The following is a 54,836-nucleotide window of genomic DNA, read 5'->3' on the forward strand; positions in this document are numbered from 1 at the left end:
CACGCTGTTGAGTTCTCAAGGATCGGACGCACCCACACACCCACCCCATCAGGGCAAGAAGCGCAGGGCAACTTCACAATCTTACCCGGCAGATCCAGGACTGTTGACCAGTCGTTCCGGAGCCGGAACCTCTACCTTACACCAGCGAAGCCGCCAGTGGAAGTTGAGGATTTGTGTTCGCTGCTTGGAGGGGAGCCAGGCCTTCAGGCCTTCCGCTCAACCGCTTGGGGCGAACAAGTAATAATTTACGTGGATCCCGGGCATCCGGCAAATCAGCCCCGTATCCCGGGCGTGTCGCGCCTCCCGCCGACGTAGTCTCGCGTCATGGGACCCACCAGTGACACCCCGCTCCGGCCGCAGGATTCCGGGCTCCTCCCCCGTGTGCTGGCGGAGCTGGGTCTGCGCGCCGACGCTCTCACGCTCCCCGCCGGCGCGGCGTCGGCCGTACAGCTGCCCTCCCATCTCGCCGCGGGCGAGCTCGCCTGGACCAGCATCGGAGCCGCGGCGACCGCGATCGCGACAGCGTCGGCCGAGGACGGGCATCCGCTCCTCCCCGATCCCGACCTCGTGGCCGCGGCCTATCGCAGCGACCGGCACCTGCGCGTGGACGGCGAGGCGATCGAGGGGTTCGCTCCTCTCTCGGGGTTCTGGCGCACCGCTGACGGGTGGGTGCGCACGCACGGCAACTACGCGCACCATGCCGCCGCCCTCCGCACAGGCCTCCGTCTTGGGGACGGCGTCACCCCCGACGAGGTCGCCTCGGCGCTGCGCACGATGACATCCGTGCAGGCGATGACTGCCGTCCAGGCGCACGGCGGTCTCTGCGTCCCTGTGCGACAGGAGGATCCGCGCGAGGATGCCGCGCTGCGGACCACTCCGCTGATCCAGGTGTCCCGACTCGGCGACTCCCGACCGCGCGCACTCCCCCGCCCCACGGCGGCCTCACCCCTGTCGGGCATCCGCGTGCTCGACCTGACCCGAGTGATCGCCGGTCCTGTCGCGACGCGCACTCTGGCTTTCGCCGGTGCCGAGGTGCTGCGACTCGACCCTCCATTGCGGGAGGAGATCAGCTGGCAGCACTTCGACACCGGTCACGGCAAGCGGACCGCTCTCCTGGACATCGCTGCGGATCGCGAGCGCTTCGATGCGCTGCTCGCCGATGCCGACGTGATCGTGCTCGGCTATCGTCCGGACGGACTGCGCCGGCTCGGCCTGGATCCTCGGTCGCTGGTCTCCCGGTATCCGCAGCTCGTCGTCGCGCAGCTGAGCGCCTGGCCCGGCGACGACTCCGCCCGAGGGTTCGACAGCATCGTGCAGGCGGCCTGCGGCATCTCGTGGGCGGACTCGGCCGACGGACGGGTCCCCGGCGCGCTGCCTGCGCAGGCGCTGGACCATTCGGCCGGATATCTGCTCGCCGCGGGGATCGCCGCAGCGCTGTGCCGGCGTGAGGAGGTGGGCGGCTCCTGGTACGTGCGCACCTCGCTGCGGCGGGTGGCCGCCGAGCTGCTCGGGATGCCCCGGGGAGAGCCGCATCGAGCGCCGGAGCACGAGGTCCGGACGCAGGAGTTCGAGGTCGGCGGGCACAGCGTCACGACGGGCGAGCCCGCCGTGCGCTGGCAGGGCGGACCGGTGCGGTTCGCCGCTCCGCGCCCGTGGGGCGCCGATGCGCCCGAGTGGTGATCAGACGGAGTGGTGATCAGACTGTACGGCGGCGACCGGAGAGCAGCACGACCACCACGCAGAGGGCGAGCGTCATCAGTCCCCACAGGCCCGACGCGAGCGGCAGCGTCCGGTAGGCCAGCTGCTGCACGCTGAGCGATTCGCCCGGCGGCCCGTAGACGGACAGCCCGATGAGCCAGCCCCCGATCAGGAACACCGGCAACGTCAGGTACCAGCTCCAGCGCACCCAGGCGGGCAGCATCCGCGGCCGATACACGATGCCCCGCCGACGCAGCCACAGCACCGCGCATACGCCGAGGAGCAGCAGGCCGACGGCGCTCGAACCGTGCTGCAGCCACTTGTATCCGGGCATCGGGCCCCAGGACTGCTGCAGCGCGGGGATCGCCTCGACGCCCCAGCGGCCTTCGTGCGTGAACAGGTCCCAGGCGATGTGCGAGAGCACCCCGATCAGCAGCGAGATGACCAGCAGGAGCGGGTAGCCCGGCTTCTCGCGGGACGCGAACAGCTCGAGCGCCGCGTCACGACCGGTCCGGCGCCAGGCATCCGGAAGACGCGCGGCCACGGCATCCGGAGCGAGATGCACCAGCGCCGGCCGCAGCACCAACCGCCACACGGCCAGCAGGCCGAGGGCGATCAGCGCCGTCCAGACGATGTTCGTCGTGGAATGCGTGAACCCGTACGACGGCCCGAGTCCGCGCAGGAAGAGCGGCAGGTCCGGTGTCATCGCCCCGACCGCGATCGCCGCCGGCACCAGCGGCGTGCGCACGAAGGGCAGCGCGACGATCGCGTGGCTGGGCGTGAAGGGCATCGATTCGCCGGGTCAGCCGAGGAACACGCCCGCGAGCGTCTTCTTGCCGCGACGCAGCACGGACACACCGCCGGGCAGCGAGCCCTGCACGGTCGCCGAGTCGTCCGCGACCCGCTCGCCGTCCAGCGAGACCCCGCCCTGCGAGATCGCGCGGCGCGCCTCGGAGACGCTGGAGACCAGTCCCGTGGCGACGAGGGCCTCGGCGACCGGCGTGCCGGCGGCGACCGTCGCGTTCGGGAGCTCCTCGAGGGCGGTGCGCAGCGTGGCCGCGTCCAGCGCGGACAGGTCCCCCTGGCCGAACAGCGCCTCGGATGCCGCGATCACGGCGGCCGTCGCCTCCGCCCCGTGCACCGTCACGCACACCTCGAGCGCGAGACGCTTCTGCGCGGCACGGCGGAACGGCTCGGACTCGACCAGGGCCGCGTACTCCTCGATCTCGGCGCGCGTCAGGAACGTGAAGACCTTCAGCCGGTCGACGACATCGGCGTCCGTCGTCCCGAGCCAGAACTGGTACATCCGGTACGGGCTGCACATCTCGGCGTCCAGCCAGATGGCGTTGCCCTCGCTCTTGCCGAACTTGGTGCCGTCGCTGTTCGTGATCAGCGGCGTCCCGATCGCGTGCGCGGACACCCCCTCGACGCGGTGGATCAGGTCGGTGCCGCTGGTGAGGTTGCCCCACTGGTCGGAGCCGCCGGTCTGCAGCACGCAGCCGTACAGGCGGTAGAGCTCCAGGAAGTCCATGCCCTGCAGGATCTGGTAGCTGAACTCCGTGTAGCTGATCCCGGCGTCCGAGTTCAGGCGCGCGGCGACCGCGTCCTTCTTCAGCATCGTGCCGACGCGGTAGTGCTTGCCGATCTCGCGCAGGAAGTCGATGGCGCTCATCGGCGCGGTCCAGTCGAGGTTGTTGACCATGCGCGCGGCGTTCTCGCCCTCGAAGCTGAGGAAGCGCTCGACCTGGGCGCGCAGCCGGCCCACCCACTCCTCGACCGTCTCGCGCGTGTTCAGCGTGCGCTCCGCGGTCGGGCGGGGGTCGCCGATCAGGCCGGTGGAACCGCCGACGAGTCCGAGGGGCTTGTGCCCGGCGAGCTGCAGACGGCGCAGCAGCAGCAGCTGCACGAGGTTGCCGAGGTGCAGGCTGGGGGCCGTCGGGTCGAAGCCGCAGTAATACGTGATCGGGTCCCCGGCGAGAAGGGCGCGCAGCGCCTCCTGATCGGTGGACACGTGGACGAGGCCGCGCCACAGCAGCTCGTCCCACACGTTCTCGAACGTGGGATCGAGCGCCACGGAGGCGGTCGTCAGAGCGGGATTCGACACGCGTTCCAGGCTATCAGCGCGGATCGCGCGCTCCGCTCCCGCGTGACGTCGGATGCCCGTGCCATGCTGGCGGCATGCCGTCCCTGGACCCCTTCGCCTCCGCAGTGCTGGCCTCAGCGATCGTGGTGGTGCTGCTGGTGACGCTCGTGCTCTCGCTCGTGGGGCTGCGCCGGCCGTCGACCGTCCTGGCCGCCGTCGGCGGTGCGCTCGTGGCGGCCGCGCTGACCATCGTCGTGGTCCTGCCTCCGGGCGCGACGCCCCTGCTGGGCGTGCCGATCACCGTGCTGGGGTTCGCCGCCGCGACGGTCGGCGGCAATCCGTTCACCCGGCGCGCGCTCGATATCGCCGCAGGCAACCGCGTGCGCGAGACCGAGGACGGCGGCATCGTGATCCTCGCCTCGCACGATGCCGACCCCGCGCACGCGCGGACCCTCATGCGCGGCGGCACCGTCATCGGCTACCTGGAGCGCATCTGCACCGTGGTGGCGATCGCGGTGGGCTTCCCCGAGGCCATCGCCGCGATCATCGCGGTGAAGGGCATCGGCCGGTTCCCGGAGCTCGCCGAGGCCGAGGCCAGGGAGCGCTTCATCATCGGTACGCTCGCCAGTCTGCTCTGGGCCGGCGCGGTCGGCACGGTGATCCGTCTCGCGCTCGTCTGAGCGCGCTCCGTTCAGGTCAGCTCGAGCAGCCGGAACCCCTCCACGACGCTGCCCGCCCCCGATGACGACAGCGCCTGGGACACCGCCGACTGCGTGATGCCCTCGGACGCGGCGAGTTCGGACTGAGTGCGGGAGAGGCAGCGGCCGTAGGCGAGACGACGGGTGCGCTCGCTCATCGCTCCGACCAGCTCGTCCCTGGAAAGAAGATAGGCGTTCGCCCAGCGGACGGCGTCCGGCGACACCTCGTCCGTGCTCTCATGGGCGACGACCCAGGTCCGCGCCTGCGGCGCGGTGCGCCGCTGGAGCGTCTCCACCTGCTCGATCGCGCTGCGCGCCGCCCACCAGCCGGGGCCGTCGGAGATCCCCCGATCGGATGCCGTGGAGGGAACGGTTCCCACCTCCCCGACGCCGATCCCGTAGCGGAACTCGACACCGTCGGGCAGTGCGAGCCGCAGCAGCAGAATGGTCCCGAGCGCCGCCTCCAGCGTCGGATAGACGGCCTGCTGCTCGTCGCCCACGGTCGGACGCATTCCCTCGACCGCCACGGGGAGGTCTCGCTCCACCTGTGCGATCGCCGCGTCGAGGGCGCTCTGCGCGTCTCCCCTGTCGAGGAGTCTGCGGGAGCCGATGATGTCGGCTGTCACGACGACTGCCATGCGATCAGCTTATCACTGATATTTCAGGAATATAAGGAGAAGCCTGATGTTCCGTGAATATCAGAGACCCAGAGCGTGTGCCGCGGCCTGCGTGCGCGCCACGAGCTCAGCCCGCTGCTCGGCCACTCGCACAGGAGCCGTGCCGCCGGCGCCGGTGCGTGACGCCACCGAGCCCTCGATCGAGAGCACGTCACGGACGGCCGGAGTCAGGTGCTCCGACACCGAGCGCAGCAGCTCGTCATCGGCATCCTCCAGCCCGATCCCGCGCTCCTCGCAGGCTCGCACCAGCGCACCGGAGATCTCGTGCGCGTCGCGGAACGGCACGCGCTGCTTGACCAGCCACTCGGCGACGTCCGTCGCCAGCGAGAAGCCCTGCGGTGCGAGCTCAGCCATGCGCGCCGTGTCGAAGCGCAGCGTGGCGATCATGCCCGCGAACGCCGGCAGCACGACCTCGAGGGTGCGGACCGAGTCGAAGACCGGCTCCTTGTCCTCCTGCAGGTCGCGGTTGTACGCGAGCGGAAGGCCCTTGAGCGTGGCGAGCAGCCCGGTCAGGTTGCCGATCAGGCGGCCGGACTTGCCGCGCGCGAGCTCGGCGATGTCGGGGTTCTTCTTCTGCGGCATGATGCTGGACCCGGTGGAGTACGCGTCGTCGAGCGTGACGAATCCGAACTCGCGGGTGTTCCAGAGGATGATCTCCTCCGACAGGCGGGACAGGTCGATGCCCGTCATCGCGGCGATGAACGCGAACTCCGCGACCACGTCGCGAGCGGCGGTGCCGTCCAGCGAGTTCTCCGCGGGACGGTCCAGCCCCAGCTCGCGAGCCACGAGCGCCGGGTCGAGACCGAGAGTGGACCCGGCCAGCGCTCCCCCGCCATAGGGCGAGAAGCCGGCGCGGCGACGCCAGTCGACCAGGCGCTCCAGTTCGCGCACCAGGGGCCAGGCGTGCGCCTGCAGGTGGTGTGCGAGCAGCACCGGCTGAGCGTGCTGCAGGTGCGTGCGCCCCGGGAGGATGGCATCCGGGTGCGCCTCGGCCTGCGCGACCAGGGCGTCGATGACGCGCAGCAGGTCGCGGGCGATCACCCGGGCGTGATCGATCAGGTACATGCGCACGAGCGTCGCGATCTGATCGTTGCGGCTGCGGCCGGCGCGCAGGCGCCCGCCCACTTCGGGACCGATCTCGGCGATCAGCGCCTTCTCGAGCGCGCCGTGCACGTCCTCGTCGCCCGGGTCGGGCAGCAGCGTGCCGTCCGCGATCCTCGCGGCGAGGGCGTCGAGGCCGGCGTGCATGATGCGCGCCTCCTCCGCCTCCAGGTACCCGGCGGCCTCGAGAGCCGTGGCGTGCGCGTGGGACCCCGCGATGTCGTACGGGGCGAGAATCCAGTCGAAGTGCGTGGACCGGCTCAGCTCGGCGAGCTCGGGCGACGGACCGCCCGCGAACCGTGCACCCCAGAGAGCGCCCTCGTTCGTGCCGTGCGCCTCGGAGCTCATGCGGCGTCCTCCTGCTTGCCCAGGAGCCAGACCAGCAGCGCCTTCTGCGCGTGCAGGCGGTTCTCGGCCTCGTCCCAGACCACGCTCTGCGGCCCGTCGATGACCTCGGAGTCCACCTCGTAGCCGCGATCGGCGGGCAGGCAGTGGATGAAGATGGCCTCGGGATCGGCGAGGTCCATGATCTCGGTGGTGACCTTGTAGCCGCCCAGGTCGCGGAGCCGCTCGATCTTCTCCTCCTCCTTGCCCATCGACACCCAGGTGTCGGTCACGACGATGTCGGCGCCGAGCGCCGCCTCGCGCGGGTCCGTGAGCAGGGTGACGGATCCGCCCGTCTCGGCGGCGCGCTTCTCGGCGGCGGCGACCACGTCCGGGCGGGGTGCGTAGGCATCCGGCGCGGCCACGCGCACGTGCATTCCGGCGGTGACGCAGGCGAGCAGGTAGGAGTGCGCCATGTTGCTGCGGCCGTCGCCGTAGAACGACAGCGTGAGTCCCTTGAGCTCGCCCTTGTGCTCGCGGATCGTGAGCAGGTCGGCCAGCAGCTGGCAGGGGTGGAAGTCGTCCGAGAGCGCGTTGACGACCGGCACGCGGGTGCCGCGCGCCATCTCCTCGAGACCGGACTGCGCGTAGGTGCGCCACACGATCGCCGCCACCTGCCGCTCCAGCACGCGGGCGGTGTCGGACGGCGTCTCCTTGCCGCCGAGCTGGCTGTTGGCGGTGGAGATGATCAGCGGCGAGCCGCCGAGGTCCGCGATCCCGACGGCGAACGACACCCGGGTGCGGGTGGAGGACTTGTCGAAGATCACGGCGACCGTCTGCGGGCCGGCGAGGGCCTTGTTGGACCAGCGGTCCTTCTTCAGCTCGATCGCGAGATTCAGCACCTCGCTCTGCTCGGCGGGGGTCAGGTCGTCATCGCGAAGCAGGTGGCGGGTCATGCGGGGGTCTCCATGGTCGAGTGTGCGGATGCTGTGGCGTCGAGCGCCGCGCTGAAGAGGGTGAGGAACTCCGCCACCTCGGCGTCGCCGATCGTGTACGCGGGGGCGATGCGGATGATGTCCTCGGTGGGTGCATTGATGATCAGGCCGCGTTCATGAGCGGCCGCTCGCACCTCGGCGGCGACGGGCGCGGACAGGCGGATGCCGATGAGCAGCCCCGCCCCGGTGGTGCCGGTCACGAACGGGAGGTCCGCGACCGCCGCACGCAGCTGAGCGCCGCGCGCGTTGACGTTGTCGAGAAGGCCGGTCTCCTCGATGAAGCCCAGCGTGGCGTTGGCCACCGCAGCGGCCAGCGGGTTGCCGCCGAACGTCGAGTTGTGAGTGCCGGGGTAGAACAGCTCGCTGGCCGCGCCGAACGTGATGAGGGCGCTCAGCGGGAAGCCTGCACCGATGCTCTTGGCCATCGTCACGGCGTCGGGGACGATGCCCTCGCGCTGGAACGCGAACCACGTGCCGGTGCGCCCGGAACCTGTCTGCACCTCGTCGAGGATGAGCAGCGCGTCGTGCTCGGCCGTCAGCTCCCTGGCACGGGCGAGGAAGCCCTCGGGGAGCTCGACGACGCCCGCCTCGCCCTGGATGGGCTCGACGATCATGGCCGCCACTCCCCCGGCAGCGAACGCCGCCTCGAGGCTCTCGATCGAGCGCGACACGGTCACCACATCGGGGACGGCGGGCAGGAAGGGATCGCGGTACATCGCCTTGGGCGTGAGCGACAGCGCACCCATGGTGCGGCCGTGGAACGCCCCCTCGACGACGATCATCTTCGTGCGGCCGGAGGGCTTGCCGTGCAGACGGGCGAGCTTGAAGGCCATCTCGTTGGCCTCGCTGCCGGAGTTCGCGAGGAACACCCGGCCCGCGTCGCCGGTGCCCGCCAGACGCTTGAGTCGTGCGGCGAGCTCGAGCTGGCCGGGGCTGGCGAAGTAGTTCGACACGTGCGCGAGCGTCGCGGCCTGCTTCGAGACCGCCTCGACGAACACCGGGTGGGCGGTGCCCAGGCAGTTCACCGCGATGCCGCCGAGGAAGTCGAGGTAGCGCTTCTCATCGGCATCCCACAGCCAGGATCCCTCGCCGCGGGTGAGCAGAGCGAACCGGCCGCCCAGGCTCATCAGATCGTGTGCTGCGTCCTCGTTCCAGTCGCTCATGCGACGACCTCCGTGCCGATGCCCTTGCTGGTGAACAGTTCGACGAGCACTGAGTGCGGCACGCGTCCGTCGATGATGGCGGCGGCGTCCACGCCGCCCTGCACGGCGTCCAGGCAGGCGCGCATCTTCGGGATCATCCCGGACTCCAGCGCCGGAAGCATCTCGGTGAGCGCCTCGGCGGTGATGTGCGAGACGAGCGAGTCGCGGTTCGGCCAGTCGGCGTACAGGCCGGCGACATCCGTCAGGATCACCAGCTTGCGGGCGCCGAGGGCCACGGCGAGCGCCGCCGCAGCGGCATCCGCGTTCACGTTCAGCGACTGCCCGGGGTGATCCAGGTCGGGCGCGATCGAAGAGACCACGGGGATCCGTCCCGCCGCGAGATGGTCCAGCACCGGCGTCGGATCGACCTGCACCACGTCGCCGACGCGACCCAGATCGACCTCCTGACCGTCGATGACCACACCGCGGCGGCGTCCGCCGAACAGGCCGGCATCCTCGCCGCTCACGCCCGTGGCGATGGGACCGTGCGAGTTGATCTTGCCGACCAGCTGCGGGTTGACCTGCCCGGTGAGCACCATGCGCACGACGCTGATCGCCTCGGTGTTGGTGACGCGGTATCCGCCCTTGAACTCGCTGGGGATGTCGAGCCGGTCCAGCATCGTCGAGATCTGGGGACCGCCGCCGTGCACGACCACGGGCTGCACGCCCACGTAGCGCAGGTAGGCGATGTCCTGCGCGAAGGCGTCCTGCAGCTCATCGCTGACCATGGCGTTGCCGCCGTACTTGACCACGACGATCTGATCGCGGAACTTCTTCAGCCACGGCAGTGACTCGATGAGGGTGGCGGCCTTGTAGGCGGCCTCCTCGGGTGCGGTGTCCTGGAGCTGGGTCATGAGGCGTAGGCGCTGTTCTCGTGCACGTAGTCGTGGGTCAGGTCGTTGGTGAGGATCGTGGCGGTGGCGTCGCCCGCCTTCAGGTCGATCAGCAGGTGCGTGGCGCGCGGGGTCAGGTCGACCTCCTCGCGCGGACGGTCCGGTCCGCCGTTCGAGCAGACGCGGATGCCGTTCATCGTGACGTCGACGGCGTAGGGGTCGAACTCCGCGCAGGTGGTGCCGATCGCGGCGAGCACGCGGCCCCAGTTCGGGTCGTTGCCGAAGATCGCCGCCTTGAACAGGTTGTTGCGCGCGACCGAGCGCCCGACCTCGACCGCGTCGGTCTCGGTGACGGCGTTCACGACCTCGATGGTGATGTCGTGGCTGGCGCCCTCGGCGTCGCCCTGCAGCTTCTGCGCGAGCTCGACGCACAGCTCGGCGAGCGCGGCGTCGAAGTCGTCCAGGTCGGGACGGATGCCGCTGGCACCGCTCACGAGCAGGGTCACCTGGTCGTTCGTGGACATGCAGCCGTCCGAGTCGAGCCGGTCGAAGCTGACGTTCGTCGCCCTGCGCAGCGCCGCGTCGGCCTCGGATGCCTCGAGATCGGCATCCGTGGTGATGACGACGAGCATCGTGGCGAGGCCGGGGGCGAGCATGCCCGCGCCCTTCGCCATCGCTCCGATCGTCCAGCCGTCGCGCGTGACGACAGCGGTCTTCGAGACCGTGTCGGTGGTCATGATGGCCTCTGCGGCGAGCTGGCCGCCGTCGGCGGACAGCGAGGCGATGCCCTGCTCGACGCCGTCGAGCACCTTGCCACGGAACACCTCGTCGCCGGTGCCGATGAGGCCTGTGGAACAGACCAGGATGTCTCCGGCGCTCACCTCGAGCAGCTCGGCGGCCTTCTCGGCGGTGAGGTGGCTGGTCTGGAACCCGAACGCGCCGGTGAAGCAGTTCGCGCCACCGGAGTTCAGCACGATCGCCTCGACCGTGCGGTCGGCGATGACCTGCTGCGACCACAGGACGGGGTTGGCCTTGGCGCGGTTGCTGGTGAAGACCGCCGCTCCCACCTTGCGGGGCCCGCGGTTGACGACCACGGCCACGTCCGGCTTGCCGGTGCTCTTCAGACCGACGGCGACGCCGGCTGCTTCGAATCCCTGGGGTGCGGTGACGCTCACGGCGCTACTCCGTTCACGGTGAGGGCGCGGTCCTCGGGAAGGCCCAGCGCGAGGTTCATGGACTGCACGGCGGCGCCGGCCGTTCCCTTGACGAGGTTGTCGACCGCGGTGACGACGGTCACGCGGTTCGCCGCGCGGTCGATGGCGATGCCCATCAGCGCGGTGTTGGCGCCCAGCACGTCGGCGGTGCGCGGGAACTGGCCTTCGGGCAGCAGCTGCACGAAGGTCTCGTCGCCGTACGCGGACTCCCAGGCGTCGCGGATCTGCGCGTCCGTCGCGCCGTCGGCGATCGGCGCCGTCGAGGTGGCGAGGATGCCGCGGGACATCGGGACGATCACCGGGGTGAAGGAGATGCGGATGTCTGCGGGCTCGACGTCGGATGCCGCGGCGAGCGCCTGGCGGATCTCGGGGATGTGCCGGTGCGTTCCGCCGACCGCGTAGGGGTTGGCGGTGCCGAGCAGCTCGCTGCCGAGCAGGTGCGTCTTCAGGCTCTTGCCTGCACCGGACGGCCCCACGGCGAGGACGGTCACGATGTCGGACGGAGCGATGACACCCGCCGCCACTCCGGGGGCGAGGCTGAGGCTCACGGTCGACGCGTTGCAGCCGGGAGCCGCGATGCGCGTCGCGCCGCGCAGGTTGTCGCGCTGCTTGCCGCCGTCCACGAGCAGCTCCGGGACCCCGTAGGTCCACGGATCGTGGAAGGCGCCGCCGTAGAAGGCGTCCCACGCATCCTGCGAGGTGAGGCGGTGGTCGGCGCCCGCGTCGATCACGAGCGGCACCTCGCCCAGAGCATCCGTGTACTGCCCCGACTGCCCGTGCGGCAGCGCGAGGAAGACGATGTCGTGTCCGGCGAGGATCTCGGGGGTGGTGTCCTGAAGCGTGAGATGCGCGAGCGAGCGCAAGTGCGGCTGATGCTGCACGAGCGGCTGACCGGCGTTGGAGTGCGCGGTGACGGTGCGGATCTCGATGTCGGGATGCGCGGCGAGAAGCCGCAGGATCTCGCCTCCTGCATAGCCTGATGCGCCGGAGACGGCGACGGAGTACGTCATGGTTCTACCTTAACGGTCGAGTCGCGCCCGATGACGGGCATGACCCAGTGACAGTGGACCGGGGCGGCGACACCGGCTCCGGCCTCGAACCATCGCGGAACGGGCTGCGCGGGGTCGCCTAGAGTCGGCGGCCGGCGCGGCGTCGGCGCACGGGAGCGACGCCCGGAAGGGGCGTCAGCGTGATGTGTGCGGCCGAAGGCATGACGCGACAGTAGCGTCGATCGCGCAGCATCCGCAAATCCGCGGCGTCACACTCTCCGCTGCCGCCCGCTCCGCCGAGTTCAGCGCAGATCGAAGAACGCCCTCTCGTGCTCTGCCGCAGCGACGAACGCCCGGTGCATGCGACGCCGGCGCTCCCCGTCGGCACCCGCGGCCGCAGCGACGACATAGCCGATCGCCCGCTCGGTGGCGATCGCGAAGGCGGGGTCGGCGTACGTCACCAGCCACGAGGCGTACGGATGCCGCGGGTCGGTCGCGTATGCGCCGAAGTCGCCGGCGTGCAGTCGGCGTCCCAGATCCGTGTACAGCCAGAAGCACGGCAGGACCGCCGCGATCAGCACGCCGTAGTCGCCGGAGAACGCGGCGGCGCGGAGGTGATCGAGGTAGGCGGTGTTCACCGGGCTCGGCTCGGCGGCGAAGGTCGCCGCCGAGATCCCCGTCTCGGGCGTCAGCCACGTGGCGTGCAGCTCGAGCTCACCCGCGATCGAGCCGTGCGAGGACTCTGCCCAGAACGCCTGCTCCTCGGGGGTGGGCGCCAGGCGGGCGGCCTCTGCCAGCACGCGCGCGTACTCGCGCAGGTACAGGGCGTCCTGCGCGAGGTAGGCCAGGAACAGCTCGCGATCGAGGGTTCCGTCGGCGAGGGCGCGGATGAACGGCAGCTCGTCGATGTCGCGCCGGATGCCCGCGATGCTCCGCCACCAGTCCGAGCGGATGTCCGGGGCCGTCGGTGACGTCTCGAGGCCGCCGCGTCGCCACAGCCCGGCGAAGTGGTTGGCGGGGCCGTGTCCGCGACCTACGTGCAGTTCGTCGCTCGCGCGCAACGCCTCGCGCAGCCAGGCCCGGGATCCGGCGACGGCTTCTGCGGGCGATTCGCCGCGCGCCAGACGGGTGGCGAGCGCCGAGGACAGCGAGCATCCGGTGCCATGCGTGTTCGCGGTCTCGATGCGGGCGCCCGGGAACTCGACGATCGGACCGCGTCCGACGAGGGCGTCCGGGGCGTCGGCGCCCTCGAGGTGACCGCCCTTGACGAGCACCTGCGTGTCGATCGCGGCGGAGAGCACGGATGCCGCGGCGAGCGCGTCCTCCCAGCGGGTGACCTCCCGGCCGGTCAGTACGCCGAGCTCGGAGAGGTTCGGGGTGACCACATCGGCGCGACGCAGCAGATCACCCAGCGCCTGCTCGGCCTCGGCGCCCAGCAGCCGGTCGCCGCTGGTGGCGATCATCACGGGGTCGATGACGACGATCGGCGGACGCACGGTGTCGAGCCAGCCGGCGACGACGCGGATGACGTCCGCGGTCGCGAGCATCCCGACCTTCACCGCGTCGATGACGACGTCGTCCGAGATCGCGTCGAGCTGGTCGCGCAGGAACCCGGCCGGCGGCACGTGCACAGCCCGCACCCCCTGTGTGTTCTGCGCGGTGAGTGCGGTGATCGCCGCCATGCCGTAGCCGCCGTTCGCGGCGATGGACTTCAGGTCCGCCTGGATGCCCGCACCGCCGGACGGATCGCTGCCGGCGATGCTGAGCACCCGGGGAACGCCTGCGGCGCGCCAGCGGCTCAGGAACTCGGCGGCTCGCTGCGCCGGGTCCTCGGCCGCGCACAGGGCCGAGACGACGGCGAGTCCTGCCGCACCGGCGTCGCGCAGCTGCTCGGTGTCGTCGATGCCCACGCCGCCGATCGCGACGCAGGGCAGCGGGCTCATGTCCGCGAACGCGCGGAAGCCGTCCACTCCGAGTGCCGGCGGGTGGTCGGGTTTGGTGCTGGTCGGGCGGATCACGCCGACTCCGAGGTAGTCGACGGTGCCCGCCGGAAGCGCGAGCACGGCCTCGAGGTGCTCGGGGCTGTTGGCCGTGAGACCGATCAGCGCATCGGGGCCGAGCTCGGCGCGGGCGCGGAGCACCGATGCGTCGTCCTGTCCCAGGTGCACGCCGTCGACGCGGGCGCCGGCCTCGCGGGCGGCGAGCACCGCGTCGAGCCGGTCGTTCACGACGAGGAGCGCGCGGCCGTCGATGACGCGCGACAGCTCGATCAGCCGAGCTGCGGTCTCGGCATCCGTCGCGTCCTTGTCGCGCAGCTGCACGATTCGGGCGCCGCCGTCGACGGCCAGGCGCACGGTCTCGGACACCCCGCGATCGCCGCACAGCGTCGGGTCGGTGACGAGGTACAGCGAGAGGTCGGCGTTCACAGCGTCCCCGCCTCGATGCGCGCCTCGGTGGCGATGTCCTCAGGGTGCAGCCCGGCGAGGTCATCGAGCAGCGCGACGGCGAAGCTGCCCGGTCCCGCGGAGCGCGCGGCCGCTCGCTCCGCGGCGATCGTGTAGACGAGGCTCGCCGCCGCGACGGCGATCAGGGCATCCGCGCCGGTGCTGCGGGCGGCACCGAGGAAGGCCGCCATCACCGCCCCGAGTGCACAGCCGCCGCCGGTCACCCGGGTGAGCAGCTCGTCACCGTTCGCGAGCCGCAGCACCCGCTCCCCGTCGGTGATGAGATCGACGGGACCGGACACCGCCACGACGCTGCCGTGGCGGTGCGCCAGCACGCGCGCGGCCTCGGCTGCGGCATCCGTCGTGTCGGTCGCGTCGACGCCGCGACCGCCGGCGCTGAGACCGGCGAGTGCGAGGATCTCGGATGCATTGCCGCGGATCGCGGTCGGGCGCTGCTCCGCGAGCTCGTGTGCGAGGGCCGTGCGGATCGGCAGCGCCCCGATCGCGACGGGATCGAGCACCCAGGGCGTGCCTGCTGCGTTCGCGCCGGTGGCGGCTTCGAGGCCGGCCGCGCGCTGCTCAGGTGTCGGTGTGCCGAGGTTGATCAGCACGCCCGAGGCGATGCCCGCGAACATGCCGGCCTCGCCGACGATGTCGACCATCGCCGGGGCCGCGCCGACGGCGAGCAGCACGTTGGCGGTGAAGCCGGTGACCACCGCGTTCGTGATGCAGTGCGTGAGGGGCGGGGCCGCGCGCAGCGCCCCCAGCAGGTCGGCTGCCTCGGTGACGAGGCCGGGGGCGGATGCAGGACGCAGAGGATCGCTCATTCGCGACATCCCTTCGCTAGTACGAACTAGATCAGGTTCGACGGGTCTGTTCTCAGCCGCGGATGCGGCACCCCGTGTCACTGTTCGTGAGTCTAGCGAACGCCGTCACCGGCGGAGCATCCGGTGACGCCGGCGTCCGTCCTCAGCGGCGGGCGTCCGATCGTCTCAGGCGTCAGCCGGATCGGCGTCGGCCCGCACGAGCTGATCGATGAGCTCCTGCTCCTCCGTGCGGGTCAGTCCCGCGCGGCGCTCGCGATCGACACCGCGGGCGCGCTCGTCCTGGAGAACGCGCCGGATCGTGTCGTCGATCGGCGTGAGACGACCACCGGATGCCTTGTACGCAGTGTTGTCCCGACGCGCGAAACCGGGCATGTCGGCGGGGAGCCACAGCGGCAGGGAGCGCTCCCCCATCCAGTAGTCCACCCCGTGCTCGCGCAGCCACTCGTCGGAGGTCTCGAGCAGCTCCCCGGTGTGCCCGGTGGCGGAGCGGACGCGGTTCAGGACGTCGACGAGCGGCCGGGCGTCGCCGATCGCGTTGACGATACCGTGCCTGCTCCCGCTCACCAGCAGCTCGGCGACGTCGTCGACGTCGATCACCTGCGTGTACCTGTCGGCGAGGGTGGGGACGAGCACGGGCCGGTTCCCCGCGCGGTCGAACGCCGCCGCCCAGTACCCGAAGCGGTCGCTGGGATCCCCTTCGCCGACGATCAGGCCGGGCCGGACGATGAACGCCCGCTCCCCCAGCGCCGCCACGGCGCGCTCCGCGGCGACCTTCTCCGCGCCGTACTCGTACTCGTCGCCCTCCTGCGCGGGCTCGTGCAGTGCCCCGGCTTCGTCGAGCCCGACGGTCGTGTCGTCGGAGTACGCCGACATCGACGAGACGTAGGTCCAGTGCGCCGTGCTCGCACCGAGCGCCGCGACCGCCTCGCGCACGTGCCGTGCCCGGGAGGAGATGTCGACGATCTCGTCCCAGTGCTGCTCGCTCAAGCGGTCGTACACCGCCGGATCATCGCGATCCCCGCGCAGCAGCACCGCGCCTTCCGGCACCGGTCGTCCGCCCCGCGCGAGGCAGGTCACCTGGGCGCCGGCATCCCGCCATCTCTCCGCGATCCGTCCCGAGAGCCATCCTGTTCCGCCGAGCACGAGCACCTGTGTCATACGACCATGACAGCAGTCTCCGCGCCGTGCAGGAAGAGGTTCCGCCCTCAGCAGAGCATCTCGGTCTTCGGGGGACGGACGCGAGAATTCACCAAGGCATCGGACGGTCCGGGTCGCGACGGCTGTCGTCGGGCATGTGCGGAAGGTGCTCACCGCCGGCCCGGATGCAGAGCCAGCGCAGCTCGCCCGGGCTGTCCGGCAGTGCCCGCCAGGTGCGCCACACGCCCTGACCCACGCGCACGACCGTGCCCTCCTCCACGTCGACGACGTCGTCGTCCAGGCCCATCTGGCCCCGCCCGGCGAGGAAGACGTAGAGCTCCTCGACCTTCTCATGCACGTGCCAGTACCCGGCTTCCTCACCCGGGACCAGGGCGTTCGCCGTCATGCCGATGTACTGCATGGTCAGCTCGTGGTCGACGACGCGGCGGCCGTCGCGCGAGCGCGCCTCGTCGAAACCGCCATGGAACGCACGCCAGTCCTGCAGCGCACCGATCTCGGTCACCTGGTAGTCGCTCATCGCTTCTCCTTCTCTTCCGATCCGCTCTCCGCCCGCTCGACCGCGCGGGTCCAGCCGTGCTCGCCCCGGCGGTACACCAGCCGCAGATGGTCACGATCCTGCGCGCCCTGCCAGAACTCGATGCGCTCCGGCACGACGCGCCAGAGCACCCAGTCGCCGGCCGCGATCCCGGCACGGGCCGCGGGCGAACGAGCGGCGAGATCAGCCGCCGACTCCCCCGCCGACGCCTCATGCACGCTGCCGCGCACGCGCACCGCGCGGACCAGCGGCTGCCACCAGAAGCTCAGCGCGGCAGCAGGCCGGGCGCCGAGCTGCATGCCCTTGGCGGAGTGTCGATGCCCGGCGAACGCCCAGCCGGCATCGCCGACATCCTTCAGGATCAGGGTCCTCGCATCCGGCAGCCCGTCCGGGTCCACAGTCGCCAGCGTCATCGCGTGCGGCTCGGCGATGCCGCGTGCGACGGCGTCCGCCAGCCAGTCGCGGAACAGCACGACGGGATCGGCCGGGGCCCGAGCGGGGTCGAATGCCGGGGCGTCTCCGGAGAGCGTGCGCAGGCTGCGCAGCCACGCGGCGTCGGTCATGACCTCGAGCCTACGCACACGCCGCCGCATCCCGGTGCGGAATGCGGCGGCGTGTGCACAGGGGTCAGTCGCGGATCGCGGCGCCGAAGCGCTCGGTCGCGACGGCGACGCCGGCGAGCTTCGCCTCGGTCGCCTCGGCGGCGGTCAGCGTGCGGTCGGATGCTCGGAAGCGCAACGCGAAGGTGAGGCTCTTGCGCCCGGCGTCCACGCCCTCGCCGCGGTAGTCGTCGACCAGGGTCGCCGACTCGAGCAGCTCGCCCGCGCCCTCGACCAGCGCGGCGCGCACCTCGGACGCCGGCACGGCGGCGTCCACGACCAATGAGACGTCCTGCGTCGCGGCGGGGAACGTCGACAGCGACTCCACGACCACACGCTCTCCCGCAAGGGTGAGCAGGCGGTCGAGATCGAGCTCGAGCACGACGGCGCGACCGGGCAGATCGGCATCCGCCGCGACCTGCGGGTGCAGCTCGCCGACATAGCCGATCTCCTCGCCGCGCACGCTCAGGGCGCCGGCGCGTCCCGGGTGCAGAGCTGCGCGCTGCGTCTGGACGACGTCGATGTCGACGCCGGCCGCGACGCCGATCACCTGCACGGCGTGCAGGGCGTCGCCCAGGCTCGCGTGCTCGGCGGCGCGCCCGGGCTGGCGCGGCGTCACATTGCCGGTCAGCAGCACCGCGATGTTCCGTGGCTGCGGCGGAATGGCCGCGTTCAGCTGCGCCAGGGTCTCATCGCTCGGGCGCTGCGCGAGCGGCGGGACGAAGTCGGTGCCGTAGGTCACGCCCGCCTCGGGGGTGAACACGAGTCCCGTCTCGAAGATCGCCAGGTCCACCAGACCGCGCGAGATGTTGCGGTGCGCGGTCTGCAGCAGGCCGGGCAGCAGTGAGCGACGAAGGTACGCGGCCTGCCCGTCCAGGGCATTGGCCAGGCGGATGCTGGGCAGGTGCTCGCCACTGGCGGAGCCGTGCAGATCGTTCTGCTCCTCAGTGGTGAACGGGAACGCCGGCGTCTCGACGAAGCCCGCCGCGGCGACGGCGTCAGCCACGCGCTTGCGACCCTGCTGCAGCGGGGTGTAGCCACGACCGGAGGGCGGGGTCGGCAGGACGGACGGGATGCGGTCGAGACCGTGGATGCGGGCGACCTCCTCCACGAGCGTCCACTTGTCGGTGAGGTCGGGACGCCAGCTCGGCGGGATGACGAACCAGCCGCCATCGGTCGCTGTCACCTCGCCACCGATCATCTCCAGCGCGCCGGTCACCTCGTCGTCGGTGTAGTCGACGCCGATCACGCCCTGTGCGAAACCTCGGGGCAGATCGATGCCCGCGATGTCGACGTCGGCGAACAGCGCGCCGCCCTCGTCGGTCAGCTCGCCGCCGGCGAGCTCGACCATCAGATCGGCCACGCGGCGGGCCGCGACGAACGGGATGAGAGGATCGACGCCGCGCTCGAAGCGCTTGGATGCCTCGCTGGGCAGCTTGTGGCGTCGTGCGGAGCGTGCGATCGTGACCGGGTCGAAGGTCGCGGCCTCGATCAGAACGTTGCGCGTGGTCGCGCTCATCTCGGTGGTGCCACCGCCCATCACGCCTGCCAGGCCGATCGGTCCCGAGCCGTCGGTGATCAGCAGGTCCTCGGTGTGCAGCGCGCGGTCCTGCCCGTCGAGCGTGGTCATCCGCTCGCCCTGTTCGGCGCGGCGCACGACGATGCCGCCCTGCAGCTTGTCGAGGTCGTAGCCGTGCACGGGGTTGCCGAGCTCGAGCATCACGTAGTTGGTGATGTCGATGAGCACGCCCAGCGAGCGCATGCCGGCCAGGACCAGCCGCGCGATCATCCACGGCGGGGTCGGCCGCGACGGGTCGACGTTCCGCACGACGCGGGCGACGAACTCGCGGGCACCGACGTTGCCGCGGATGGGGCTCTGGTCATCGACCGAGATCGAGAACCCGGAGCCGGGCTGCAGCTCGGCGAAGTCGCGCTCTGCGGGGTCGCGGAAGGCGGCCCCGGTGGCGTGCGAGTACTCACGGGCGACGCCGCGCAGCGAGAACGCGTAGCCGCGGTCGGGCGTCACGTTGATGTCGACCGCGAAATCGTTCAGGTGCAGCAGCTCGATGGCATCCGCCCCGACCTCGGGGTCGAGCCCGAGCGTCGAGAGCACGATGATGCCGTCGTGCTCATCGCCCAGGCCCAGCTCACGCGCCGAGGCGATCATGCCGTCGGAGACGTGGCCGTAGGTCTTGCGAGCCGCGATGGGGAACGGGCCGGGCAGCACGGCACCGGGCAGGGTCACCACGACCTTGTCACCGGCGACGAAGTTGTGCGCGCCGCAGACGATCCCGCGCACACCGCCGTTCGCTTCGCCGACGTCCACCTGGCACCAGTTGATGGTCTTGCCGTTGGACTGCGGCTCGGGCTCGGCCGAGAGCACGCGCCCGACCACGACGGGACCGGAGATCTCGAAGCGGTGGATGTCCTCCTCCTCGAAACCCACCGACACGAAGGACGCCAGGACGTCCTCCGGCGTGGCGTCCGCCGCCACGTCGACGTACTCGCGCAGCCAGGAGATAGGAACGCGCATCACACCACCATCCCGAACTGCTCACTGAAGCGCACATCGCCCTCGGCCATGTCGCGCATGTCCTTCACATCGCTGCGGAACATCACCGCCCGCTCGACGCCCATGCCGAACGCGAAACCGCTGTACACCTCGGGGTCGATGCCCGCCGCGCGCAGCACGTTCGGGTTGACCATGCCGCAGCCGCCCCACTCGATCCAGCGGGCGCCGCCCTTGAAGGTCGGGTGCCACAGGTCGAGCTCGGCGGAGGGCTCGGTGAACGGGAAGTAGTTGGTGCGGAACCGGGTCTTCGCCTCGGCGCCGAACATCTGCTTCGCGACGTGGTCGAGGGTGCCCTTCAGGTGCGCCATCGTGATGCCCTTGTCGACGACCAGACCCTCGAACTGGGTGAACACCGGCAGGTGCGTCGCATCGAACTCGTCGGTCCGGTAGACGCGACCAGGGCACAGCACGTAGATCGGCACCTCGCGGTCGAGCATCGACCGCACCTGCACAGGGCTGGTGTGCGTGCGCATCACCAGGTGGCGGGAGCTCGGGTCGACGTAGAACGTGTCCTGCTCCTGACGGGCGGGGTGGTCCTCGTCGAAGTTCAGCGCGTCGAAGTTGAACCACTCGTGCTCGAGCTCCGGCCCCTCCGCGATCTCCCATCCCATGCCGACGAAGATGTCGCTGATCTGCTCCTGCATGAGGGAGATCGGATGCCGTGCACCGACGCGGGCGTGCGAGGCGATGGCCGTGATGTCGACGCGCTCCGCCTCCAGGCGGGCGGCGGTCTCGGCCTCGGCCAGCTCGGCCTCCTTGGCGGCCAGCGCCTGGGTCACGCGGCCCCTCCCCTGCCCGATGAGCTTTCCGAACGCGGCCTTGTGCTCGGGGGCGACCTGGCGCATCGACGCGTTCAGCACGGCGAGGGGCGAGCCCTCGGCGACGTGCGCGGCGCGAGCCGCCTTCAGCTCGGCGGTATCGGATGCCGCGGCGATCGCCGCGAGCGCGGCGTCGACGGCGGACTCCACCGCCTCCGGGGTGATCTGGGGTGTTTCGGGAGTGTCTGACACGAGAACCGAGTCTACCGGCGCGAGGGCGAGGCCCCCGCGCCGGTGAAGACCGTGCCCGCGAGGCTCAGACCACGAGTCCGAGCAGCAGGACGCCGAGCAGGCCGACCACCGAGACCGCGCACTCCATGAGGCTCCAGGTCTTGAAGGTCTGTCCGACCGTGAGTCCGAAGTACTCCTTCACCAGCCAGAAGCCGGCGTCGTTCACGTGGGAGAGGAACACCGAGCCCGCGCCGATCGCGAGCACCATCAGTGCCAGGTGGGTTCCACTGAGATCACCGGCCAGCGGCGCCATGATCCCCGCCGCGGTGATGGTGGCCACGGTCGCCGATCCGGTCGCCAGGCGGATGACCACCGCGACCAGCCAGCCCGCGAGCAGCAGCGGCATGCCCGAGCCGGCGATGCCACCGCCGATGACCTGGCCGACGCCCGAGTCGACGAGCGTCTGCTTGAAGCCGCCGCCCGCGCCCACGATCAGCAGGATGGAGGCGATCGGGGCGAACGAGTCGCCCGTGATCTTCGCGACCTCGCCCATGGAGCGTCCGAGGGCCGTGCCGAGCACGATCATGGCGTACAGCGAGGTGATCAGCAGGGCCTGGAGCGGGGTGCCGATCCAGACCAGGATCTGACCGAACAGGCTGCTGTCCAGGCCCGCGGAGGTGACGACCGTCATCAGCAGCATCAGCACGACGGGCAGCAGCACGACGGAGAGCGCCACGCCGAACGCGGGGCGCTTCCCCTCGCGCTCGGTGACCGGGGCGAGCAGCTTGTCGGATGCCAGGACGGGCACCCAGCGGGCCATGGGCTTCGCGAGCACGGGGCCGGCGATGATGACGGTCGGGATCGCGACCAGCAGGCCCAGGCCCAGGGTGAGGCCGAGGTCGGCCTTGAGAGCGTCGATTGCGATCAGCGGACCGGGGTGCGGCGGCACGAAGCCGTGCAGCGCCGACAGACCCGCCAGCGCGGGGATGCCGATCAGGATCACGGGGAGCTTGGCGCGCTTGGCCGCGAGCATGACGATGGGGATCAGCAGCACCACGCCGACCTCGAAGAACAGCGGGATGCCGACGATGAACGCGGCGAGCGCCATGGCCCAGCCCAGGCGCTTGAGGGGCGTCTTCGACAGGATCGTGTCCACGATCTCGTCGGCGCCGCCGGACTCGGTGAGGAAGCGTCCGATGACGGCGCCGAGCACGATCAGAACGCCGACGCCGCCGACGGTGGCGCCCAGCCCTGTGGAGAAGGAGGTGAAGGCGTGCTCGAAGCCCATGTTCGCGGCGAGCGCCATGACGGCGGCGCCGAGCATCAGGGAGAAGAACGGGTGCATCTTCACCCAGACGATCAGCACGACGATGACCGCGATCGAGACCACCGCCGCGATGATCAGCTGAGCGGTGCCCGCCGCGGGCTTGACGGGATCCGCGGCAAGCACCCCGTTCAGGAGTGGTGCCGTCTGTGCGAGCAGTTGCATTCTCGGACTCCTTCGCTGCGTCGGGGCGGGGCCGTCCCGGAACGTAGCGCACACGATACTCCCAGGTAGGATCGGCGACGAGAACGACTCACACGCGCGAGAGGCGAATTCCATGGCCGAAGAACCGATCCCGACGACGCAGGCCATCGCCCTGGTATCCGCACCAGCGCCCTATGTGCTCGCGATCGACATCGGCTCGGGTTCGACACGTGGGTGCCTCTACGACGCCTATGCCCGTCCGATCAAGAAGCACCTGGTCAAGGCCGAGCACGCGTTCATCGAGGCGGCGGACGGCACGGCCGAGGTCGACGCCGACCAGATCGTCCGCGAGGTCGGCGAGGTCATCGACGGCGCGCTGAAGAGCATCGACCCCGGCCTGGTCAAGGCGGTCGTGATGGACACGTTCGCCTCGTCGCTGGTGTGCGTGGATGCCGAGGGAGACGCCCTCACACCCTGCATCACCTACGCCGACTCGCGGTCGTCGGAGCATCTCGCGAAGCTGCGATCGCAGCTCGACGAGGATGAGGTGCACCAGCGCACCGGCACCCGGCTGCACACCAGCTATCACCCGCCCCGGCTGCTGTGGCTGCAGGACGAGTTCCCGGAGGTGTTCGCCGAGACGGCGAAGTTCCTCTCGCTCGGCGAGTACGTGTACGCGAAGCTCGCCGGGATCGAGGGCGCGGCGACCTCGACGATGGCATGGGCGGGCATCCTGAACCGGCACACCTGCGAGCTCGACGAGGAGCTGCTGGCCGCCGTGGGCGTCGACCGCAACCGGTTCGCGCCCGTGGTCGACCCGTCCGAGCCGATCACCGACGTCTCCCCTGAGGCTCTGAGTCGCTGGCCCGCGCTCGAGGGCGCAGCGTGGTTCCCCGCCGTCCCCGACGGCTTTGCCTCCAACATCGGCGTCGGGGCGAGCACCCCGTCCGTCGCGGCCATGTCGGCTGCCACCTCGGGGGCGATCCGGGTGATCGTCGACGGCACGCCGGACGTGCTCCCGACGGGTCTGTGGGCGTACCGCGTGTCGAAGACGCAGTCCATCGTCGGCGGTGCGCTCAACGATGTCGGCCGTGTCACGCTGTGGCTGCAGTCGACGCTGGCCCCGCTGACCTACGAGCAGATCGATGAGGTCTTCCGCGCGGCTCCCTCGGAGGGCACGCCCCTCGTGCTGCCCTTCCTCACCGGCGAGCGTGCGACGGGCTGGGCGGGTGACGCGCGTGCCGTGCTCACCGGCATCTCCTCGGCCTCTGGTCCGCGGGAGCTGTGGCGCGGAGCCGTCGAGGGGATCGCGATCTCCTATGCGCGGGTCTTCGAGCAGCTGCTCGAGGTCGCGCCCGGCATCCGCAGCGTGATCGCGTCGGGCGGCGTCACCAGCGCCTACCCCGGCTTCATGCATCCGGTGGCCCAGGCGCTGGGATTCCCGGTGGAAGTCGTCCAGGTCAAGCGCGTGACCATGCGCGGCGCGGCCGCGCTGGCGCTGTCGATCCTCCAGGCGGAGCATCCGCTCGCCACCATCCCGCAGACGAGCCTGACCGAGCCGGATGCCGCGCAGCGCGACTACTACGACGACCTGCGCCGCCGGTTCGAGAGCGTCTACCAGGGCGTCATCGCGAAGTGATCGCGAACTGATCGCCGGGTGAGACGAAGAGGGCGGGCATCCGATCGGATGCCCGCCCTCTCGCTCCCCTCCGGAGATGTGGACGTCGGTGAGGTCAGGGCGTCGGCCCCACTCCACCCGCGTCGAACTTTCCCGCGCCGCGCTGCATGGCGATCACCTCGGTGACGGTCCCGTCGTGGACGCGAGGGTCGTCGTCTGCGCCCGGCGTGTAGCCCTTCAGCTTCGGCGAGTGCCGCGTGCGGATCTCCAGCCACTTCGCGACGCCCGACAGGATCAGGCACATCGCGATGTAGATCGCGCCGATGACGAACGCCGACTGCAGGATCGGCCGGCCCTGCTGCGAGCTGAGCAGCTTGGCGTAGTACAGCAGTTCGGGGTAGGTGATGATGAAGCCGAGCGCGGTGTCCTTCAGCGTCACGACCAGTTGCGCGACGATCACCGGCAGCATGGCGCGGATCGCCTGCGGCAGCAGGATGAAGGCCATCACGCCGCTCTTGCGCAGGCCGATCGCGTAGCCGGCCTCCTTCTGACCCTTGGGCAGCGACTCGATGCCGGCGCGGAGCGCCTCGGCGAGCACGGAGCCGTTGTAGACCATCAGCCCCAGCACGACGGCCCAGTACGGGTCCATCCGGACGCCGAGCACGGGAAGTCCGTAGTACAGCAGCATCATGAAGACCAGCACCGGGACGGCACGGAAGAGCTCGGTGAGGACCGTGACCGGCACGCGCACCCAGGCGTGCTCGGACAGGCGCCCGATCGCCAGCACGAAGCCCAGCGCCAGGCTGAGGACGGCGGCCAGGGCGAATGCGCCGAGGGTCTGCCCGAGTGCCTTGAAGATGCTCATCCACACGTTGGTGAAGGTGAACACGTACCACTTGTCGGCGGTGAACTGTCCCGTGGCCGCCATGCGGTAGACCACGAAGCCGACCACCGCTGCGACCACCACGACGGTGACGACGGCGAGGATGCGGTTGCGGGCGATCGCCCGGGGACCCGGGACGTCGTAGAGCACGGAACTCATCGCACGATCCTCCACTTGTTCTCGAGATGCCGCTGGATGGTGCTCATGACCATCACCAGGACGACGAAGACCACCGCGACCCAGAGCAGCACCTCCATCGGGTTGCCCGGGCGGTCGGGTGCATCGTTGATGGTGGCGCGCAGCGCCGCGAGCTCGGCGATGGAGAAGCCGGCCGCCACCGTGGTGTTCTTCAGCAGCGCGATGAACACGCTCATCATGGGCGGGACCACCGTGCGGAAGGCCTGCGGGAGGATGACCAGCGTCATCACCTGGCCGAAAGGCAGCCCGATCGCGCGGGCCGCCTCGGCCTGACCGACGGGGACGGTGCTGATTCCCGCCCGCAGGACCTCGGCGACGTAGGTCGCCGTGTAGATGCCGATCGCGAGGATGCCCAGCACGGTGTTCGACAGGTCGGGCAGACCCAGCTGCGGGTAGCCGAACACGAAGAAGAAGAAGACCAGCGTCAGCGGGGTGTTCCGGATGAGGTTCACGTACACCGTGCCGACGGCGCGGGCGATGGGCACCGGCGAGACGCGCATCGCGCCGACGATGATGCCCAGGACCAGCGCGATGATGCCGCCGACGAAGAACACCAGCAGAGTGTTCCCGATGGCCTCACCCCACAGGTCGAGGTTGCCGAAGATGACGTCCATGCCACCCTTCCTTCGTGACGATGCCTTCGTGGATGGGCGACCCCGTGGTGCCGGGGCCGCCCATCACTGATGGACAGCAGCCGGGTCAGTCGACCTTGGGCTGCTCGACCTTGATGCCGGACTTGCCGAGGTTCTTGTCGAAGATCTTCTGCCAGGTGTCGTGACCGTCGGTGAAGAGCGTGTTGATGTGCTGCTGCAGCGCCGTGTCGCCCTTCTTCAGACCCACGCCGTAGCGCTCCTCGGTGAACAGACCGCCGGTGACCTTCAGGTCCTTCGGGTACTGAGCCGCGAAGCCGATCAGGATGGCCTGGTCGGTGGTCACGGCGTCGACCTTCTTGTCGAGCAGGTCCTGCACGCAGGCGGAGTACAGGTCGTACTCCTGCGTCTTGATCTGCGGGAAGTTGGCCTTGATGTTCTGGATCGGCGTGGAGCCGGTCGCCGAGCACACCGTCTTGCCGTTGAAGTCCTCGAGCTTGTCGGCGTCGGGGTCCCCCTTGCGGATCAGCAGGCCCTGGCCGGTGACGAAGTACGGACCGGCGAAGTCGATCTGCGTCTTGCGCTTGTCGGTGATCGAGTAGGTGCCGACGTAGTAGTCGATGTCGCCGTTCACGATCGACTGCTCGCGGTTGACCGAGGCGATCGGCTTGAACGTGATCTGCTTCTCGTCGAAGCCGAGCGATGCGGCGATCCAACGGGCGATGTCGACGTCGAAACCGGTGCGCTCACCCGTGGTGGCGTCGAGGAAGCCGAGACCGGGCTGGTCCTCCTTGACGCCGATGACCACGCCGTCGCGCTTCTTCATGGCGTCGAACGTGGGGCTGCCGTCGAGCTTGACGTCCTTGGCGACCTCGAACAGCGGCTTGTCCCCGCCACCGTTGTCGCCACCGCCGCCACCGGGGTTGGACGGGCTTCCGCTGTTGCAGCCGGTCAGCGCGAGCAGCGCCGCGGCGACGATGCCGATTCCTGCGAGTGCCTTCGTGCGTCGCATGGTGTTCTCCTTCGTGTGCTGTGGGTGCGCGGGATCTCCGCGCGGGAAGGTCAGTGGGTGAGGAGCTTGGACAGGAAGTCCTTGGCGCGGTCGCTCTTCGGGTGCGTGAAGAACTCCTCGGGCGTCGCCTCCTCGACGATCTGCCCGTCGGCCATGAAGACCACGCGGTTGGCGGCCTTCCGGGCGAAGCCCATCTCGTGGGTGACGACGATCATCGTCATCCCCTCCTTGGCGAGGCCGACCATGACGTCGAGGACCTCGTTGATCATCTCCGGGTCCAGCGCGCTGGTGGGCTCGTCGAAGAGCATCACCTTCGGATGCATGGCCAGGGCACGGGCGATCGCGACACGCTGCTGCTGACCGCCGGACAGCTGCGCGGGGAGCTTCGAGGCCTGCTGGGCGACACCCACGCGCTCCAGGAGCGCCATGGCCTCCTTCTCGGCATCCGCCTTCTTCACCCCGCGCACCTTGATCGGGCCGAGCGTGACGTTCTCGAGGATCGTCAGATGCGCGAACAGGTTGAACGACTGGAACACCATGCCGACCTCGGCGCGGAGGTTCGCCAGCCCCTTGCCCTCGGCGGGGAGCGGCTTGCCGTCGATGCGTATGGACCCGCTGGTGATGGTCTCCAGGCGGTTGATCGTGCGGCACAGCGTCGACTTGCCGGAACCGGAGGGACCGATGATGACGACCACCTCGCCCTTGTCGACGGTGAGGTTGATGTCCTTCAGCGCGTGGAACTCGCCGTAGTGCTTCTGGACGCCCTCGACGACGACCAGCGATTCGGCTGTGCTCATTGTGCCTCCCATGGGACCGACCGGTCGAAGGGAGCACAGGTGGAATCAGGGCTCCCCATCGAATCCGCTGACCCGTTCAGACTATGCACGGATGCGCGGCCGGACCAGTCCCTTGAGTGTTTCTTGAGTGTGGTGCAGAATCAGCGCCGCGAGTCGCGGTAGTACTCCGCCGCTCCCGGGTGCAGCTCGATCGGATCGGTGAAGATCGCGAGTCGCCGGTCCAGCAGCGCGGCGGCCGGCACGCTGCGGGCGACCTCCGCACGTGCCGAGAAGAGCTCGGCGAGCACGTCGCTCACCAGCGCGGCGGGGACGTCTGCGGAGGTGACCAGGTAGTTCGGCACCGTCATCGCGACGGTCGACTCGTCGCTGCCGTAAGTGCCGACCGGGAACTCCGCCGAGCGGTAGACGCCGGCATGCGCGGCATCCGCTCTCTCCACCACGTCGGGACCGATCGACAGCAGCCGGATCGGCAGGCGCCCCGCGAGCCTCTCGATGCCGGGCGTCGGCAGCCCGCCCACCCAGAAGAACGCGTCGATGCGTCCGTCGGTGAGTGCCGCGATCGAGGCGTCCAGCCCCAGCCCGACATCCCGCACCCTCCCGGCCGGCACCTGGGAGGCCTCCAGCACCCGACGCGCGACCACGCTCACGCCCGAGCCGGTGCCGCCCAGGGAGACCGTGCGACCGGCGAGCTCCGAGACACTGCGGATGCCGGAGTCGGCCCGCACCACGACGTGGACGTACTCGTCGTACAGCCGGGCGGCCGCGCGGATCGGCAGAGGCTCGTCGAAGTCGCCGGTCCCGGCCACGGCATCCGCGATCGCGTCGCTCTGCGCGAAGCCCAGCTGCGCCTGCCCCGCGCCGACCAGATGCAGATTGTCCACCGAGCCGTTGGTCTCGATCACCTGCGCGTCGACGTCGAGATCCCCGCGCAGCACCTTCGCGAGCTGCGTGCCGTAGTCGTAGTAGACACCGGTCACGCTGCCGCCGGCGATGCGCAGCGGATGCTCGGTCCACGACGGTCGCGAAGGCGCGCACCCGGCGACGCCGAGCACGATGAGCGCTGCCGCGACGGCAGCCAGCATCCGTCTCGCCCGCACGGCTCCGGTGCGGCTCATCTCTCCCCCGGAGCGGGAAGGTCGAAGGACACGCTCAGGCCGCCGTCGTCCGGAGACTCGACGGTCAGCCGCCCTCCCACGGAGCGAAGCAGATCCATCGCGATCGCGAGCCCGAGCCCCGACCCGGGGACGTTCTGGTTGCGGGCGCTGCGCCAGAAGCGGTCGGCCGCCTGCTCGAGCTCGTCGGGGTCCAGCCCCGGTCCGTGGTCGCGCACCGAGATGCGGGCGCCCTCCTCCGTGACCACGGCCGCCAGTTCGATCAGGCCGCCGTCCGGGGAGAACTTCACGGCGTTGTCGATCACCGCATCCAGGGCGCTCTCGACGATCGCCTCGTCGACGCGGGATCGCACGTCCTGCGCCCCGCGCACGCCGAAGCGGATGCCGCGACGCGCGGCGACCTCGCGCCACGCCTCGCCCCGCCGGGCGACCAGCGCCGTGAGGTCGACGTCCTCGAAGTCGGACGCGCGCACCGCACCCCGCGCGAAGCCCAGCAGGGTGTCGAGGATCCGCGTCATCCGCTGCCCCTCCTCGCGGATCTTCTCCACGTCGGCGGCACCCGCCGTGCCGAGGTCGGCGGCGAGCACCTCCACCCGCAGCAGCAGCGCGTTCAGCGGATTGCGCAGCTCGTGCGAGGCGTTCAGGGCGAACTCCTGCTGGCGGGCGACGACCCGCTCGATCTCGTCGGCCATCCGGTTGAACATCAGGATCATGCGATGCAGCTCGGCGGGTCCCGTGTCGTCCGCGATCCGGGCCTCCATGTCGCCGCGCTCCATGGCCTCCATCGCCCGGTCCAGACGCCGCACCGGGCGCAGCACCCAGCCCGCCAGCCGGAACACCACGAGCAGACCCACCGCGATCACGAGGGCGGCGACGGCCGTGATCAGCAGCCACTGCCGCCCGATCTCGGCACGCGGCACGTCCACGCTCGCCGACATGACGACCGCCCCGATCACGTCGCCGCCGTCGAACACCGGCTCCACCAGCGACAGGTCGGAGAACTGCCACGGCAGCGCGTTCTGCGGCAGCTCGCCCCGGCGGCCCGACAGTGCGAGCTTGATCTGCGCCTCGATCTCGGGGCTGTCGAACACCGGCCGCGCGGTGGAGGGCGCCCAGGGCCGGCCGGCGCGGTCCACGATCACCACCCGGGTGCCGTACAGCTCCCGGTACCGCTGCGCCTCGCCGTCGAACACCTCGGCGCTGCCGGAGAGCAGCGCCTGGCGGGCGGTGGTCGTGAAGTAGCTGAGATCGCCCAGCTGCTCGGCATAGAACTCCTGCTGCACGCTGCGCGCCGCGCTCCACGCGTACGCTCCCCCGAGCACCATCAGCACGAGCACCAGCGGTACGAGGAAGACGACGATCAGCCTGCGGCGCACGGTCAGCCCTCCAGACGGTACCCGACGCCGCGGACGGTCTCGATCAGCGACGCCCGCCCGATCTTCCGGCGGATCGAGGCGACGTGCACCTCCAGCGAGCGGGCGAAGCTCTGCCAGTCGGTGTTCCACACCTCGCGGATGAGCCGGTCGCGAGGCACGGCGACGCCCGGGTAGCGCGCGAGCACGGCGATGATGTCGAACTCCTTGCGCGTCAGCTCCACCGGGGCACCCCCGACGAGCACCCGTCGGGCGACCAGGTCGATGCTCACATCCCCCACTTCGATCAGCGACCGGTCGCCCGACGCAGGATGGTGGGAATCCAGCGGATGCAGCCGGCGCGTGACCGCCTCGATGCGGGCGACGAGCTCCCGCACGTCGTAGGGCTTCACGACGAAATCGTCGGCACCGGCGCGCAGACCGCGGATGCGCTCCTGCACGTCGCTGCGCGCGGTCGCGATGATCACGGGCACCCCGCTCTGCGCACGGATGCGCCGGCAGACGTCGATGCCGTCCATGTCGGGCAGCCCCAGATCCAGCAGCACCACCTCCGTGTCGGAGCCGAGCAGTCCGAGCGCCTGAGCGCCGTCGACGGCGCGCACGGTCGCATAGCCCGAGCGGTTCAGGAAGGCCTGCAGCGCCTCGGCGACGCGATCGTCGTCCTCGACGATCAGGATGCGCATCGGATCATCCGGCCACGCGCTGCGCGAAGGCGCTCTCGTACAGGCACACACTGGCCGCGGTGGCGAGGTTCAACGACTCGGCCCGGCCGTAGATCGGCAGCTTCAGGGCCCGGTCGGCGAGGTCGAGCATGTCGTCCTCGAGCCCGCGCGCCTCGTTCCCGAACAGCCATGCGGTGGGACGCTCCAGCACGCCCTCGGCACGCGCGGCGAGAAGGTCGTCGCCCTTCACATCGGCGGCGAGCACCTGGAGGCCCGCATCGTGGGCGCGCGAGACGACGTCGTTCAGATCACCGCCCACCGAGAACGGCAGGTGGAACAGGGAACCGGTGGTCGAGCGGACCACCTTCGGGTTGTAGGGGTCGACGGTGCGGCCGGTCAGCACCACGGCATCCGCTCCCGCAGCATCCGCGGCACGGATGATCGTGCCCAGGTTGCCGGGATCGCGCACCTCCTCGCAGATCGCGATCAGCCGCGGTCCCGCCGCGAAGATGTCGCGCACCGAGGTGGGCGTCTGCCGTGCGACCGCGACGATGCCCTGCGGCGTGACCGTGTCCGCCATCGCCGCGAGCACCTGCTCGGTGACGTACTCGACGTCGATGCCGTGCTCCGACGCCAGCGCCCGGACATCGGAGTGCTTCTCCCACGCCGACGGCGTGGAGAACAGCTCGACGATCGCGCCGGGAAGATAGTTCAGCGCTTCGCGGACCGACTGCGGTCCCTCCAGCAGGAAGAGCCCCGTCTCGGTCCTGGCGCTGCGCTTGGTCAGCTTGGCGACGGCACGGACTCGGGGAGAGCGGGGGTTCTCGAGCACGCGCCCATTCTATCGGGGGCCGAGATGCGGAAACGGGCGCCTCCCCGCAGGGAGACGCCCGTTCTCAGGATCGTTCAGATCAGGCAGCAGCCTTCGGAGCGTTGACGTCCGAGGGAAGCGCCTTCTTGGCGACGTCCACCAGCGTGGCGAACGCGGCGGCGTCGGTGACGGCCAGCTCGGCCAGCATGCGACGGTCGACCTGCACGCCCGCGAGGCCGAGGCCCTGCATGAAGCGGTTGTACGTGATGCCGTTCTGGCGGGCAGCGGCGTTGATGCGCTGGATCCACAGACGACGGAAGTCGCCCTTGCGCTTGCGACGGTCGCGGTACGCGTAGACGAGGGAGTGGGTGACCTGCTCCTTCGCCTTGCGGTACAGACGCGAACGCTGACCGCGGTAGCCCGAGGCGCGCTCGAGGATGACGCGACGCTTCTTGTGCGCGTTGACCGCGCGCTTGACTCTAGCCATTTTCCTGTGTTCCTATTCCTGCGTTCGGGCGCTCAGCCGCGGCCGAGAAGCTTGTTGGCGACCTTGGTGTCGGCCTTGGAGAGGACCTGGTCCTGGTTCAGGCGACGGGTCTGGCGGCTCGACTTGTGCTCGAGGTTGTGGCGCATGCCGGCCTGCTGCTTCTTCAGCTTTCCGCTGCCGGTGATCTTGAAGCGCTTCTTCGCACCCGAGTGGGTCTTCTGCTTCGGCATCTTCTCTTCCTTCGTGTGGCGCCCTGACGGGCGACGGTGGGTTACCCGCCAGGAGCGGGAGCTGTGGGGCGGCTTACGCCGCGGTCTCGTCCGTGGGCTCGGCGGATGCCGCGCCCGTGCTGCTCTTCGCCTCGCGGGCCGCCTGCTTGTTGGCAGTGCGCACGGCGTTCTGCTCGGCCTTGGCCTCGGACTTGTTCTTCAGCGGAGCGACGACCATGACCATGTTGCGGCCGTCGATCGTGGGGTTCGACTCCACGGTGCCGAACTCGGCGACGTCCTCGGCGAACTTGCGCAGCAGACGCACACCCTGCTCGGGACGCGACTGCTCGCGACCACGGAACAGGATCATGGCCTTGACCTTGTCGCCGGCCTTCAGGAAGCCCTCGGCGCGCTTGAGCTTGGTCGTGTAGTCGTGAGCCTCGATCTTCAGGCGGAAGCGGACCTCCTTGAGGATGGTGTTCGCCTGGTTGCGGCGTGCTTCCTTCGCCTTCTGCGCGGCCTCGTACTTGAACTTGCCGTAGTCCATGATCTTGACCACGGGCGGCTTGGAATTCGGGGCGACCTCGACCAGGTCGAGATCTGCCTCCTGGGCCAGACGCAGCGCTGCCTCGATGCGGACAACACCGATCTGCTCACCCGCGGGGCCGACGAGGCGGACCTCGGGGACGCGGATGCGCTCATTGGTACGGGGATCGCTGATGCGGAGCTCCTTAGACGTGGTTTCGGCCATCCGGATGCTGTCTGCATCCCGAGCGAAATCGGAGTCTCCCCACCCGCCGACGCATTCAGAAGCACCGGCTTGTGACACCCTTTCCACCGGAGTCCGGCGGGGTGTGGAACCCGGTAGCCTTGAACGGCAAGCGCGGGTGGGAATGAATCCTCTTTCGTATCAGAGCATGACACTCTGAAGCCCGCAGAAGTCTACCAGAAAGCATCCCGAAGTGACGATTCCTGCTGAGCACGCCGATGACCGCCACGAGCGCTGGGCGGAGCAGGAGCAAGCCGCGGCCGCCGCGACGCGCGACATCGCCGACGTTCCGGCCGTCGAGGTGATCACCACCACCGCCGTGCACCTGATGAGCGCGGCCGCCGTGAAGCTGGGACTCGCGGACGACCCGGATGCACAGCTCGACCTCGACGAGGCCCGCAAGCTCATCAACGCACTGGCAGGCCTGATCACCGCCGGCGCCCCCGAGATCAGCAGCGCGCACGCGAGCCCGCTGCGCGACGGCCTGCGCTCCCTTCAGCTCGCCTTCCGTGAGACCTCCCCCATCCAGGACCCGATCGGCAAGGGTCCGGGCGAGAAGTGGACCGGCCCGGTCACCTGAGCCCTCTGCTCTGACGGCCTCCGGAAGGTTCCCTTCGCTCGCAGAGCGGGTTCCTTCCCGCTGCGCGGGCCCCTCCCGATGCTCGCTCGGGGAACCTTCCTGCGGCCCCGCGGTCCAAGGGCATCCGACCTTGGATGAGGAGAGGCGAGAAGGGTCAGCCGGCGGAGCGCGTCAGCTTCACGGTCAGCGAGTCGACCAGCACCGCCATGCGGTCGTCGGCGGCCCAGCGCTGCGCGAGCCGCGCGAGCACGGCGTCCAGGGTCTCGCGGTCCAGGCCGTCGATGAGCTCGAGCGTCACGATCAGCTCGGGGCCGCGCATCCGGGCATCCGGATCCCCCGGCGCGACAGACACGTCGATAACGGCCAGTTCGTGCGCGATGCTCTCGCGGAGCGCCGTGAAGACCTCGGGCGAGAGGAAGCTCGGTTCCCAGGGCTGACCCTGCGCGATCGCCCACACGGCGGGGCGCCGGAACACGAACTCGGTGTCGGAGGCCGGATCCAGCACGATCAGGTCGGTCTCCTCGCCGGCGGCCGACAGCGCCACGCGCGCCGCCTCCACCGGGATGGGACGAGCCTGGGCATCCCACCGGCGCATGGTGTCGACCGAGGAGAACGCGGGCTGAACCCGGCGCCCGTCGGGCGCGGCGACGGTGACGATCGACAGCTCCTGCGTCTTGTCGACCTTCAGGCCCGTCGGGCCGATTCCCTCGTCGCCCTTCTCGGCGACCAGCGGCACCAGCACGCGCGCAGGCCGGAACGCGTCGACGACCTCTGCCTGGGAGGCAGTGCCGGCGCGGAAGCGCAGCAGCGCGTCCAGCAGCGCGGGGTCGGCCGAGCCGTCATCCGCGGCGCGAGTATTCGGCTCGAAGCTCCGGCCGGCCCAGGGCACGCCGGCGGAGTCTGCGGTGTTGCCTTCGGCGTCCCCGTGGTCGCAGGCGCCGTCAGAGGCCGGCGACATCCAGCGCCTCTGCCAGCGTGAACTGCCCGGCGTAGAGCGCCTTGCCGACGATGGCGCCCTCGACGCCGAGCGGCACGAGCTCGCGGAGAGCCGCGATGTCGTCGAGGTTCGAGACGCCGCCGGACGCGATCACCGGCTTGGGCGTGCGCGAGGTGATCTCACGCAGCAGCTCCAGGTTCGGGCCGCGCAGCGTGCCGTCCTTGGTCACGTCGGTGACGACGTAACGGCTGCAGCCGGCCTCCTCGAGGCGCTCCAGCACCTCCCAGATGTCACCGCCGTCCTTCGTCCAGCCGCGTGCGGCCAGCGTGGTGCCGCGCACGTCGAGTCCGACAGCGACCGCCTCGCCGTACCGGCTGATGACGTCGGCCGCCCACTCGGGGTTCTCCAGCGCCGCCGTGCCGAGGTTGATGCGGTTGGCGCCGGACTCGAGCGCGGCCTCGAGGCTGGCGTCGTCGCGGATGCCGCCGGAGAGCTCGATGTTCACGCCACGGTACTGCTTGATGACCTTGCGCAGGATGGGCGCGTTGCTGCCGCGTCCGAAGGCCGCGTCGAGGTCCACGAGGTGGATCCACTGCGCACCCTGGTCGACCCATTCGCCTGCGGCGTCGATCGGGTCGCCGTAGCTGGTCTCCGTGCCCGCCTCACCCTGGGTGAGACGCACCGCCTTCCCTCCCGCGACGTCGACTGCGGGCAGCAGGATCAGCGAGGGGGACTGTGCGAAGTCGTTCATGACGTCCTTGGTTCGGGGATGTCCGCGACGTGCGGACACGAGAGAAGACACTAGTCCGCGCCTGTGCGCGGTTCAACATGAGTGGCGTCGGGTGACGCTCAGCCGAGCGATTCCACCCAGTTGCGCAGCATCCGGATGCCCGCCTCCCCGGACTTCTCCGGGTGGAACTGCGTCGCCGACAGCGGGCCGTTCTCCACGGCCGCGAGGAACCTCTCGCCGTGGGTCGCCCAGGTCAGCGCCGGCTGCGGGAACGGCGGCTCGACCTGGATCCCCCAGGTCTTCGCGGCGAAGGAGTGCACGAAGTAGAAGCGCTCCTGCTCGAGGCCGCGGAACAGCACACTGCCCTCGCCCGCCTCGACCGTGTTCCAGCCCATGTGCGGCAGTACAGGGGCATCGAGTTCGGCGACCGTGCCCGGCCACTCCCCCAGCCCCTCGGTGTTCAGCCCACGTTCGACGCCGCGCTCGAACATCACCTGCATCCCGACGCAGACGCCGAGCACCGGCCGTCCGCCCGCGAGCCTGCGGTCGATGATCTCGTCGCCGCCGTGCGCGCGCAGCGCGTCGACCACGGCCGAGAACGCGCCGACGCCGGGGACGAACAGCCCGTCGGCCTCGAGCGCGCGATCCCGGTCGCCGGTGAGCTCGACCTCCGCTCCGGCCGCGGCCAAGGCCTTGACCGCCGAGTGGACGTTGCCGGACTCGTAGTCGAAGACGACGACGCGGGGGCCGGTGCTCACAGCGCGCCCTTGGTGGAGGGGACGCCGTCGACCAGCGGGTCGAGGGCCTTGGCCTGGCGGAACGCGCGTGCGAACGCCTTGAACTCCGCCTCGGCGATGTGGTGGGGGTCGCGGCCGCCGACCACGCGCACGTGCACCGTGAGGCCGCCGTTGAAGGTGATGGCCTCGAAGACGTGCCGCACGAGCGAGCCGGTGAAGTGCCCGCCGATGAGGTGCATCTCGAAACCTGCGGGCTCGCCCTCGTGCACGAGGAAGGGACGGCCGGAGATGTCCACGACGGCCTGCGCGAGGGCCTCATCGAGGGGCACGAGCGCGTCGCCGTACCGCGAGATGCCGGACTTGTCGCCGAGAGCCTCGCGGATCGCCTGGCCGAGCACGATGGAGACGTCCTCGACCGTGTGGTGGGCGTCGATGTGCGTGTCGCCGGTCGCGCGCACCGTGAGGTCCGTGAGCGAGTGCTTCGCGAAGGCGGTGAGCATGTGGTCGAAGAACGGCACGGAGGTGCTGATGTCGCTCCGGCCGGTGCCGTCGAGGTTCAGCTCGACCTCGACCGTCGACTCGGACGTGCTGCGGGTGCGCTGCGCGGTTCGAGGGCTCTGAGTGGTGCGGGGCGCGGTCATGCTGGTGATCCTATCGATGCGAGTGCGTCCAGGAACGCGGTGGTCTCGGCCTCCGTGCCGGCCGTGACCCGAAGGTGGCCGGGGATCCCGACGTCGCGGATCAGCACGCCCCGATCGTAGAGCGCCTGCCACACCGCCTTGGGGTCGTCGATCCCGCCGAAGAGCACGAAGTTCGACCAGGACTCGTGCGGTGCGTAGCCGAGCGCCTCGAGGGTCGCGGAGATCCTGTCGCGCTGCTCGACGATCTCGTCGACCATCCGCAGCATCGTCGCGGAGTTGCGCAGCGCGGCCGTCGCGGCCGCCTGCGTCAGGGCGCTCAGGTGGTACGGCAGGCGGACCAGTCGCAGCGCGTCGATGAAGGCGGGGTCGGCCGCCAGGTATCCGACGCGGGCACCGGCGAAGGCGAACGCCTTGCTCATGGTGCGGGAGATCGCCAGCCGAGGACGCCCGGGCAGCAGGGAGAGAGCGGATGCCGCGTCCTTCGGCGCGAACTCGTGATACGCCTCGTCGACCACCACGATGCCGCGTGCGGCCTCGTACACGGCATCGACCACGTCGAGTCCGAGCGGCGTTCCGGTGGGGTTGTTCGGCGAGCACAGCAGCACGACGTCGGGGTCGGCTGCTGCGACCTGCGCAGCCGCGTCCTCCGGAGAGATGGTGTAGTCACCCTCGCGCGTGCCGGCGATCCAGCGCGCACCGGTCCCCTGCGTGATCAGCGGGTACATCGAATAGGTGGGCGCGAAGCCGAAAGCCGTGCGGCCCGGCCCGGCGAACGCCTGCATGATGTGCTGCAGCACCTCGTTGGAGCCGTTTCCCGCCCAGATCTGGTCGGCGGTCAGGTCATGGCCCAGGTAGGCGGCGAAGGCCTCGCGCAGCTGGGTGAACTCGCGGTCGGGGTAGCGGTTGACGTCGCTGAGCGCCAGGGCGATGTCGTCGAGGATGTCGCCTACCACCGACTCCGGCACCGGATGCGTGTTCTCGTTCACGTTCAGCGCCACGGGCAGAGGGGCCTGCGGAGCGCCATAGGGCGTGAGCCCGCGCAGATCGTCGCGGAGAGGCAGCTCGTCGAGAGAGGTCACTCTTCCCATGGTAGAGCGCGGAATCCGGGCCAGTCCCCGGATGACGATCAGTGCGAGTACTGCGTCGGGATCGCGATCTCGGAGCCGGCCTGGATCGCACCGCTGCTGAGGTTGTTCAGGCTCATGATGTCGTCGATCACGTCACGCGGGTCGACACCGGGTGCGACCTCCGACGCGATCGACCACAGGGTGTCACCCGGGAGCACCGTCACGGTCTCGAAGGAGACTCCGGCGTTCTGCTCACCCGAGGCGAGCGCCGAACCGCCCGCCAGCACCGAGAATGCGATGCCCGCGACGAGAGGGGCTGCGGCGACTGCCGCCAGCACGCGACGACCACGCACCGTGAGGCGCAGCTTCGTCGAGCGCACCGCACGCGTGGAGGCACCGGAGGCGGCACCTGCGGAGGCGCGAAGGATCGCGGGGCTCTGGATGCTGATGGTGCTCATGTGAGGCTCCTCTTCGTCTTCCCGCCGATCGGCGGGACCGGTACAGCTTTCGCATCCGGCACCCGGCCGGGGATGCCGGATGCGAAGCTGTGTTCCGAATCTATCTTCGATATCGAACATCTGTCAAGAATTATTCGAAACCCGTCCGAGATTGTCGCCGACACGCTCGAACAGATCTTCCGTTTTCCGCGATATCTCGGATACGGTTTCGATATGGACAGCACACCACTGGCCACCGACATTCGAACCGGAAGCCCGCGATGACGCGGATCCAGCCCGGTCCGGCCGCTGAGAAGGAGCACCGATGAGCGAGAACGCCACCCCCGCATCCGAGGCTCCGCGCACGCGTCGCCGCAAGAGCCTCAGTGCGAAGCAGATCGCGATCCTCGAGGTCATCCAGACCTCCATCGCTCGGTACGGCTATCCGCCGAGCATGCGCGAGATCGGTGACGCCGTCGGGCTCAAGTCCCTCTCCAGCGTCACCCACCAGCTGGGTCAGCTCGAGCTGAGCGGCTACCTCCGCCGCGATCCGGGCAAGACGCGCGCCATGGAGGTGCTGATCGACCTCCCCGGCACGGGCGCGGAGAACCCCGCCGACTCCGCTCCCGCCGTCGGGGACGCGGCCCTGGTCCCCCTGGTCGGCCAGATCGCGGCCGGCATCCCGATCACCGCGGAGCAGCAGGTCGAGGAGATCTTCCCGCTCCCCCGCCAGCTCGTCGGCAAGGGCGAGCTGTTCATGCTCAAGGTCAACGGCGAATCCATGATCGACGCCGCGATCTGCGACGGCGACTGGGTGGTCGTGCGCACGCAGAACAACGCCGAGAACGGCGAGATCGTCGCGGCCATGATCGACGGCGAGGCGACGGTCAAGACCTTCCGCCGACGGGACGGCCACACCTGGCTGCTCCCCCGCAACTCGGCGTTCGAGCCGATCCTCGGCGACGAGGCCGTCGTGCTCGGCAAGGTCGTGGCGGTGCTGCGCGCCGTCTGACCGGCTACGCCCGCCGTACGCTCAGCAGGACTCCGTCCGCGATCCGGTACGGCGCGCCGCTGACCAGTGCGCCCGCAGAGCGTCGCAGGCGGGAGAACTCCGCACGCACGGTGACCTGATGATCGACGTCGCCGTGCAGTCGACGGCTGAGGTCGGCGGCCGTGACGCCGTCGGGACCGGCATCCGAGAGCAGAGCGAGCATGTCGGCGTGCCGCGGCGTGAGCGGCACGCGCCAGGCGGACTCGTCGGCCCGCACCTCGATGCACGCCTGCGTGCCCGTGAGGTCGAGCACCGCCACCACCGAAGTGTCCGCCACGGGTCTGATCAGCCAGCCCTCCGGCAGTCGCTCGGGCACGCACACGCCGAGCCCCGGCACGGCGAGGGTGCGATCCGCGTGCGGAACCTCGATCCGGTCCCGGGCGGACACCCCCTGCTGCGCGGCGACCCAGCCGTGGTCGTCCACGACCAGTACCGGTCCCTGCACGCCGGCCAGCAGAGGCTGCGCGGCCCTGCGCAGCCTCTCCAGCCGCATGCTGTGCCGGCGCCAGAGCGACGCCTCGGCGATCCTCGCGGCGGCCGACACCAGTGCGCGGATGGCGGGATGCAGCGTCAGTGCGGGACCGCTGACGTCCACGACGCCGAGCAGGGTCCCGTCGATCGGGTCGTGGATCGGCTCAGCGGTGCAGTACCAGGGCACCTGCGCGTTCTCGTAGTGCTCGGCCGAGAACAGCTGCACGGGTGCATCCTCGACCAGCGCGGTGCCGATCGCGTTGGTCCCCACGACGCTCTCCGTCCATCGCGCACCGTCCACGAAGCCGAGCCGATCGGCGTGCAGCTTCACCCTCGGCGCGCCGCTGCGCCACAGCACCACTCCGTCGGCATCCGTCACGACGACGAGGTAGGACGACGCGTCGGCGGCGGCGAGCAGAGGGGCGCGCAGCTCGTCGATCACGTCGGACAGCCGCGAACGACGCCGCAGATCCTCCAGCGCGGAGGCGGCGATGGGCTCAGCGCGGCGCACGGCGTCGGCATCCACGCCCAGGCTCATCGTGCGGCGCCACGACCGCGCGACCAGCTCCCGCGGATGCTGCGGAGGCGCGCTGCCGGAGAGCACGGCGTCGTGCACGCGCACGAGACGACGGGCGAGGTCTGCGAGATCAGGCGACGTTGCCATGGCGGGGAGCGTATCCCGGGCCACGTTGCAACACCGTGCAACGCTTCACGGCACGAGCGCTGCCGAGTGCACTGTACGCATGACCCAACTCGATGAGCGGTCGGCGACGATGCCGACCATGACCGCACCCGACGATCCGGCCCGCACCTGGCTGGCGGCCTTCGAGGATGCCCTGCTCGCCCGCGATGTCGCGCGCGCCGCCGGGCTCTTCGCGGCGACCAGCTTCTGGCGCGACCTGATCGCCTTCTCCTGGAACATCACCACGGTCGAGAACCCCGCGGGCGTCGCCGACCTCCTCACCGCCACGCTCGAGGGCACCGCCCCGCACGGCTTCCGGTTCACCGAGGAGCCCGAGACCGCGGATGGAGTGACGTCCGCCTGGTTCGAGTTCGAGACCGCCGTGGGCCGTGGCCGGGGTCTCGTCCGGATCGTCGACGAGGACGGCCCGAAGGCGTGGACGCTGCTGACCACCATGTACGAGCTCAAGGGACACGAGGAGCCCCTGCGCGAGCGGCGCCCGAAGGGGGCCGAGCACGGGGCGCGGCGCGACCGCGTGTCCTGGCTGGAGCGCCGGCAGGCCGAGGAGGCGTCACTGGGCACCGAGACCCAGCCCTACGCGCTCGTCATCGGCGGCGGGCAGGGCGGCATCGCGCTCGGCGCCCGGCTGCGCCAGCTCGGCGTCCCTGCGCTCGTGATCGACCGGCATCCGCGACCCGGCGACCAGTGGCGCGGGCGCTACAAGTCACTCTGCCTGCACGACCCGGTCTGGTACGACCACCTGCCGTACATCAAGTTCCCCGAGAACTGGCCCGTCTTCGCCCCGAAGGACAAGGTCGGCGACTGGCTCGAGTCCTACGTGAAGGTCATGGAGGTGCCGTACTGGTCGAACACGACCGCGACCTCCGCCGCCTTCGACGAGGCATCCGGCACCTGGACCGTCGAGGTCGAGCGCGACGGCGCCCCGCTGACTCTGCATCCGACCCAGCTGGTCTTCGCGACGGGTATGTCGGGCAAGCCGAACGTGCCGGTCTTCCCCGGCCAGGACGTGTTCCGCGGCGAGCAGCAGCACTCGTCCCAGCATCCCGGTCCCGACGCCTACAGCGGCAAGAAGGTCGTCGTGATCGGGAGCAACAACTCCGCCTTCGACATCTGCGGGGCGCTGTGGGAGCACGGCGCCGATGTGACCATGGTGCAGCGATCCTCGACGCACATCGTCAAGAGCGACACCCTGATGGACATCGGCCTCGGCGACCTGTACTCCGAGCGTGCTCTCGCCGCCGGCGTCACCACCGAGAAGGCCGATCTCATCTTCGCGTCGCTGCCCTACCGGATCATGCACGAGTTCCAGATCCCGCTGTACGACCGGATGCGCGAGCGCGACAAGGACTTCTACGACCGGATGACGGCGGCCGGATTCGATCTCGACTGGGGAGACGACGGCTCGGGCCTGTTCCTGAAGTACCTGCGACGCGGCTCCGGCTACTACATCGACGTGGGCTCCGCCGAACTGGTCGCCGACGGCGAGGTCGCGCTCGCGCACGGCGATGTCGACCATCTCACCGAGGATGCCGTGGTGCTGAAGAACGGCACCGTGCTCCCAGCGGATCTGGTCGTCTACGCCACCGGCTACGGCTCGATGAACGGCTGGGTCGCAGACCTCATCAGCCAGGAGGTCGCCGACACCGTCGGCAAGTGCTGGGGGCTCGGCTCGGACACGACCAAGGATCCCGGGCCCTGGGAGGGCGAGCAGCGCAACATGTGGAAGCCGACGCAGCAGCCGAACCTCTGGTTCCACGGCGGCAACCTGCACCAGTCGCGGCACTACTCGTTGTACCTGGCGCTGCAGCTGAAGGCCAGGCACGCCGGCATCGACACCCCGGTGTACGGCCTGCAGCAGGTGCATCACCTGCGCTGAGGACCCGGATGGGCCCCGCTCCTCCACGGAGCGGGGCCCATCCGTATCAGCGCAGGGCCTGCGCAGGCCCTGCGGCGACGCGTCTCAGGCCGGGACGACGACGTCCTCGCGGACGCGGCGCGTCGCCTCGACGATGTTGCGCAGCGAGGCGACGGTCTCGTCGTACCCGCGGGTCTTCAGACCGCAGTCCGGGTTGACCCAGAGCTGACGCAGCGGCAGCTCGTCGACCGCACGGCGCAGCAGCGATTCGATCTCGTCGACGCTCGGCACCCGCGGCGAGTGGATGTCGTAGACGCCGGGGCCCACGCCGTGGTCGAAGCCGTACCTGGCGATGTCGGCGACGACCTCCATGCGGCTGCGAGCGGCCTCGATCGAGGTGACGTCGGCGTCCAGCGCGCGGATCGCGTCGATCACGACGCCGAACTCCGAGTAGCAGAGGTGCGTGTGCACCTGCGTGGCCGCCGCAGCGCCCCCGGTCGCCAGTCGGAACGAGTTCACGGACCAGTCCAGGTAGGCGGGCTGGTCGGCCTTCTTCAGCGGCAGCAGCTCCCGCAGGGCCGGCTCGTCGACCTGGATGATCGCGATGCCGGCGGCCTCGAGGTCGGTGATCTCGTCGCGCAGGGCGAGGGCGACCTGGTTGGCGGTCTCCCCGAGCGGCTGGTCGTCGCGCACGAACGACCAGGCCAGGATCGTGACAGGACCGGTGAGCATGCCCTTGACATGCTTGGTGCTCAGCGACTGGGCGTACGACGCCCAGGAGACGGTGATCGGCGCCGGACGCGACACGTCGCCCCACAGGATCGACGGGCGCGTGGCGCGCGAGCCGTAGGACTGCACCCAGCCGTTCTCGGTCACCGCGAAGCCGTCCAGGTTCTCGGCGAAGTACTGCACCATGTCGTTGCGCTCGGCCTCGCCGTGCACGAGCACGTCCAGCCCCAGGTCCTCCTGCAGTGCGACCACGCGGTCGATCTCCGCCTTCAGGAACGCCTCGTAGTCGTCCTGGGGCACCTCGCCACGGCCGAACTGCGCGCGGGCGCGACGGATGTCGGCGGTCTGCGGGAACGAGCCGATGGTGGTCAGCGGCAGCGCGGGCAGGTCCAGCGCCAGTTGGGCGGCCTCACGGTCCGCGTAGGAGTCGCGGGAGAAGTCGGCCTCCGAGAGAGCGCGGGCACGCACGGCGCCGTCACGCACGCCGGGGGCGCCGTGCCGGTCGGCGAGGGCCGCGGATGCCGCGTCCAGCTCCTCCGCGATCGCGTCACGGCCCTCGGCGAGACCGCGGGCGAGGGAGACGACCTGCCCGACCTTCTGGTCGGCGAAGGCGAGCCACGACACCAGGCGCGCGTCGAGCTTCGACTCGTCCTGCACGTCGTGCGGCACGTGCAGCAGCGAGGTGGAGGTGGATGCCGAGACGGATGCCGCGCCGAGCTCGCGCAGCGCCTCGAGCTTGGCGAAGGCGCCGGCGAGGTCGCCGCGCCAGATGTTGTGGCCGTCGATCACGCCGCCCACCAGCGTCTTGCCCCCGAGGTCGGGCAGGGATGCGGGGACCGCACCGCGCACGAGGTCGATGGCGATCGCCTCGACGGGCGCCGCGGCGAGCACCGCGAGGGTCTCGTCGAGCGATGCGTAGGGAGCCGCCACGAGGATGGACGGACGCTCGGTCGAGCCGCCGAGAGCCGCGAGTGCGCGCTGCGCGGCCTCCGCCAGCTGGGCGGTCGTTGCCGGCAGCGACTCGCTGACCAGCGCCGGCTCATCCAGCTGCACCCACTCTGCGCCGGCGGCCTTCAGCTTCGCGAGCAGCTCGGCGTACACGGCGACCACGTCGTCCAGTCGCGAGAGCGGGTCGAAGCCCTCGGGCGCGGCATCCGATGCCTTGGCCAGCGCGAGCAGCGTGACCGGGCCGACGATGACAGGACGGGTGCGGAAGCCGGCCTCCGCAGCCTCTACGACCTCGCGGACCAGCCGGTCGCTGGAGAACGAGAAAACGGTCTCCGGCCCGATCTCCGGCACCAGGTAGTGGTAGTTCGAGTCGAACCACTTGGTCATCTCGGCGGGAGCGCGGTCGCCCTCGCCACGGGCGACGGTGAAGTAGGCGGGCAGGCCGATGCTGCCGTCCTCGTCGCGCAGGTCCTCGAAGCGGGCCGGGATGGCGCCGACGGTGACCGCGGCGTCGAGCACCTGGTCGTAGAAGGACGAGGACTCGGGGATCGAGGAGTCATCGCGGCCGAGCCCGAGCTCGGCGAGACGCTCGCGGTTCGCGGCGCGCAGCTCTGCGGCGGCGGTCTCGAGCTGCCTCTCGTCGATGCGCCCGACCCAGAACGCCTCGACGGCCTTCTTCAGCTCGCGGCGGCGTCCGATTCGGGGGTAGCCGAGGATCGTCCCGGCGGGGAAAGCGGTCATGGTGTTTCCTTTACTTCGTGGCGGAGGAGATACATCGGTCGGCCAGGATGCCGGCCTGAGCGAGGACGTCGAGCACGGTCTCGTGCTGGTTGAAGGCGTAGAGATGCACGCCGGGGGCGCCGCCCTCGACGACCTCCCGAGCGAGATCGGATGCCCAGTCGATGCCGATCTGGCGGCGGCCCTCGGCCGTGGGCTCGACCTCGAGTGCGATCGACAGCTCACCGGGGAGCTCCTCGCCGGTGAGTTCGAGCACGCGGGCCAGCCGCGCCGGCGAGGTGATGGGCATGATGCCAGGCAGGATCGGGATCGTCACGCCAGCACGCCGCGCGCGCTCGACGAACGCGAGGTAGTGGTCGGGGTGGAAGAACAGCTGCGTGATGGCGAGTGTGGCGCCCGCCGCCTGCTTCGCGAGCAGCGCGTCGACGTGCTGGCTGCTGTAGGCGGAACGCGGATGCCCGTTGGGGAACGCCGCCACGGCGATGTTCACCCTCCGGCGCGGAGCGACGCGCACGGCGCCCGGGTTTCCGGGCACGGGCGACTCCTCGTAGGGCGCCCGCTCGGCCTGCACCCGGTCGATCAGCTGCACCAGCTGCGCGGAGCTCTCCAGGTCGCCGAGGAAGGACTCGCCCTCGTCCAGGCCCGCGGGCGGGTCGCCGCGCAGCGCGAGGAAGCTGAGGATGCCGGCATCCAGGAACTCGCGGATCAGCCGGGCCGCCCCGGCATAGGTGTTGCCGACGCAGGTGAGGTGCGCGAGCGGCTCGACATCGGTGCGGGTGCGGATGTAGCGCAGCACGTCCAGGGACCGGCCGCCGGTCGATCCGCCGGCGCCGTAGGTGACCGACAGGAAGTCGGGCCCGGCCTCGGCGAGCCGGTCGATCGTGTCGTGCAGCGCCTGCGCGCTGGCCGTGGAGCGCGGCGGGTACAGCTCGAAGGAGAACGGCACGCGACTCATGGCTGTCTCCTCACGGTTCCGGACGGGGCTGTTCCAGCACGGTAGAACGGCGACGCGGCCCGGTGCACACTGTGTGACGCCATGTGTCAGCGGCGGACACCTGACGTCATCTGGATAGGCTCGAGCCATGACTCTGCCCTACGGTTCCTGGCCCTCACCGTTCTCCGCCGCCGACGTCTCGGCGTCCGCACCGCGGATCGACGGAGCGCGCTTCGTGGGTGGGGAGATCTGGTGGGGCGAGTCGGTGCCGTCGCAGGGCGGACGGGTCACCGTCCGCAGCTCGTCGGGCGCCGAGATCCTTCCCGAGCCGTGGAACGCGCGCTCCCGCGTGCACGAGTACGGGGGCGGGGCGTGGACCGCGGATGCCGACGGCACCCTGTACTTCGTGAACGCGGCCGACCAGTGCGTGTACCGGATGCCGCGCGGCGGCGTCCCCGAACCGCTCACGGCGCCCGGTCCGCAGTACGGCGGACTGTCGCTGCAGCAGGGACGGCTGTTCGCGGTGCGCGAGGATCTGCGCGGCGAGCAGCACTGGCGCGGCATCGCGGAGATCCCGACGGACGGGTCAGCCGCCGGAGACGACTCCCCCGGGTGGGTGTCCTGGTACGGCCCGGGGTTCTACGCCCACCCGTCCCTGTCGCCGGACGGGACGCGCCTGGCTTACGTGCAGTGGACCGAGAAGCGGATGCCGTGGGAGGCTGCCATCGTCTCGGTCGTGCACCTCGGATCCCAATCCGACACGACTGTCCCCGCCCGTGCCGCGCTGCAGCCCGAGTGGATCTCCGACGACGAACTGCTGTACGCCGACGATGCCACCGGGCGCTGGAATCTGTGGCTGGCGCGCATCGCCGCGGACACGCCGCCGCCCGCCCAGACGCCGCCTGCCACGACGGAGCCGTACGTCCTGGCGGATGCCGACACCGGCGGCGGACTGTGGGTGCTCGGCAACCGCTGGTACGGCGTCCTGGAGGGCGGTCGGATCGTCGCGGTGCGCACGGACGGCGCCGACGAGATCGTGCTGATCGACCCGGCCTCCGGTGAGGTCCGCCCGCTCGACGTCCCCGTGACCGGTGAGGCGAGCATCGACGACGTCTCGGGCTCCCGGGTGCTGATCTCGGGCGCGGGTGCCGGTGTGGACCGCGGGCTCTGGGAGGTGGACGTCGACTCGGGCGTGGCGACGGCGATCGGCGGCGGCGAGCCGGTCGATGCCGCGTGGTTCCCCGCGGCGCGGCCGGTGACGTTCGAGGGGCCGCACGGCTCCGTGCACGCCTTCGACTACCGCCCGACGAACCCGGACGCGACTGCCCCCGAGGGCGAGCTACCCCCGTACATCGTCATGGTGCACGGCGGGCCCACCGCGCACGTCTCAGGTGCGGCATCCGCGGCCTACGCCTACTGGACCAGCCGCGGCATCGGCGTGCTCGATGTGAACTACGGCGGATCCACCGGCTATGGCCGTGCCTACCGCGAGCGCCTGGACGGGCAGTGGGGCGTGGTCGACGTCGACGATGTGATCGCCGCCGCGCGCGGGCTCGCCGATGCCGGGCTCGCCGACCCCGCCCGCATCGCGATCAAGGGCGGCTCCGCCGGCGGATGGACGGTGCTCTGCGCGCTGGTGCGCGGAGGCGCGTTCGGCGCGGGCATCAGCCGCTACGGCGTCGCGGACCTGCGGATGCTGGCATCCGACACCCACGATTTCGAGAAGTTCTACCTGAACGGTCTGGTCGGCCCGCTCCCCGAGGCCGAGGACGTGTGCATCGAGCGTTCGCCGCTCAGCCATGCGGAGCGCATCGACGTCCCCGTGCTGCTGCTGCAGGGAGCGGATGACAAGGTCGTGCCGCCCTCGCAGTCCGAGGCGATCCGCGATGCGCTGGCGGCGCGCGGCATCCCGCACGAGTACCTCCTGTTCGAGGGCGAGGGCCACGGCTTCCGCCGGGCGGAGACCATCGTCACGGCGCTGGAGGCGGAGCTGCGGTTCCTCGGGGAGACGTTCGGGTTCTCCCCGGCCTGAACTCCGCCGCCTCGAGCCGGGAGCCGGTCGGAGGGGCTAGCGTGATGGGCATGACGACGATGTCCACCCCGCAGCCCTGGCGAACCAACACGGTCGACGGCGTCCTGCGACGCACCGCCTCACGCACCCCCGGCGCGATCGCCCTCCGCTTCGAAGGACGGGAGTGGACCTATCGCGACCTCGACGACGCGGTCACGCGGGCGGCGGCGGACCTGCGAGACCGCGGTCTCGCCGCCGGCGAGCGCGTGGTCACCTACGGCACCAACTCGGATGCCTATGTCATCGCGTTCCTCGCCATCGCCCGTGCGGGCCTGGTGCACGTCCCGGTCAACTACGCGCTGCACGGGGCCGAGCTCGCCTATCTCATCGCCCAGTCCGGCGCAAGAGCGGCGCTGGTGGACCCCCAGCTGCGCGCTCACTTCGACGCCGTCCACGCCGATACCGAGGTCGAGATCGTCGCCGCACTGCGCGACGAGGACGACTCCCTCCTGACGCGAGCGAGCGCCGGCGATGCCGTGGAGCTCCCCGCAGACGTGGACGGCGAGAGCCTGGTGCAGCTGCTCTACACGTCAGGCACCACGTCGCAGCCGAAGGGAGCGATGCTGACGCACTCCGCTCTCGTGGCCGAGTACTCCGCCGTGATCGTCGCCCTGGACTTCACGCCGGACGACGCGCCGCTCATCTGCATGCCGCTGTACCACTCGGCCGCCATGCATGTGTTCATGCTCCCCTATCTCGCCATCGGCGCGACCGTCCGGCTGCTCCCGGCGCCGGACATCCCCCGGATCCTCCGCACCGTCTCCGAGGAGCGGATCGGGTCGCTTTTCCTGGCTCCGACCGTGTGGGTTCCGCTCGCCAACCATCCCGACCTGGACGCCGCCGATCTCTCCTCGCTCACCAAGGCGCAGTACGGCGCCTCGATCATGCCGGTCACGGTCCTGAATCGCCTGCGTGAGCGCTACCCGGCGCTCGGCTTCTACAACTGCTTCGGGCAGTCCGAGATCGGCCCGCTGGCCACCGTGCTGCGCCCCGAGGAGCACGAGGAGCGGCCCGCGTCGGCGGGGCGGGCCATCCTGTTCGTCGAGACCCGTGTCGTCGACGAGAACGGCGGGGACGTGCCGGACGGCGTTCCCGGCGAGGTGCTGTACCGCTCACCGCAGCTGGCGCTGGGCTACTGGAACAAGCCGGAGGAGACGGCGGAGGCGTTCCGCGACGGCTGGTTCCACTCCGGCGACCTCGTGGTCCGCGACGAGGCCGGGTACCTGACGGTGGTCGACCGCATCAAGGATGCGATCAACACCGGCGGGATCATGGTGGCCTCCCGCGAGGTGGAGGATGCGATCTACACGCACCCGGCCGTGGCCGAGGTCGCGGTGATCGGGGTCCCCGACGAGCGGTGGATCGAGGCGATCGTCGCGTGCGTGGTGCTCAAGCCGGATGCCGCGGTCGCGGAGGATGAGCTCATCGCGCACATGAAGGATCGGCTCTCCTCGTTCAAGGTGCCGAAGGCGGTGCGGTTCATCGACGCGCTGCCGCGCAATCAGAGCGGGAAGATCCTCAAGCGCGAACTGCGCGACGCGTAGCCCGGGGGTCGGTGACCTCGGAGGTCACTCCCCCATCCGGTTGCGGGTGCGCATGGCGCGCTCGGCCTCGCGGGTGTCCTGGCGCTCGCGTAGGGTCTGGCGCTTGTCGTACTCGCGCTTGCCCTTCGCGAGAGCGATCTCGACCTTGGCTCGGCCGTCCGAGAAGTACAGCCGGAGCGGGATCAGCGTGTAGCCGCCGGCCGAGACGGCGTGCTCGAGCTTGTGGATCTCGTCGCGGTGCAGCAGCAGTTTGCGGATGCGCTTGGCCGAGTGGTTGGTCCAGTGCCCCTGGGAGTACTCCGGGATGTGCACGGCGTCGAGGAAGGCCTCGCCGCCCTTGATGTACGCGTAGCCGTCGCTGAGGTTCGCGCGCCCCTGACGCAGCGACTTGACCTCGGTGCCGGTGAGCACGAGGCCCGCTTCGTACGACTTCTCGAGGTTGTAGTCGTGACGTGCGCGACGGTTGGTCGCGACGACCTTCTCACCGCGTTCCCTGGGCATGTTCTTCTCCTGACGATGGGGCAGCCCACCAGCATATACCGGGTCAGGTGCGCAGCCAGCGACGGATCGCGAAGCCGGCCGACAGGGCCGACAGCAGGATGCCGATCCCGATCAGCACCGGCACCACGAACGCGGCCTGCTCCATGCCGACCAGCGGTCGCATGAAGGGCACGCGGTCGGCAAGATAGCCCTCCACGCCGAAGTGGACGCCTGCCAGCACTGTGGCGCTGGCGAAGACCGAGCCGAGGAAGGCGGCGAACACGCCCTCCAGCACGAACGGCGTCTGGATCGATCCGTTCGACGCGCCGACCAGGCGCATGATCCCGATCTCCTTGCGCCTCGCGTAGGCCGAGAGCCGGATGGTGGTGGCGATCAGGAGCACGGCGGCGATGAGCATGAGCGCGGCCACGCCCACGGCGATGTACGTCGCGACCGTGAGCGCGGAGAACAGCGGGTCGAGCAGTTTGCGCTGGTCCTTCACCGCATCCACCCCGGCCTCACCCGAGAAGGCCTCGGTGATCACCTCGGACTGCTGGGGATCCTTCATGGTGATGCGGAAGTCCACCGAGGTGTTCTGCACGCCGATGACGCTGGCCTGCTCCTCGCCGAGCTGCGCGACGATGTCCTTGTACGCGTCCTCCTTGGTCTGGAAGCGCACCGAGCTGATCAGCGGAGCGAGGGCGTCGCCCTCCAGTGCCTGCTTGACCTTGTCGATCTGCTCCTGGTTGGCCTCACCGCCGACGCACGTCGACGAGGTCGACAGAGGCGAGCACATGTAGACCGTCACCTCGGCCTTCTCGCCCCAGTAGGCGCGCATCGTGCTGATCTGCGTCTGCATGAGGATGGCGGCGCCGACGAAGGTGAGAGACACGAAGGTGACGAGCACCACCGAGATGACCATGGAGAGGTTGCGACGCAGCCCGAGCAGGGCCTCGCCGACGATGAGTCCGAAGTTCATGAGGTCGGGCCCACTTCCTCGTCGTCGCCGTCCGAGAGGCCGAGACGATCGGCGACCCCCAACTCGTCGACCTTCACGTCCGGGATGACGATCGGATTCGTGCGCGGGGTCGCCGCGGCATAGGGATTCTCCTCCGGCGGGGCGGGCGGCACGACGTCCTCCCGCTCAGCATCCGGCGTCTCGGGTGCGGACGGAGCAGCGGCATCCGGTGCGATGACGGGAGTCGCGACGGTCTGCCGCTGCACCTCCTGCACGGCGGTGAGCGCGGCCGCCGCGGCAGCGCCGGGGATCGACTCCGGCCGCAGGCGAGGGATGCTCGAGGTGTCGCCGTAGCCGCCGCCGAGCTCGTCGCGCACCATGACGCCCTCTTTGAGCTCGATCACACGACGCTGCATCTGGTCGACGAACGCGGCCTCGTGGGTGGCCATCAGCACGGTCGTGCCGCCGGCGTTGATGCGCGCCAGCAGCTGCATGATGTCGACGGAGGTTGCGGGGTCCAGGTTTCCGGTCGGCTCGTCGGCCAGCAGCACCTTGGGACGGTTCACGATCGCGCGGGCGATCGCCACGCGCTGCTGCTCACCGCCGGAGAGCTCGTGCGGCATCCTCTTGGCCTTGCCGTCCAGCCCGACCAGAGCGAGCGCCTCGGGCACCGCCTGCTGGATGAAGCCGCGCGACGTGCCGATCACCTGCAGGGAGAACGCGACGTTCTGGTAGACCGTCTTCGACGGCAGCAGCCGGAAGTCCTGGAAGACCGAGCCGATGTGGCGACGGAAGTACGGGACCTTGCGATTGGCGAGCGAGCGCAGATCGCGCCCGAGCACGGCGACGCGGCCCGTGGTGGGCACGTCCTCGCGGAGGATGAGTCGCAGGCAGCTCGACTTGCCGGAGCCGGAGGCGCCGACGAGGAACACGAACTCGCCGGCCTCGACATTGAAGTCGACATCGGAGAGGGCGGGGCGTTTGGTGCCGCGATAGCGCTTGGTGACGTTCTCGAACCGGATCATGGCCTTTCGAGCCTAAGCGCGGCCCGCCGTGGTCGGTTCAGCGACACTCGTCTGCGCTCAGTCCTCTTCCTTGCGCTTGCGCCAGCGGATGCCCGCCGAGATGAAGTCGTCGAGGTCTCCGTCGAACACGCTGGCCGGGTTGCCGGACTCGTGGCCGGTGCGCAGGTCCTTGACCAGCTGCTGGCCGTAGAGGAAGTAGGAGCGCATCTGGTCGCCCCAGCTGGCGGTGATGTTGCCCGCGAGCTCCTTCTTCTTCGCCGCCTCCTCCTCCTTCTGCAGCAGCAGCAGGCGGGTCTGCAGCACGCGCATGGCCGCGGCGCGGTTCTGGATCTGCGACTTCTCGTTCTGCATCGAGACGACGATGCCGGTGGGGAGGTGCGTGATGCGCACGGCGGAGTCGGTGGTGTTGACCGACTGGCCGCCCGGGCCCGAGGAGCGGAAGACGTCGACGCGGATGTCGCCCTCGGGGATGTCGACCTCGGTGGCCTCCTCCATCAGCGGGATGACCTCGACCGCGGCGAACGAGGTCTGGCGCTTGTCGGCGGAGCCGAACGGGCTGATGCGGGCCAGGCGGTGCGTGCCGGCCTCGACCGAGAGGGTGCCGAAGGCGTAGGGGGCGGTGACCTCGAAGGTCGTCGACTTGATGCCGGCGCCCTCGGCGTAGGAGGTGTCCATCACCTTGACGGGGTAGCCGTGCTGCTCGGCCCAGCGCAGGTACATGCGCATGAGCATCTCGGCGAAGTCGGTGGCGTCGTCGCCGCCGGCACCGGAGCGGATGGTGATGATCGCGTTGCGGTCGTCGTACTCACCGTCCAGCAGGGTCTGCACCTCGAGCTGGTTGATCGTCTCGGTCAGCGAGGCGAGCTCCTTGCGGGCCTCCTCGGCGGAGTCCTCGTCCTGCATCTCGTTGGCGAGCTCGACCAGCACGTCGAGATCGTCGAGGCGGCGCTCGACGTCGGTGACGCGCTTGAGGTCGGCCTGCTTGTGGCTGAGGGCGCTGGTGACCTTCTGCGCCTTCTCGGGGTCGTCCCAGAGGTCGGGCGCGCCGGCCTCTTCACTGAGCCGCGCGATGTCGGCGTTGAGGGATTCGACGTCGACGACCTCACGGATGTCGCCGAAGGTGTGTCGCAGGGCCTGGATGTCGGCGGAGAGATCGAGTTCGAACATGGCACCCCAGCCTATCGCGCCGCGCGCAGGATTCCGCGCCGCTCGGGCTAGCGTGAAGGGGTGAGTGACAGCGCAGGCAGCATCATCCGGCGGTTCGGACCCATGGTCTACATCCCCACGGTGCTGTTCGCGCTCGGCGAGGGGGCCGTCATCCCCCTGATTCCGGTGTTCGCCACCGAGCTGGGAGCCGATGTCCCGCTGGCGGCGCTCGTCGCCGCGATGCTCGTGGTCGGGCAGCTGTGCGGCAATCTTCCGGCCGGCTGGCTGGTGACGAAGATCGGCGAGCGGCTCACCATGGTCTACGCGGGTCTGGCCGCGATCCTCGCCGGCGTCGGGATGCTCTGGGCGCCGTCGCTCGGCTGGTTGACGGCCGCGGTGTTCCTGCTGGGCTTCTGCGCCGCGTCGTTCGGCCTGGCGCGGCATGCGTTCATGACGACGCGCGTGCCGATCCGGTTCCGCGCCCGGATGCTGTCGCTGCTGGGCGGATGCTTCCGGTTCGGGGTGTTCGTGGGGCCGTTCGTGGCGGCGGGGCTGATCCAGCTGACGCGCACCGAGCACTCCACGGTGTGGTTCCTGCTGGGCTGCGTGGCCGTGCTCGTGGTGCTGGTGCTGTTCGGTCCCGATCCGGAGCGCACGATGCCGGCCCTACTGAAGCCCACGGGCGCCGCGATCGCGGAGGACACCGGCGAGGTGGTGACCGGATCCATCCCCGTGCGCGACCAGCGCGGCGTGTTCCGCACGATGTGGTTCTACCGTGGCGTGCTGTCGCGGCTGGGCATCTCGGCGGCCTGCCTGTCGGCGGTGCGCTCAGCGCGGCAGGTGGTCCTGCCGCTGTGGGGCGTCTCGCTCGGCCTGGATGCCACGACCATCGCCCTGGTCGTCGGTGTGTCCGGCGCGATCGACTTCGCCCTGTTCTACGCGAGCGGCCAGGTGATGGACCGGTTCGGGCGGATCTGGGCGGCGATGCCCGCGCTGCTGCTGATGGGGCTCGGGTTCACGGCGCTGTCGTTCACGCACGACCTGGACTCGGCGCTGCTCTGGTACGGCCTGCTGGCCGCCGTGCTGGGCGTCGGGAACGGGCTCTCCAGCGGCATCCTGCTCACCTTCGGTGCGGATCTCGCTCCCGAGCGCGATCCCGCGACGTTCCTGGGTTCGTGGCGGACGCTGACGGATGCGGGCGGCGCCCTGGCACCGGTGCTGGTCTCGGCGATCACCGCCGCGGCGACGCTGTCGCTGGCGACCGGGCTGATGGGCGTGGTGGCGCTGGTCGGCGCGGCCGGATTCCTGCGCTGGACGCCGAGATACCTGCCGCGCCCGGAGCGCGACTAGACGTCTCAGCGCAGCGCGGTGCGGGTCGTGGCGGTGGCCTCGATCGGCACGCCGTCGGGCACGAACGGGGAGATCAGCGGCGGGTGCCACACGGTGGCGACCGTGACCCTCGCGGAGACGCCGTCGGGCGTGCCGGCCGACACGAGCCGCGTCTCCGGCGAGACCGCGGTGACCACGGCATCCGCCTGCTCGCGCACCTTCTCGTCCGTGAGCTCGGCGCGCACGCTCCCCTCGCTCGCCTCGAGCGTGAAGCCGTCGGCGCCCGCGAGCGAGGCGGCGTCAGCGAGCGAGTCGAGCCGTTTCTGCGCGATGTAGAGGTCGGTGGCGCAGACGCACACGAAGATGACGGCGACGGCGAGCAGCATGTAACCGAGGATCAGCGGCAGGATGCTGCCGTCCTCGTCGTCCGCGAGCGCGCGGAGCCGGGCGATCATCCGCTCCCCCACAGCCGGGAGACCTTCTGCGCGGACTCCGCCTGCACGGGAATCGCGGCGATCCGGTCCAGTCCGAACAGCGGCGGCATGAACGGGAGGCTCACCCGCGTGGTGACGGTGACGATCACGGTGCTGCCGGCTGCGGGGCACGTGGTCGTCGCGGGCCGGCACGTGATGCCGACCTCGACGGCATCCTCGTCCATGCCGTACTCGCGGATCACGCTCTGCAGCACGGCCTCTCCGCGAGCGCCGGCGGTGTCGGCGTCGGGTGCCTGCCCGATGACCCGGGCGGTGTGGCGGGCCGCGGCCTCCGCACCCAGCGTCTGCTCCTGGATCGCGCCGA

General features: G+C 70.3%; 53 protein-coding genes and 1 riboswitch (1 of these 54 running past the window's edge). Of the genes, 10 read left to right on the forward strand and 43 right to left on the reverse strand.

Annotated elements, in window-relative coordinates; genetic code table 11:
- The first annotated feature begins 324 nt into the window (after positions 1-324).
- The gene (locus MIAR_RS11440; protein ID WP_285635814.1) at positions 325-1,680 is read left to right on the forward strand and encodes a CoA transferase; all 1,356 of its coding nucleotides are present in this window, start codon (positions 325-327) and stop codon (positions 1,678-1,680) included.
- Between the two features lie 16 nt (positions 1,681-1,696).
- Here the strand turns inward: MIAR_RS11440 and MIAR_RS11445 are convergent, their stop codons facing one another.
- Both MIAR_RS11445 and tyrS read right to left on the reverse strand, forming a co-directional pair.
- Positions 1,697-2,488, reverse strand: a complete 792-nt coding sequence (locus MIAR_RS11445; protein WP_285635817.1) for a DUF4184 family protein — start codon at positions 2,486-2,488, stop codon at positions 1,697-1,699.
- Between the two features lie 12 nt (positions 2,489-2,500).
- Positions 2,501-3,802 carry a tyrosine--tRNA ligase gene (gene tyrS / locus MIAR_RS11450; RefSeq protein ID WP_285635819.1) on the reverse strand — a complete coding sequence of 434 codons (1,302 nt, stop codon included), beginning with the start codon at positions 3,800-3,802 and terminating at the stop codon, positions 2,501-2,503.
- 74 nt (positions 3,803-3,876) lie between these two features.
- Between tyrS and MIAR_RS11455 the strand changes: the two genes are divergently transcribed.
- Positions 3,877-4,461 carry a hypothetical protein gene (locus MIAR_RS11455; RefSeq protein WP_285635821.1) on the forward strand — a complete coding sequence of 195 codons (585 nt, stop codon included), beginning with the start codon at positions 3,877-3,879 and terminating at the stop codon, positions 4,459-4,461.
- 11 nt (positions 4,462-4,472) lie between these two features.
- Here MIAR_RS11455 and MIAR_RS11460 read toward each other — a convergent pair whose 3' ends face one another.
- From MIAR_RS11460 to MIAR_RS11530, 15 genes are all read right to left on the reverse strand, one after another.
- Positions 4,473-5,117, reverse strand: a complete 645-nt coding sequence (locus tag MIAR_RS11460) for a SatD family protein (protein WP_285635824.1) — start codon at positions 5,115-5,117, stop codon at positions 4,473-4,475.
- A 60-nt stretch (positions 5,118-5,177) separates the two neighbouring features.
- Positions 5,178-6,605: an argininosuccinate lyase gene (gene argH / locus MIAR_RS11465; RefSeq protein WP_285635827.1), complete on the reverse strand. Its 1,428-nt coding sequence runs from the start codon at positions 6,603-6,605 to the stop codon at positions 5,178-5,180.
- Positions 6,602-7,537, reverse strand: a complete 936-nt coding sequence (gene argF, locus MIAR_RS11470; protein WP_285635830.1) for an ornithine carbamoyltransferase — start codon at positions 7,535-7,537, stop codon at positions 6,602-6,604. The genes argH and argF overlap by 4 nt, the downstream gene beginning before the upstream one ends.
- Entirely contained in the window at positions 7,534-8,739 is a 1,206-nt protein-coding gene (locus MIAR_RS11475) for an acetylornithine transaminase (RefSeq protein WP_285635833.1), read from the reverse strand. The genes argF and MIAR_RS11475 overlap by 4 nt, the downstream gene beginning before the upstream one ends.
- Positions 8,736-9,632: an acetylglutamate kinase gene (argB, locus tag MIAR_RS11480; protein WP_285635836.1), complete on the reverse strand. Its 897-nt coding sequence runs from the start codon at positions 9,630-9,632 to the stop codon at positions 8,736-8,738. Before argB ends, MIAR_RS11475 begins: the two co-directional genes overlap by 4 nt.
- The gene (argJ, locus tag MIAR_RS11485) at positions 9,629-10,786 is read right to left on the reverse strand and encodes a bifunctional glutamate N-acetyltransferase/amino-acid acetyltransferase ArgJ (protein ID WP_285635839.1); all 1,158 of its coding nucleotides are present in this window, start codon (positions 10,784-10,786) and stop codon (positions 9,629-9,631) included. The genes argB and argJ overlap by 4 nt, the downstream gene beginning before the upstream one ends.
- Positions 10,783-11,835, reverse strand: coding sequence for an N-acetyl-gamma-glutamyl-phosphate reductase (gene argC, locus MIAR_RS11490; RefSeq protein ID WP_285635842.1), 1,053 nt, complete (start codon positions 11,833-11,835; stop codon positions 10,783-10,785). Before argC ends, argJ begins: the two co-directional genes overlap by 4 nt.
- A gap of 281 nt (positions 11,836-12,116) precedes the next feature.
- Positions 12,117-14,240, reverse strand: a complete 2,124-nt coding sequence (locus MIAR_RS11495) for a bifunctional hydroxymethylpyrimidine kinase/phosphomethylpyrimidine kinase (protein ID WP_285635845.1) — start codon at positions 14,238-14,240, stop codon at positions 12,117-12,119.
- On the reverse strand, positions 14,237-15,085 hold the full coding sequence (gene thiM, locus MIAR_RS11500; protein WP_285635848.1) for a hydroxyethylthiazole kinase: 849 nt from the start codon (positions 15,083-15,085) through the stop codon (positions 14,237-14,239). The genes MIAR_RS11495 and thiM overlap by 4 nt, the downstream gene beginning before the upstream one ends.
- A riboswitch (TPP riboswitch) is annotated at positions 15,077-15,170 on the reverse strand. It overlaps the preceding gene by 9 nt.
- 80 nt (positions 15,171-15,250) lie before the next feature.
- On the reverse strand, positions 15,251-16,243 hold the full coding sequence (locus MIAR_RS11505) for an NAD-dependent epimerase/dehydratase family protein (RefSeq protein WP_285635851.1): 993 nt from the start codon (positions 16,241-16,243) through the stop codon (positions 15,251-15,253).
- 88 nt (positions 16,244-16,331) lie between these two features.
- Positions 16,332-16,760 (reverse strand): cupin domain-containing protein, encoded by a 429-nt coding sequence (locus tag MIAR_RS11510; RefSeq protein WP_285635854.1) that lies wholly within the window; start codon positions 16,758-16,760, stop codon positions 16,332-16,334.
- Complete coding sequence (locus MIAR_RS11515; protein WP_285635857.1) at positions 16,757-17,341, reverse strand: pyridoxine/pyridoxamine 5'-phosphate oxidase; 585 nt, start codon at positions 17,339-17,341, stop codon at positions 16,757-16,759. Before MIAR_RS11515 ends, MIAR_RS11510 begins: the two co-directional genes overlap by 4 nt.
- A gap of 64 nt (positions 17,342-17,405) precedes the next feature.
- Positions 17,406-19,910, reverse strand: coding sequence for a phenylalanine--tRNA ligase subunit beta (gene pheT / locus MIAR_RS11520; protein ID WP_285635860.1), 2,505 nt, complete (start codon positions 19,908-19,910; stop codon positions 17,406-17,408).
- Positions 19,910-20,959, reverse strand: coding sequence for a phenylalanine--tRNA ligase subunit alpha (pheS, locus tag MIAR_RS11525; protein ID WP_285635863.1), 1,050 nt, complete (start codon positions 20,957-20,959; stop codon positions 19,910-19,912). Before pheS ends, pheT begins: the two co-directional genes overlap by 1 nt.
- Before the next feature lie 64 nt (positions 20,960-21,023).
- A complete protein-coding gene (locus tag MIAR_RS11530) occupies positions 21,024-22,427 on the reverse strand; it encodes a GntT/GntP/DsdX family permease (protein WP_285635866.1) in 1,404 nt (467 codons plus the stop codon).
- Between the two features lie 112 nt (positions 22,428-22,539).
- On the opposite strand from MIAR_RS11530, the gene MIAR_RS11535 reads away from it, so the two are divergent.
- The gene (locus MIAR_RS11535) at positions 22,540-24,045 is read left to right on the forward strand and encodes a gluconokinase (RefSeq protein ID WP_285635869.1); all 1,506 of its coding nucleotides are present in this window, start codon (positions 22,540-22,542) and stop codon (positions 24,043-24,045) included.
- Between the two features lie 94 nt (positions 24,046-24,139).
- On the opposite strand, the gene MIAR_RS11540 is transcribed toward MIAR_RS11535, so the two are convergent.
- From MIAR_RS11540 to infC, 11 genes are all read right to left on the reverse strand, one after another.
- Positions 24,140-25,066: an amino acid ABC transporter permease gene (locus MIAR_RS11540; RefSeq protein WP_285635872.1), complete on the reverse strand. Its 927-nt coding sequence runs from the start codon at positions 25,064-25,066 to the stop codon at positions 24,140-24,142.
- Positions 25,063-25,719 carry an amino acid ABC transporter permease gene (locus MIAR_RS11545; RefSeq protein WP_285635874.1) on the reverse strand — a complete coding sequence of 219 codons (657 nt, stop codon included), beginning with the start codon at positions 25,717-25,719 and terminating at the stop codon, positions 25,063-25,065. The genes MIAR_RS11540 and MIAR_RS11545 overlap by 4 nt, the downstream gene beginning before the upstream one ends.
- A gap of 85 nt (positions 25,720-25,804) precedes the next feature.
- Positions 25,805-26,707, reverse strand: a complete 903-nt coding sequence (locus MIAR_RS11550) for a glutamate ABC transporter substrate-binding protein (RefSeq protein WP_285635877.1) — start codon at positions 26,705-26,707, stop codon at positions 25,805-25,807.
- Between the two features lie 50 nt (positions 26,708-26,757).
- The gene (locus MIAR_RS11555; RefSeq protein ID WP_425561593.1) at positions 26,758-27,504 is read right to left on the reverse strand and encodes an amino acid ABC transporter ATP-binding protein; all 747 of its coding nucleotides are present in this window, start codon (positions 27,502-27,504) and stop codon (positions 26,758-26,760) included.
- A gap of 140 nt (positions 27,505-27,644) precedes the next feature.
- Positions 27,645-28,619: a TAXI family TRAP transporter solute-binding subunit gene (locus tag MIAR_RS11560; protein ID WP_285635880.1), complete on the reverse strand. Its 975-nt coding sequence runs from the start codon at positions 28,617-28,619 to the stop codon at positions 27,645-27,647.
- A complete protein-coding gene (locus MIAR_RS11565; protein ID WP_285635882.1) occupies positions 28,616-29,992 on the reverse strand; it encodes a sensor histidine kinase in 1,377 nt (458 codons plus the stop codon). The genes MIAR_RS11560 and MIAR_RS11565 overlap by 4 nt, the downstream gene beginning before the upstream one ends.
- 2 nt (positions 29,993-29,994) lie before the next feature.
- Positions 29,995-30,672, reverse strand: a complete 678-nt coding sequence (locus MIAR_RS11570; protein WP_285635884.1) for a response regulator transcription factor — start codon at positions 30,670-30,672, stop codon at positions 29,995-29,997.
- A gap of 4 nt (positions 30,673-30,676) precedes the next feature.
- Positions 30,677-31,483, reverse strand: coding sequence for a TrmH family RNA methyltransferase (locus MIAR_RS11575; RefSeq protein ID WP_285635887.1), 807 nt, complete (start codon positions 31,481-31,483; stop codon positions 30,677-30,679).
- A 79-nt stretch (positions 31,484-31,562) separates the two neighbouring features.
- Complete coding sequence (gene rplT, locus MIAR_RS11580; RefSeq protein WP_285635890.1) at positions 31,563-31,949, reverse strand: 50S ribosomal protein L20; 387 nt, start codon at positions 31,947-31,949, stop codon at positions 31,563-31,565.
- A gap of 32 nt (positions 31,950-31,981) precedes the next feature.
- Positions 31,982-32,179 carry a 50S ribosomal protein L35 gene (gene rpmI / locus MIAR_RS11585; protein WP_193596428.1) on the reverse strand — a complete coding sequence of 66 codons (198 nt, stop codon included), beginning with the start codon at positions 32,177-32,179 and terminating at the stop codon, positions 31,982-31,984.
- Positions 32,180-32,252: 73 nt separating this feature from the next.
- Entirely contained in the window at positions 32,253-32,909 is a 657-nt protein-coding gene (infC, locus tag MIAR_RS11590) for a translation initiation factor IF-3 (RefSeq protein ID WP_285635897.1), read from the reverse strand.
- Positions 32,910-33,126: 217 nt separating this feature from the next.
- Here infC and MIAR_RS11595 point away from each other — a divergent pair, with 217 nt between their 5' ends.
- Positions 33,127-33,507 (forward strand): DUF1844 domain-containing protein, encoded by a 381-nt coding sequence (locus MIAR_RS11595; protein ID WP_425561615.1) that lies wholly within the window; start codon positions 33,127-33,129, stop codon positions 33,505-33,507.
- A 154-nt stretch (positions 33,508-33,661) separates the two neighbouring features.
- Here MIAR_RS11595 and MIAR_RS11600 read toward each other — a convergent pair whose 3' ends face one another.
- The 6 genes from MIAR_RS11600 to MIAR_RS11625 all read right to left on the reverse strand — a co-directional run bounded on the left by MIAR_RS11600 (position 33,662) and on the right by MIAR_RS11625 (position 38,077).
- Entirely contained in the window at positions 33,662-34,465 is an 804-nt protein-coding gene (locus MIAR_RS11600) for an SseB family protein (protein ID WP_285635902.1), read from the reverse strand.
- Positions 34,449-35,195, reverse strand: coding sequence for a bifunctional 1-(5-phosphoribosyl)-5-((5-phosphoribosylamino)methylideneamino)imidazole-4-carboxamide isomerase/phosphoribosylanthranilate isomerase PriA (gene priA, locus MIAR_RS11605; RefSeq protein WP_285635904.1), 747 nt, complete (start codon positions 35,193-35,195; stop codon positions 34,449-34,451). The genes MIAR_RS11600 and priA overlap by 17 nt, the downstream gene beginning before the upstream one ends.
- A gap of 98 nt (positions 35,196-35,293) precedes the next feature.
- Entirely contained in the window at positions 35,294-35,932 is a 639-nt protein-coding gene (gene hisH, locus MIAR_RS11610; RefSeq protein ID WP_285635906.1) for an imidazole glycerol phosphate synthase subunit HisH, read from the reverse strand.
- On the reverse strand, positions 35,929-36,552 hold the full coding sequence (gene hisB, locus MIAR_RS11615) for an imidazoleglycerol-phosphate dehydratase HisB (protein WP_285635908.1): 624 nt from the start codon (positions 36,550-36,552) through the stop codon (positions 35,929-35,931). The genes hisH and hisB overlap by 4 nt, the downstream gene beginning before the upstream one ends.
- The gene (locus MIAR_RS11620; protein WP_425561594.1) at positions 36,549-37,631 is read right to left on the reverse strand and encodes a histidinol-phosphate transaminase; all 1,083 of its coding nucleotides are present in this window, start codon (positions 37,629-37,631) and stop codon (positions 36,549-36,551) included. Before MIAR_RS11620 ends, hisB begins: the two co-directional genes overlap by 4 nt.
- A gap of 47 nt (positions 37,632-37,678) precedes the next feature.
- Entirely contained in the window at positions 37,679-38,077 is a 399-nt protein-coding gene (locus tag MIAR_RS11625; RefSeq protein ID WP_285635913.1) for a LysM peptidoglycan-binding domain-containing protein, read from the reverse strand.
- Here MIAR_RS11625 and MIAR_RS11630 point away from each other — a divergent pair, their 5' ends adjacent.
- Positions 38,078-38,341, forward strand: a complete 264-nt coding sequence (locus MIAR_RS11630) for a hypothetical protein (protein WP_285635916.1) — start codon at positions 38,078-38,080, stop codon at positions 38,339-38,341.
- Positions 38,342-38,381: 40 nt separating this feature from the next.
- Complete coding sequence (lexA, locus tag MIAR_RS11635) at positions 38,382-39,068, forward strand: transcriptional repressor LexA (protein ID WP_285635919.1); 687 nt, start codon at positions 38,382-38,384, stop codon at positions 39,066-39,068.
- 4 nt (positions 39,069-39,072) lie between these two features.
- Here the strand turns inward: lexA and MIAR_RS11640 are convergent, their stop codons facing one another.
- Positions 39,073-40,242: a GAF domain-containing protein gene (locus MIAR_RS11640; RefSeq protein WP_285635922.1), complete on the reverse strand. Its 1,170-nt coding sequence runs from the start codon at positions 40,240-40,242 to the stop codon at positions 39,073-39,075.
- A gap of 79 nt (positions 40,243-40,321) precedes the next feature.
- Here MIAR_RS11640 and MIAR_RS11645 point away from each other — a divergent pair, with 79 nt between their 5' ends.
- Positions 40,322-42,157: an NAD(P)-binding domain-containing protein gene (locus MIAR_RS11645; RefSeq protein ID WP_425561595.1), complete on the forward strand. Its 1,836-nt coding sequence runs from the start codon at positions 40,322-40,324 to the stop codon at positions 42,155-42,157.
- 84 nt (positions 42,158-42,241) lie between these two features.
- Here MIAR_RS11645 and metE read toward each other — a convergent pair whose 3' ends face one another.
- Together metE and MIAR_RS11655 are read right to left on the reverse strand one after the other, a co-directional pair.
- Entirely contained in the window at positions 42,242-44,554 is a 2,313-nt protein-coding gene (gene metE, locus MIAR_RS11650) for a 5-methyltetrahydropteroyltriglutamate--homocysteine S-methyltransferase (protein ID WP_285635925.1), read from the reverse strand.
- A gap of 10 nt (positions 44,555-44,564) precedes the next feature.
- Positions 44,565-45,506 carry a methylenetetrahydrofolate reductase gene (locus tag MIAR_RS11655; protein WP_285635928.1) on the reverse strand — a complete coding sequence of 314 codons (942 nt, stop codon included), beginning with the start codon at positions 45,504-45,506 and terminating at the stop codon, positions 44,565-44,567.
- A gap of 127 nt (positions 45,507-45,633) precedes the next feature.
- Between MIAR_RS11655 and MIAR_RS11660 the strand changes: the two genes are divergently transcribed.
- Together MIAR_RS11660 and MIAR_RS11665 are read left to right on the forward strand one after the other, a co-directional pair.
- Positions 45,634-47,517 carry a S9 family peptidase gene (locus MIAR_RS11660; RefSeq protein ID WP_285635930.1) on the forward strand — a complete coding sequence of 628 codons (1,884 nt, stop codon included), beginning with the start codon at positions 45,634-45,636 and terminating at the stop codon, positions 47,515-47,517.
- Positions 47,518-47,567: 50 nt separating this feature from the next.
- Positions 47,568-49,100: a fatty acyl-CoA synthetase gene (locus MIAR_RS11665; RefSeq protein WP_425561596.1), complete on the forward strand. Its 1,533-nt coding sequence runs from the start codon at positions 47,568-47,570 to the stop codon at positions 49,098-49,100.
- Positions 49,101-49,124: 24 nt separating this feature from the next.
- Here MIAR_RS11665 and smpB read toward each other — a convergent pair whose 3' ends face one another.
- The 4 genes from smpB to prfB are packed head-to-tail and all read right to left on the reverse strand — an operon-like array spanning position 49,125 to position 52,730.
- Complete coding sequence (gene smpB / locus MIAR_RS11670; RefSeq protein ID WP_285635932.1) at positions 49,125-49,601, reverse strand: SsrA-binding protein SmpB; 477 nt, start codon at positions 49,599-49,601, stop codon at positions 49,125-49,127.
- A 43-nt stretch (positions 49,602-49,644) separates the two neighbouring features.
- The gene (ftsX, locus tag MIAR_RS11675; RefSeq protein ID WP_285635935.1) at positions 49,645-50,559 is read right to left on the reverse strand and encodes a permease-like cell division protein FtsX; all 915 of its coding nucleotides are present in this window, start codon (positions 50,557-50,559) and stop codon (positions 49,645-49,647) included.
- Complete coding sequence (gene ftsE, locus MIAR_RS11680; protein WP_285635938.1) at positions 50,556-51,563, reverse strand: cell division ATP-binding protein FtsE; 1,008 nt, start codon at positions 51,561-51,563, stop codon at positions 50,556-50,558. Before ftsE ends, ftsX begins: the two co-directional genes overlap by 4 nt.
- Before the next feature lie 57 nt (positions 51,564-51,620).
- Positions 51,621-52,730: a peptide chain release factor 2 gene (gene prfB, locus MIAR_RS11685; RefSeq protein ID WP_285635943.1), complete on the reverse strand. Its 1,110-nt coding sequence runs from the start codon at positions 52,728-52,730 to the stop codon at positions 51,621-51,623.
- 102 nt (positions 52,731-52,832) lie between these two features.
- Here prfB and MIAR_RS11690 point away from each other — a divergent pair, with 102 nt between their 5' ends.
- Positions 52,833-54,059: an MFS transporter gene (locus tag MIAR_RS11690; RefSeq protein WP_285638494.1), complete on the forward strand. Its 1,227-nt coding sequence runs from the start codon at positions 52,833-52,835 to the stop codon at positions 54,057-54,059.
- A 5-nt stretch (positions 54,060-54,064) separates the two neighbouring features.
- On the opposite strand, the gene MIAR_RS11695 is transcribed toward MIAR_RS11690, so the two are convergent.
- Both MIAR_RS11695 and MIAR_RS11700 read right to left on the reverse strand, forming a co-directional pair.
- Positions 54,065-54,493 carry a pilus assembly protein TadG-related protein gene (locus tag MIAR_RS11695; protein ID WP_285635945.1) on the reverse strand — a complete coding sequence of 143 codons (429 nt, stop codon included), beginning with the start codon at positions 54,491-54,493 and terminating at the stop codon, positions 54,065-54,067.
- Positions 54,490-54,836, reverse strand: partial view of a TadE family protein gene (locus MIAR_RS11700; protein ID WP_285635948.1) — the 3' portion only. Its footprint extends 166 nt past the window's final position; the window shows 347 of its 513 coding nt (coding positions 167-513); its start codon lies off the right edge, out of view — the gene reads right to left on this strand; its stop codon occupies positions 54,490-54,492. The genes MIAR_RS11695 and MIAR_RS11700 overlap by 4 nt, the downstream gene beginning before the upstream one ends.

The organism is Microbacterium arabinogalactanolyticum, from assembly GCF_030268005.1.
GTDB lineage: Bacteria > Actinomycetota > Actinomycetes > Actinomycetales > Microbacteriaceae > Microbacterium > Microbacterium arabinogalactanolyticum.

What these genes read in the sequence shown, in the direction of transcription:
- MIAR_RS11640 (WP_285635922.1), bottom strand. Translation starts at nt 40,242, where the DNA reads ATGGCAACGTCGCCTGATCTCGCAGACCTCGCCCGTCGTCTCGTGCGC.
- MIAR_RS11445 (WP_285635817.1), bottom strand. Translation starts at nt 2,488, where the DNA reads ATGCCCTTCACGCCCAGCCACGCGATCGTCGCGCTGCCCTTCGTGCGC.
- MIAR_RS11560 (WP_285635880.1), bottom strand. Translation starts at nt 28,619, where the DNA reads ATGAGCCGCACCGGAGCCGTGCGGGCGAGACGGATGCTGGCTGCCGTC.
- pheT (WP_285635860.1), bottom strand. Translation starts at nt 19,910, where the DNA reads ATGCGCGTTCCTATCTCCTGGCTGCGCGAGTACGTCGACGTGGCGGCG.
- metE (WP_285635925.1), bottom strand. Translation starts at nt 44,554, where the DNA reads ATGACCGCTTTCCCCGCCGGGACGATCCTCGGCTACCCCCGAATCGGA.
- MIAR_RS11570 (WP_285635884.1), bottom strand. Translation starts at nt 30,672, where the DNA reads ATGCGCATCCTGATCGTCGAGGACGACGATCGCGTCGCCGAGGCGCTG.
- MIAR_RS11660 (WP_285635930.1), top strand. Translation starts at nt 45,634, where the DNA reads ATGACTCTGCCCTACGGTTCCTGGCCCTCACCGTTCTCCGCCGCCGAC.
- MIAR_RS11460 (WP_285635824.1), bottom strand. Translation starts at nt 5,117, where the DNA reads ATGGCAGTCGTCGTGACAGCCGACATCATCGGCTCCCGCAGACTCCTC.
- MIAR_RS11475 (WP_285635833.1), bottom strand. Translation starts at nt 8,739, where the DNA reads ATGAGCGACTGGAACGAGGACGCAGCACACGATCTGATGAGCCTGGGC.
- thiM (WP_285635848.1), bottom strand. Translation starts at nt 15,085, where the DNA reads ATGAGCGATCCTCTGCGTCCTGCATCCGCCCCCGGCCTCGTCACCGAG.
- MIAR_RS11625 (WP_285635913.1), bottom strand. Translation starts at nt 38,077, where the DNA reads ATGAGCACCATCAGCATCCAGAGCCCCGCGATCCTTCGCGCCTCCGCA.
- MIAR_RS11540 (WP_285635872.1), bottom strand. Translation starts at nt 25,066, where the DNA reads ATGAGTTCCGTGCTCTACGACGTCCCGGGTCCCCGGGCGATCGCCCGC.
- infC (WP_285635897.1), bottom strand. Translation starts at nt 32,909, where the DNA reads ATGGCCGAAACCACGTCTAAGGAGCTCCGCATCAGCGATCCCCGTACC.
- MIAR_RS11600 (WP_285635902.1), bottom strand. Translation starts at nt 34,465, where the DNA reads ATGTCGCCGGCCTCTGACGGCGCCTGCGACCACGGGGACGCCGAAGGC.
- MIAR_RS11545 (WP_285635874.1), bottom strand. Translation starts at nt 25,719, where the DNA reads ATGGACGTCATCTTCGGCAACCTCGACCTGTGGGGTGAGGCCATCGGG.
- smpB (WP_285635932.1), bottom strand. Translation starts at nt 49,601, where the DNA reads ATGCCCAGGGAACGCGGTGAGAAGGTCGTCGCGACCAACCGTCGCGCA.
- rplT (WP_285635890.1), bottom strand. Translation starts at nt 31,949, where the DNA reads ATGGCTAGAGTCAAGCGCGCGGTCAACGCGCACAAGAAGCGTCGCGTC.
- MIAR_RS11530 (WP_285635866.1), bottom strand. Translation starts at nt 22,427, where the DNA reads ATGCAACTGCTCGCACAGACGGCACCACTCCTGAACGGGGTGCTTGCC.
- rpmI (WP_193596428.1), bottom strand. Translation starts at nt 32,179, where the DNA reads ATGCCGAAGCAGAAGACCCACTCGGGTGCGAAGAAGCGCTTCAAGATC.
- MIAR_RS11455 (WP_285635821.1), top strand. Translation starts at nt 3,877, where the DNA reads ATGCCGTCCCTGGACCCCTTCGCCTCCGCAGTGCTGGCCTCAGCGATC.
- MIAR_RS11690 (WP_285638494.1), top strand. Translation starts at nt 52,833, where the DNA reads ATGGTCTACATCCCCACGGTGCTGTTCGCGCTCGGCGAGGGGGCCGTC.
- argC (WP_285635842.1), bottom strand. Translation starts at nt 11,835, where the DNA reads ATGACGTACTCCGTCGCCGTCTCCGGCGCATCAGGCTATGCAGGAGGC.
- MIAR_RS11535 (WP_285635869.1), top strand. Translation starts at nt 22,540, where the DNA reads ATGGCCGAAGAACCGATCCCGACGACGCAGGCCATCGCCCTGGTATCC.
- lexA (WP_285635919.1), top strand. Translation starts at nt 38,382, where the DNA reads ATGAGCGAGAACGCCACCCCCGCATCCGAGGCTCCGCGCACGCGTCGC.
- argF (WP_285635830.1), bottom strand. Translation starts at nt 7,537, where the DNA reads ATGACCCGCCACCTGCTTCGCGATGACGACCTGACCCCCGCCGAGCAG.
- ftsX (WP_285635935.1), bottom strand. Translation starts at nt 50,559, where the DNA reads ATGAACTTCGGACTCATCGTCGGCGAGGCCCTGCTCGGGCTGCGTCGC.
- MIAR_RS11510 (WP_285635854.1), bottom strand. Translation starts at nt 16,760, where the DNA reads ATGAGCGACTACCAGGTGACCGAGATCGGTGCGCTGCAGGACTGGCGT.
- MIAR_RS11665 (WP_425561596.1), top strand. Translation starts at nt 47,568, where the DNA reads ATGACGACGATGTCCACCCCGCAGCCCTGGCGAACCAACACGGTCGAC.
- MIAR_RS11645 (WP_425561595.1), top strand. Translation starts at nt 40,322, where the DNA reads ATGACCCAACTCGATGAGCGGTCGGCGACGATGCCGACCATGACCGCA.
- MIAR_RS11695 (WP_285635945.1), bottom strand. Translation starts at nt 54,493, where the DNA reads ATGATCGCCCGGCTCCGCGCGCTCGCGGACGACGAGGACGGCAGCATC.
- prfB (WP_285635943.1), bottom strand. Translation starts at nt 52,730, where the DNA reads ATGTTCGAACTCGATCTCTCCGCCGACATCCAGGCCCTGCGACACACC.
- argB (WP_285635836.1), bottom strand. Translation starts at nt 9,632, where the DNA reads ATGACCCAGCTCCAGGACACCGCACCCGAGGAGGCCGCCTACAAGGCC.
- argH (WP_285635827.1), bottom strand. Translation starts at nt 6,605, where the DNA reads ATGAGCTCCGAGGCGCACGGCACGAACGAGGGCGCTCTCTGGGGTGCA.
- MIAR_RS11440 (WP_285635814.1), top strand. Translation starts at nt 325, where the DNA reads ATGGGACCCACCAGTGACACCCCGCTCCGGCCGCAGGATTCCGGGCTC.
- MIAR_RS11555 (WP_425561593.1), bottom strand. Translation starts at nt 27,504, where the DNA reads ATGAGCACAGCCGAATCGCTGGTCGTCGTCGAGGGCGTCCAGAAGCAC.
- priA (WP_285635904.1), bottom strand. Translation starts at nt 35,195, where the DNA reads ATGAACGACTTCGCACAGTCCCCCTCGCTGATCCTGCTGCCCGCAGTC.
- hisB (WP_285635908.1), bottom strand. Translation starts at nt 36,552, where the DNA reads ATGACCGCGCCCCGCACCACTCAGAGCCCTCGAACCGCGCAGCGCACC.
- MIAR_RS11550 (WP_285635877.1), bottom strand. Translation starts at nt 26,707, where the DNA reads ATGCGACGCACGAAGGCACTCGCAGGAATCGGCATCGTCGCCGCGGCG.
- MIAR_RS11655 (WP_285635928.1), bottom strand. Translation starts at nt 45,506, where the DNA reads ATGAGTCGCGTGCCGTTCTCCTTCGAGCTGTACCCGCCGCGCTCCACG.
- ftsE (WP_285635938.1), bottom strand. Translation starts at nt 51,563, where the DNA reads ATGATCCGGTTCGAGAACGTCACCAAGCGCTATCGCGGCACCAAACGC.
- MIAR_RS11515 (WP_285635857.1), bottom strand. Translation starts at nt 17,341, where the DNA reads ATGACCGACGCCGCGTGGCTGCGCAGCCTGCGCACGCTCTCCGGAGAC.
- MIAR_RS11505 (WP_285635851.1), bottom strand. Translation starts at nt 16,243, where the DNA reads ATGACACAGGTGCTCGTGCTCGGCGGAACAGGATGGCTCTCGGGACGG.